Below are 57,494 nucleotides of genomic sequence, written 5' to 3' on the forward strand. Positions count from 1 at the left end.
CCCCATCCCAAATCCAGATATCGCGGAACGTGTGCCCGCCATCGTTCCACAGGAAGGCGAGCTTTTTGCCATCGGCAGACCATTGGGCGCCGATGGGCAGCGTCCCGATGATGTAGGGCTCGCTATAGAGCATTTCAAAGGACAGGCTATCGGTGGCGCTGGACGTCATGATCGGCTCGATTGTGCGAATGGGAAGGCTGGGGCGGGACCTACTTGGGCTGCAGGTCGGTCTTGTAGACCACGCCGTCCTTCATGATCATGCGCATGTTCTTGTCGGTTTCGGTCAGCACCGAAATGTCCTTGAGCGGGTCGCCATCGACCACCAGGATGTCGGCAATGGCGCCGGGCGCGATGACGCCGAGGTCCGAGCGCTGCACGATTTTGGCGTTGACCGACGTTGCCGATTTCAGCACATCGACCGGACGCTGGGCGCGGGCGCGGATGGTCAGTTCCTGCAGCTGGGCAAATTCCATGTCACCCATCAAATCGGTGCCGAAACCGAGCTGGACGTTTTCGGACTCGCAGAGGCTGAGCATGGCGATGCCGGCATCGTTGACCATGTTGAGCTTTTCCATCACCACCGGCGACAGGCCTAGCGCCTCGCCATGCTGCGCGGTTACTTCGTAGGCAACCAGCGTTGGCACGATGAAGGCATCGGCGGCGGCGACCATGGCGGCGGTCTGGCGGTTGATCAGGTTGGCGTGTTCGATGGTGCGCACGCCGGCCCGGATCGAGTGGGCAATCGCGGCGCTTTCATAGGCATGGGCGCAGACATATTTGCCGCGCACAGCCGCTTCCTGCACCACGGCGCGGATTTCGTCTTCGGTGAACTGGGTCGCGTCGATGGCGTCCGTGGGTGACCCAACGCCGCCCGAGGCCAGAACCTTGATGTGATCGACGCCCTTGCGCATTTCGTTGCGCACGACGCTGCGGAGGTTTTCAACGCCCTCGACGATGCGGCAGGTGAAGTTGAAGGCGCTGGCATTCATGTCGATGTCGGTGCGATTATCGGTCGTGCTACGGTGATCGCCGTGCCCACCGATCTGGCTGAGCGCGGGGCCGCCAACGAACAGACGTGGGCCGGGAATGTAGCCCTGGGCGATGGCATTGCGCATGCCGACATCGCCGCCGGCCACGTCGCGCACGCTCGTAAAACCGCGATCGAGCATCTTGCGGATGCGGGGAACGGCACGGGCCGTCATTTCGGTCAGCGGGATATTGCGATCGTGTTCGGCGACCAGATTGATGGCGTAGACATGGACATGGCAGTCGATCAGGCCAGGCATCAGGGTGCGGCCGCCCACGTCATATTCAGTGATCGAATTGCCGGTGAACGGCTTGTCACTGACCGCTTCGATACGGCCATCCACAACCAGCACATTCATGCCCGGAACGGCCTGGTCGCTGCGGCCGTCAAACACGGTGGCGTTGGTGAAAGCGATAGCTGCCATTGGTCATTCCTCCAGCCGTAAAGGCACAGCCGGGTCGCATCTGGCCCGGCAAATTTGCGCCAATGTGTCGGCATACGAACGGCCTGTAAAGTCGTTTGATCAAAAAATCATGGCGCCGAATTTTGGTTTGCTCATCGTGGGATCAGCGGGGATCATTGCGAGGTTCGCCGTTGACAGCGCCGCAGTCCCGCTCTTACTAATTACTCGTTTGATCAAATGCTCAGGCGCTGGCCAGTTGCGAGGGGAAAGCGACTGGGCGTGATCGACACAGGGAACTGCCCGGCGTGGCAGAAAGGGAAAAAATGAGAAATCGCGTAGCTGCCACCCTGGCTTTCGGGGGACTAACACTTGCCTTGATGAGTTCCATTGCTGTCTCTGCCCAGGAAGCAAAGACCGGTGGCACGCTGCGGGTTCTGGGAACCGCCGAGATCGACCGGTTCGATACGGTCCCACCAGCCACCGCCGATACCGGCAGCTTTTTCCGCGCCACCACGCGCCAGCTGATCAACTTTGCCGCGTCCACCGACCCGGAAGAGCAGATTGCACCACAGGCCGACCTGGCTGACAGCGTTCCCGTACCGACCGACGAGGGCAAGACCTATACGTTCAAGCTGCGTCAGGGCGCCAACTGGAATGCGCCAAGCGGCGCGCGCCAGATCGTTGCCGGCGACGTCGAACGCGGCTTCATGCGCCTGTGCAACCCGTTCATTCCAGCGCCAGCCGTGTCGTATTTCGAAGACCTGGTCGTCGGCTTTGCCGAATTCTGCGCCGGGTTCTCGACTGTCGAGCCAACCGTCGAGGCCATGAAGGCCTATATCGAAGCCAATGATATCGAAGGCATCGAAACCCCTTCAGACGACACCGTGGTCTTCCGCCTCAAGTATGCGGCGAACGACTTCATCTACCTGCTGACGCTGCCCGTCACGACCCCGGCGCCCGTCGAGGTGCTCGACTATCTGCCCGATAGCCCGGAATATCGCAGCAACTACATTTCGAACGGCCCCTACACGATCAGCGCTTACGTCCCTGACACGCAGGTGACCCTGAGCCGCAACCCAGCCTGGACCGCCGAGAGCGATCCGCTGCGCAAGGCCTATGTCGATGTGATCGAAGTGATCGCCGGTGTTCAGCCTGACGCTGCCATGCAGCAGCTGCAGTCTGGCGATGGCGACATGCTCTATGACATCAATGTCCCACCGGTCACGGTTCAGATGCTGACCATGCAGGGCGACGACAAGATCTCGACGCTCGCCGAAGGGTCTTCGCGCATGATCTGGATCAACACCGTTTCGGAAAACAATGGCGGCGCGCTGCGCGATCCGCTGGTGCGTCAGGCGCTGAACTATGCCGTCGACAAGGCCGCTGTGGTGCAGCAGCTGGGCGGTCCAGAGTTTGCAACGCCGCTCAACGGCATTTTCCCGCTCGGCATTCTCGGCCACCACGACTTTGCGCCCTACCCGACTCCGAACGATCAGGGCGATGCGGAACGCGCTCGTGCACTGCTGGCCGAAGCAGGTTATCCCGATGGCCTGTCGCTCAAGATGCCATTCCGCAATGCCGGTAACGGCGCTTCGGAAGCTCAGGTTCTGCAGGCAAGCCTTGAAGCTGCCGGCTTCAAGATCGAGCTGGTCCCGACCCCGCCATCTGACTTCTATCCACGCCTGATCACCAATTTCGACAACGCGCTGAACGGCGTGTGGGACCTGGTGCCGTCGGGCTGGTCGCCAGATTGGCCGGGTGGTGCTGCCCGCTCGATCTTCCAGCCGCAATACACCTATGAAGGCACGCACGGCACGTTCAACTTCTCCGATTACAACAACGAAGAAGCCAACGTGATCGCTGCCAAGGCTCTGTCGACGACCGATCTTGGCGAGGCCGCACTGCTGTGGAACCAGGTCGATGAAATCGTCATGGCCAACCCACCGACCGTGCCGCTGATCTCCCAGACCACCGTGCTCTATCACGGCGCCGGCGTTCAGAACTTCCTGCCCTACGCGGCCGGTGGCAATGGCGACTGGACCAATGTCTGGCTAAACCGCTAATCGCCTTCACACCTGCAACATCGTGTGGCGGTCGGACCTGAAAGGTCCGACCTCCCTCGATTGTTCGATTTGCGGACCTGCTCATGTCTGTTCTCGTCGTTCGCAATCTGAACATCGCCATCCCCACAGGGGATGGTCATGTGCATGCGGCCCGCGACGTCTCGTTCACCGTCGACGCCGAGGAACTGTTCGGCATTGCGGGCGAATCCGGCTCGGGCAAAAGCGTTCTGTCGCAGGTCATCATGGGCCTGCTGCCGAGCGCGGAAATCTCCGGCGAAATCCTGTTTGAAGGCCGCGACCTGCTCAAACTCTCCCCCAGGGAGATGCAGAAACTGCGCGGCAACCGCATCGCGATGATCTCGCAGGACCCGCTGTCGAGCCTGCACCCCTTCTATACCGTGGGCCAGCAGATCATCGAAGCGATCCGCACGCATCGCAAGATCACCCATGCGGCGGCTTTGGCCGAAGCCATTGAAATTCTTGGACGCGTTGGCATCCATGACCCCGAAAAGCGGGTCAACGACTATCCGCATCAATTCTCCGGCGGCATGCGCCAGCGCGTCATGATCGCCATGGCCATCGTGCTGCGTCCCTCGCTGTTGATCGCCGACGAGCCCACCACGGCACTGGACGTGACCGTTCAGGCGCAAATCATCAATCTGCTCACCGAGATGCGCCGTGAATTTGGCACGGCCATCATCATGGTGACGCACGATCTCGAACTGCTCTCCTCGGTCGCCGACCTCGCCATGGTGATGTATGCGGGCAATCGCATGGAGTTTGGACCGGGCAACGCTGTGCTGCGCACGCCGTCCCACCCCTACACATTGGGCCTGCTGCAATCCTCGCCGAGCCAAGAATCGCGCGGCCCTCTGCCTTCCATTCCCGGCCAGCCGCCAAGCCTGCTGATCGAGCAAAGGTCCTGCGCCTTCGCGCCGCGCTGCAGCGCCGTTATGGATATCTGCCGCCGCGAACGTCCGCCCGTCCGTCGCTTCCCCGATGGCACGCAGTCGCTGTGCTGGCTCGAACACAAGGCCACCCGCGCTCCGGCAGCCGCTGCCGTAGCAGAGGCCACCGCGCAGACCGATCGTTCCGACATCGTCGTCAGCGTGTCCGATGTCCGGCTCACCTATGGCGGGCGCTCGCTATTTGGTAATCAGGGCGGCATCGAGGTGCTCAAGGGCGTCAGCCTTGAACTGCCGCGCGGCACGACCCTGGGCATCGTTGGTGAGAGCGGCTGTGGTAAGTCCACCCTTGCCCGCGTCATTGCCGGACTGCTGCCGCCGACCTCGGGCGATGTCACGGTCGAAGGCAAAAGCATTATCGGGCTTGACCGGAAAGACTGGGTCGAGATGCGCAAGCGCATCCAGATGGTGTTTCAGGACCCATTCGGCTCGCTCAATCCGCGCCGCCGCGTCGGCTCGATCATTGGCGATCCATACCGCATCCAGAACGTCGCCTATGGCGCTGACCGCAAGAACCGCGTGCGCGAGCTGATGGAAATCGTCGGGCTCAATCCCGAACACTACAATCGCTTTCCATCCGAGTTTTCGGGCGGCCAGCGCCAGCGCATCGGCATTGCCCGCGCCCTCGCGCTCAATCCGTCGATCATCATTTTTGACGAGCCGGTTTCGGCGCTCGACGTGTCGATCCAGGCGCAGATTCTTAACCTGATCGCCAAGCTGCAGCGCGAACTGGGGCTCTCCTACCTGTTCATCTCACACGATCTGGCCGTGGTGCGTCATGTCAGCTCGCAGATCATCGTGATGAAGAGCGGGCAGGTTGTTGAACGTGGCCATACCGACACACTCTATCACCACCCACAGCATGCCTACACCAAGGAATTGCTGGCCGCTGCCGACCCCAATTACCGCAAGGGTGGCGGCGTGGCCGCGGCGCCCGTGAGCGAGGGCCCCACGCCATGACCGCTGAAATCAAACAGCGCAGCTCGTTCGAGCTGACCATGCGCAGCCTGCTGGCCGATCGGGCCGGGCTGGTTTCGCTGACCTTCATCATCATCCTGATCGCCGTCGCCATCGGCGCTGACGGCATCGCGGCGCTGACCGGCCATTCCGCCATCGAGCAGTTTCGTCAGACCGGGCTGACGCCAACCGGCCTGCCCGTGCCACCAAGCGGCGAGTTTCTGTTTGGCACCGACCAATTGGGCCGCGACGTGCTGGTGCGTCTCGCCTATGGCGCCCGTATTTCGCTATCCATCGGCGTTATAGCGTCGCTATTGGCAGCTGCCATCGGCGTCGCCGTGGGGCTCGTGGCCGGCTATTTCGGCGGTTGGGTGGATACGGTGCTGGGCCGGCTCATGGACCTCGTCATGAGCATCCCGGTGCTGCTCTGCATGCTGTCGCTGGTGGCGGTGTTTGGTTCGAGCCTTGCGCTCAGCCTGACCGTTATCGTCTTTTTCTCGTGGACCACGATGGGCCGCGTCATACGCGGACAGGTGCTGTCGCTCAAGGAGCGCGAATTCGTGCTGGCTTCGCGCTCGATGGGGGCCGGGCATTTCTCGATCATCACCACGGACATCCTGCCCAATCTGGGCGCGCCGATCATCATCTACACCACCATGATGGTGCCCAGTTCGATCATCTTTGAGGCCACTTTGTCCTTCCTTGGCCTTGGCATCGTGCCGCCGGCGCCAAGCTGGGGCGGCATGCTGGCGGAAGCGGCGAACAACTCGATCTATATGTTTGCCTGGTGGCTGGTGCTGTTCCCCGGGCTGGCCCTTTTGTTCACCACGCTGTCCTTCAACATTCTGGGTGATGCCCTGCGCGATGCGCTCGATCCCAACAGCAAGAAGTATCGCGTGAAAAAGAAGCGCAAACAGCCGGTGGGGTCTGCGTCATGATTTCCTTCATTGCCCGTCGCATCGGCTTTGCCGCGCTTGTTCTCCTGATGTTGAGCGGCTTCGTTTTCACCCTGTTTTTCGTCGCCCCCGGCGATCCGGCCCGCATGGTGGCTGGCGAACGCGCCACGGACGCGCAGGTGGCTCTGGTCCGCGAAAACCTTGGCCTCGACCGTCCGGTTATCGAGCAATATGTGAGTTTCCTGGGTCGCAGCATTACCGGCGACCTCGGCTATTCCTATCGCAACCAGCAGCCGGTCATCGAGCTGATCAAGAACCGGATGCCGGCGACCATTTCGCTCTGCATCGGCGCCGTGATCATGTGGCTGTGCCTCGGCATCCCCATCGGCATCATGTCGGCGCGCCGACCCGGCAGCCTGCAAGACCGCATTGGGCAAGGGTTCGTGCTGATCGGCGTCAGCTTCCCATCCTTCGTGCTGGGCATGGCGGCGCTCTATTTCCTCTATTTCGTGCCGCGACAGGCCGGCTTCACGCTGTTTCCGCCCGGCGGCTATCGCGCCTTTGCCGATAACCCAGCCATCTGGGCGTGGCACCTGCTGTTGCCGTGGTTCACACTGGCGCTCACCTCGGCCGCGATCTATGCGCGCCTTACGCGTGGCCAACTGCTCGAAGTGCTGGGCGAAGACTATATCCGCACCGCCCGCGCCAAGGGGCTGTCCGAGCGCAAGGTCGTCTACAAGCACGGCGTGCGGTCGATCTTTTCGCCGCTGGCGACCCAGCTTGGCGCCGACATCGCGGCCCTGCTGGGCGGCGCGCTGGTCACCGAACAGGTGTTTGGCCTGCAGGGCATCGGCTCGCTGGCTGTTCAATCGGTTCAAACGCAGGACCGGCCGGTGATCATCGGCGTTGTCATGCTGGCGGGCTTTTTCATCGTCATCGCCAACCTGATCGTCGACTTCCTCTACATCCTGCTCGACCCGCGCATTCGCAACTAAACCCTGACCACCTGGAGTATTTGACTTGGAGACGCTTTGGACACGCACCGCACGCAATCAGGTGCTGTCAGACCCGGTCATTCCAGACGCGGTTGACGTTGCCGTCATCGGCGGCGGCTTTACCGGTATGACAGCGGCCCGCGAACTGCTGATCGCCGGACGCTCTGTGGCGGTGTTTGACGCAGGCAAGATCGGCGCTGGCGCCAGCGGCATGAATGCCGGTTTCGTCGTGCCCAATTTCGCCAAGGCCGACCCCGTGTCGGTTCGCGCCAAGCTGGGCGACGAGCGCGGCAATGCGCTGCTGCGGCTGGTCGGCGACGGCGCCAATGCCGTGTTCCGCACCATCGAGGAAGACGGCATCGCCTGCGACGCCCGCCAGACCGGCTGGCTCAATCCTGCTTATGGCGCAGCAAGTGTCGAGATGCTGCAGGCCCGCGCCGCCATGTGGCGCGACCTCGGGCGCCCGGTCTCGTTCATGTCTGCCGAAGATGTGCGGGCGCAGACGGGCATGGATATCTATTCGGGCGCCCTGCTCGATGCCGAAGGCGGCACCATCCATCCACTCGACTATCTGCGCGGCCTGGCGCTTGGCGTGCAGCGCCGGGGCGGCAGCGTGCACGAAGATCAGTGCGTCGATAGCGTCAAGAAAGACGGCACCCGCTGGCGTCTGACCATGCGCTCCGGCGCGACGATCAGCGCCGCCAAGGTGCTGCTCTGCACCAATGCCTTCACCAGCGGCGTGGCATCGCGGATGGGCCGTTCGGCTGTGCCGTTGCGGGTCTATCAGATCGCGACGACGCCGGCCGATGCGGCGACGGTGCAGCGCATTTCACCCGACGGACGCCCGGTTGGCGATACGCGGCAAAACCTCTTCACCTATCGCCTCGACCGCGACAATCGCCTGATCAGCGGCGGCATGGCGGCGATCCCGTTCGGCGCCTTTGAGCGTCTGGGTCGCAGCGTTGCCGAGCGTCTCAGCACCGAACTTGGCCTGCCCAATGCCGTAAGCCCGGAAGTTGTCTGGACCGGCACCGCCGCGATGACGCCCGACTTCCTGCCGCGCCTCTATAAAATGGGCGAAGGCTGGTTCGGCGGCATTGGCTGCAATGGGCGCGGCATTGCCATGACCGCTCAGCTGGGTCGGGTTCTCGCCCGCGCCGCGATGGGCGAAAGCATGGACCAGTTGCCGATCCCGACGCGGACGTTGCGGCCCCTGCCCTTCCACAGCTTCACCCCGATTGTCGCGTCGGCGGCGCTGCTGCAGGCGCGCCTGATGGACAAGTTCGTCAAATGAGACCACGGGCTTTCCGCATTTCCATGTTGCCGATCATCTGCTTTGATCATACTAGCGGCAATGCGGCGGCCGTACCGGCACAAAGGTAACTCTATTGCTCGACAGCAAGTTTTCGACTGGCGACTTCAAGCCCGTTTCATCGCGCAAGACTGTTCACGACCTGGTCTATGACCAGCTGCGCGATGCATTGATGTCTGGTGCTTTCGAGGCTCGAAAGACCTTCACCATCGCGTCGCTGTCCGAGCGGTTCCAGACCTCGCATATGCCCGTGCGCGAAGCGCTGCGTCGTCTCGCCTCGGAAAACGCCCTGAGCGTTTCCGCCGCCGGCACTGCCTATGTGCCAGCCATCACGGCGCTTGAGCTGCAGGATATCAGCCTTGCCCGTATGATCGTCGAAGGCGCGACCGCCCGCATCGCCGGTCCCAAACTGACGCCCAAGGATATCGAGACGCTCGAACAGCTGCTCAATCATCACCGCGCCAGCGCCAGCGCCGGCAAGAATACCGAGATGACGGCCGCCAACCGTGCTTTCCATTTCCATATCTATCGCGCAGCCGGCAGTGCCGTTTTGCTCAGCCAGATCGAAAACCTCTGGCTGCGCTCGGGCCCCTATGTCCGCTTCCTGTCCGACCGGATGGGTGGATTGCTCAAGACCGAGCATAAGTCGGGCTTTACCGATCAGCATGCCGCCATGGTCGACGCCATCAAGGCCGCCGACTGGGACGCCCTCGGCCGCGCCTGCGAGGCCGACATTCGCGGCTCGCAGGACCTGCTGCTTGATATCCTCGCGTCCGAAGACGAGGCAGCCATCGGCGCGAGCTAGCTGTCGCTGCGTCACAAAGTTCGACCAACCATCTGCCTGTCGCCCCTCGTAATTTCAACCCAAGCTCCTTATATCGTCAAAATACGATAATCTGGAGTTTGTCATGGCTGCGCTGTCTATTCTTGATCTGGTGCGGGTTAACGGGGAGACGGGGCCCAAGGGTGCGCTGGATCATGCGCGGGCGGCTGCCGCCCATGCCGAGGGCCTTGGCTACACGCGCTATTGGGTCGCCGAACATCACAACATGCCCGGCATTGCCAGTGCTGCGACCTCGGTGGCTCTGGCCCATATTGCGGCTGGCAGCAGCACGATCCGCATTGGCGCCGGTGGCATCATGCTGCCCAACCACGCGCCCATGGTGATCGCTGAACAGTTCGGTACGCTGGCGCAGCTTTATCCCGGACGCATCGATCTGGGTCTGGGCCGTGCGCCCGGCACCGACCAGATGACCATGCGGGCGCTGCGCCGCTCGCTGTCGAATTCCGACAATTTCCCGCAGGACGTGTTGGAACTGCAGGCCTATTTCGCCGAGGCCGAACCCGACCAGCGGCTGCAGGCCGTTCCTGCTGCGGGCACCAATGTGCCACTTTGGATTTTGGGATCGAGCACCTATGGCGCGCAGTTGGCCGCCGAACTGGGCCTGCCCTATGCGTTTGCCTCGCACTTTGCACCCGATGCGCTGATGATCGCGCTCGAAATCTATCGCGCCCGCTTCAAGCCATCGGAACAGCTGGCCGAGCCCTATGCGATGATCGGCGTCAACATTATCGGCGCCGAGACCGATGCCGAGGCGCGCCGTCTGGCGACCACGCAGCAGATGTCATTCGCCAATATTTTCCGCGGTGCGCGTGGCCTCAGCCAGCCGCCAATCGATGATATCGAGACCTATTGGTCGCCCGCCGAAAAGGCACAGGCCGCCAATATGCTGGCCCACTCCATCTATGGCTCGCCCGAAACGGTGAAGGACGGCATTGCCGCGCTCGTGGCGCAAACTGGCGCCGACGAGCTGATGGTTGTGTCCGATGTCTACGACAATGACTTGCGTCTGCGCTCGCTGGAAATCATCGCCGAAAGCCTCAACTAGGCGGCGATGACCAGCGGGCCCATGTGCAGGTAAGCCGTTGCTACGCGCTTGCGCTCGATGTCGTTCCAGACGGCATCGAGCTGCTCCAGCGTCAACCCGGCCGCATTGGCGACGGTGTCACGGTCGAGGCCGTTATTGAGACCATAAAGGCAGAGGTCCATCCGGTCATAGGGCAGCGAGAAGTAGAACTCTTCCTGGCTCTGGGCCATGGACCACGTATCGGTGGTCGGCGGGCGGCGGCAGATGTCTTCGGGCACGCCGAGATGGGCCGCCAGTTGATAGACCTGTGACTTGTAGAGATGGGCGATTGGCTTGAGGTCGGCGGCGCCGTCGCCGTTCTTGACGAAGAAACCCTGGTCGTATTCGAGCAGGTTGGGCGTGCCGATGACCGCGTAATTGAGCCGGTCGGCGTGGTAATATTCCATCTGCTTGCGGGTGCGCTGCTTCATATTGGTGGCAGCGATAATGCCCTGATAGACCTCGGCCGACATGCGCAATTCGCGCTTTTCGCCTTCGGGCGATTGCACGACCAACGATGACACGGCATAACCCTTGCCGGCCAGCGCATTGGCGATCACCACCTTGCAGCCCCAGCCCGCGCCGAATTCGGGCACCAGCTGGCGGATGAAGCTGTCGCGGCGTTCATAGCACCCCATGGCCGCCAGCGATGGGCCGATATCTTCGACCACCGAGCCGATGCCGAACTTGTCGGCGACACGGCGGCCGAGCGACAGGCTTTCGGGGTCTGAGTCATTCTCGGGCATGAACAGCGCAAAGACGCGTTCCGGGCCGACCGCGCGGGCCGCCAGTGCGGCACAGACGCTTGAATCAATGCCGCCGGACAGGCCCAGCACCAGCCCGCGCCGACGCAATTGCGTGCGCAGCTGGGTACGCATGGCGCTGACGATGCGCTCGATCTCGGCTTCGGCGTCGATCACCAGCGTCTGGGGAGAAAATTGGCTCATGCGGTTGGCTCCAGGCTTTCTGCGGCCAGCCGGCGGCTGACCTTGCCCGTGTCTGTCTTGGGCAGGCTGTCACGAAATTCAACAGATTTGGGGACCATGAACTCTTCGAGCGACTTGGCGCAGTGACGGATCACGTCGCGTTCGGTCAGAGCGGGGTCGCTGGCGACCACGATGGCATGGATGGATTGGCCCAGCACGGGATCGTCCTTGCCGACCACGACGGCCTCGACCACGCCCGCGCAGGCGCTGAGCACGGCCTCGACTTCCTTGGGCGCGACTTTTTCGCCACGTGTCTTGATGATGTCGTCGGTGCGGCCGACGAAAAAGAGGAAGCCATCGGCATCGGCATAGAACAGGTCGCCGGTATAAAGCACCTTTTCCCAGGGGTTCGGGCCGGGACGCAGCGCCTTGGCGGTGGCTTCGGGATTGGCCCAATAACCCTGCATCACATGTGGTCCGCGAATGACCAGCTGGCCGACTTCGCCGGGCGCAACGCGCTGGCCAGCGTCATCGACCACGAAGGCTTCGGTATTGGGGATGGCAATGCCGACAGAGCCGGTTTTGTCGTCGAGGTGGGCGGGGGGCAGATAGGTGCAGCGCTTGCACTCGGTCAGGCCATACATCGAAAAGATGGTGGTTCCGGGCAGCAGCGTGCGCAGGCGCGCGATATGGGCCGGCGGCAGGGCGGCGGCGGTGTTGGAGATATAGCGCAGGTCCGGGAAGCTGCCGGGTTCGATATCCTTCATGTTGAGGATCATCGCGGCCATGGTGGGCACCAGCGGGAAGCCAGTGACCTTTTCGGCGCGCATGGTGGCAAAGATCGCCTGCGGGAAGGCGAAGGACTTTTCGAGCACCAGCGTCGCGCCGACCTTGATCGCCATCAGCAGCTGATAGAGGCCGTAATCGAAGGCCAGCGGCAGCACGTTGAGGACGATGTCGTCGGCGGTGTTTTCGAGATAGGTGGTGATCGAGGTCGCCGCCGCTTCGATATTGCGATGGCTCATCATTACGCCCTTGGGGCGGCCGGTGGAACCGGACGTATAGATCAGCATCGCCAGATCGAGGTCGATGCCGGTATTGAGTGGGCCGCTCACCGGCGTTTCGAGCAAGGTCTCAAAGCTCACTGCATCGGGCAGAGCATCGCTTTGCCCGGACAGCACGACCAGATCGAACACCGCGCCGAGCGTCACCGCTTCGGCCACCGCACCCGCTAGACGCGGCTGGGTGATCACCACCCGCGCGCCGCAGTTTTCGGCGATATAGGCGAGCTTGTCGGCTTTGGTCGAGGCATTGATCGGGCTGAAGGTCGCGCCGGCCTTGAGCACCGCGAAAATGGAGACAGCGGCTTCCCAGCAATTGTCGAGGAACACCAGGACGCGGTCGTCACGCTTGACACCGCGCGCCTTGAGCCCGGCCGCTAAAGCGTCCGACATGGCATCGAGCTGGGCATAGGACAGGCGCGTCTTGCCGGCGATCAGCGCCGTCTTGTCGCCGAACCGTGCCGCGCTCGCGGTGAGAAATGTTTCGACCCGCATCGTGCTGATCCTTAAGCAGCCGCGCGGCGCTTGGTTTCGATATAGGCCGCCATCGAGCCGATGGAGTCGAGATTGTCCGGCACGATTTCGGTGTCCGCGACCGAGATGCCGAACGTGGTTTCGAGGAAGAACACAAGTTCCAGCACGCCGGTGGAATCCACCAGATTGTTGTCGATCAGCGAGGTGTCGTCGGCCACGACCTGGCTGGTATCGCCGAACAGGAAGTTGTCGATGATGAAGGCGCGGATGGTGTCCTGGGTGGTCTCGGTCATGGTGTTCTCCTCAAGATAGCTGGGTCATTCCGCCGCGACGCGCACGGCAGAACTCTTACCCGATGAAAATGTACGGTCCCAAAGCTGGGTCGATAGGATGCCTACGTAGGCGGTGTTGTCGCGGAAGCCGTCGACGCCGCTGGTGCCGGCCTTGGCCACCAACTTTTCGACGGCCGCCGGGTTGAACAGGCCGGTCGCGGCAATGGCGTCCTTGCCCATCAGGTCGCGCACATAATCGGGCGCGTTGGCCACGGCGAAGGCCTGGCTGTCGGGGGCGCGGTAGGGTTGCTTGGTGCGGTTGCCGATGCTGGGCGGCAGCAGGTGTTCGGTCGCCTTGCGCAGGATATGCTTTTCGGTGAGGCCCTTGAGCGTCAACTTGGGCGGAATGCGGTTGGCGAACTCGATCAGGCGGTGATCAAGGAACGGGAAACGGCCCTCGACGCCATGCGCCATGGCCATGCGGTCGCCCTGCGACGACAGGATGTAGCCGGGCAGCAGGAAGCGGGATTCGAGATATTGCGCCTGATGCTGGGGATGCCAGCGGGCGAAGGCCTCGGGCAGTTGCCCCAGCAGCGTCTCGGCAGCGTCATAGCCGCCCAGCGTCGCGCGCAGATCGCCCGAGAAGAACAGTTTGGCCGCAGCGGTCGAACGCATGCGCGGACGATGGCTTGCCAGCGGGTCGTTCAGCACGTCCGATCTGGCGCCAAAGAACGCCGCCAGATATTCGGCTGACTGGTTCTGCAGGTTCGGCAGATAGGGATAGAGCCGCTTGAATAGCAGCGGGCGGAAGCTCGAACCGGGCTGGCGCGCGCTGAAGCGGCGAACCTTGTCTTCCTTGAAGATATCGTAGCCAGCGAAAACCTCGTCGGCGCCCTCCCCGGTCAGCACGACCTTGAGGCCCTGCTCGCGCACCAGCCCCGACAGGAGGTAAAGCGGCGCGGGGGCTGTGCGCACGATGGGGCGCTCGGTGTGGGCGATCACCTGCGGGAAGTTCTGGGCAATGTCGAGCGTGCCGCAATGAACATTGGCGTGCGCCGTGCCCAAAGCCTCGGCCATGATCTGCTGGAATTCGCTCTCATCGTGCTCGGCGCTGGCGAAGGATACCGAGAAGGTTGAAAGCTGATGTGGCGTATGGCGGGTTGCCAATGCCGTGGTGATCGAGGAATCGAGGCCACCCGACAGGTAGGCACCGACCGGCACATCGGCGCGCATGCGGATGCGGGTAGCGTCATCAAGCAGCGCCAAGAGTTCGTCAGCGATTTCGGCTTCGGGGCGGGCATCGGCGGTCTCGCCGAAGTCTGGATAGTCGAGAGACCAATAGCGCTCGATGCGGCGACCGTGGTCGTCCACCACCATCAGGTGCGCCGGCGGCAGCTCGGAAATGCCCTTGAAGCCGGTGCGCGGCGGAATGGGGGCCCAGAGCGTAAAGATTTCATCGAGCGCGATGGGGTCGATCTCGGCTTCGATACCGGGCACACGCAGCAGCGCCTTGATCTCGGAGGCGAAATACAGCCCGCCTTCGTGCTCTGCATAAAACAGTGGCCGCACACCGATGCGGTCGCGGGCCAACAGCAGGCGGCGCTTGGCCTGATCCCAAATGGCGAAGGCAAAATCGCCGTTGAGATAGCTGACGCAATCGGGGCCGTATTCGGCGTAGAGGTGCAGGATGACTTCGGTGTCGCTGCCGGTGCGGAAGCTATGGCCACGGCTTTCGAGGTCGGTGCGCAGCTCGACGAAATTGAACACTTCGCCATTGTAGACGATGACCAGATTGCCATCGGCCGACAGCATCGGCTGCTGCCCGTCGGCCAGTCCGACGATGGACAGGCGGCGATGGCCCAGACCAATGCCCGTCTGCGCCCACAGCCCCTCTGCATCGGGACCACGGTGGGCGATCGTATCGGTCATGGCGCGCAGCAGCGGTTCACCCGCCTGCTGTGGCAAATCAGTTCGAACGTATCCAACGAGTCCGCACATGGGAGCCCCTAAGAGGAAAGTCCTACAAGGACGCTGCAGCATAGAAGATTTTGGCCTGACCGTTCAGCCATAGACGACCTTCCGGGCCATGTTTCGTCCGTTATTCTTAACGCAAAGCATTTGACCGAAGCGTAGTCGCACCAAGTCATCGCGGCTCAATCGACCGGGTTTGCATCAGCTTTGCTTGGCCGAAACTTGCGCAATAGTATCCATTTGAGCGGGCGCAATTTCTGCCACAGCGCGGTCTGGGTCAGCCGTTCGTGCAGCTGCATCAGCCGCAGCGTCATGCGTCCGCGCAGCGTATAGGCCGCCGTGAACTGGTGCAGCGGGATGGTCACGTCGCAGGCCGCAAGCTTCCACGGCTCGTCGCCGATCCCCAGATCGAGACAGGCGAAACCGCGTTCGGCCAGCAGCTGCAACAGCTGATGGTGCAATACCCGACCGGGCGAGTATTTGGTCCATTCACCCGCTTCAAAGGTGAAAAACAGGCCGTAATAGTGACGCCCCTGCGTGAAGCCCCACATCGCGGCGATGGCTTCGCCATTCACCACCAGCGCGGAGAGATGGAGCGCACCAATCTCGGCAAAGGTCTCTGTACCAAGCGAGAAGAAATCACGCTTTTCCGGATGCCGCTCGAAGCCGGGCACATTGGTTTCCTCAAAGCGGCGCTGCTTCTGTTCCAGCAGGCTTTCGAGGATGAACTGCCGTTGTTCCTTGGTCTCCGCCACGACCACTTCGCAGGTGCCAAGCCGCTGCAGCGCCCGGAAACGGTTGCGCAGGTTCTTGGCGCCCTGGACGTGTTTTTCGACCTCGGCCCAGGGCTGGTCGAGATTGGTCAGGTGGCAGGATTCGTCGTTGAGCTCATCCGACAGCAGGAAGAACGGATTGGCCAGATCGCCGACCTTTTCCGGCATCTTGTCAAACATCGCCAGATCGAAGGCCGGCAGGCGGGTGATGATGGACTGCCAGAGTTCATTCGCCGACTGGCGGGTCCAGACGACGTCGGTCGGAAACAGCACCGGCGCATTGTAGTCGGACACACCGAGATCGGTGAAACCCAGCACCCGACTGCCGCGCTGACGGGTGATCATCAGCGGCAGCATCAGCACCGGCTTGCCCGCAGCATCGCGCACTTCAACCAGGCACAGCTCTGCCCCGTAGGTCGCCCCATAGGTCGGCTGCCAGGTCTTGAGGAAAGTCACGGTCTGGAAGGCGTGACAGCGCGCAGCGGTTTCGGCGCCGCCCACCGGCCAATCGGGCGAAACCTGATCGGGGCTCGAATGCACATCAATGACAAAATCATCACGCATCTGGATGAGCCTGACCGCCTGATTTACCGTCGTTAGGGCCGCGCCGTCTTCAATGTAGGTCACTTGAGGTTGTCGCCGTTGATGCGGGCCCAGAACTCGCCCACGATGCCGCCGATGATGGCGTCGCCGGTCTGCACCGCTTCCAGCACTGCCTTGTCGGTCGTGCCGAACACGCAGCGATACTCGCCCGTCAGCGCGGCATGACGATCCATCAATGGCTCCAGCAATGCCGCCTGCGCCCTGCCCCCGATGGCCACCGCGCCGCGCTCGCTCGCGTCGACCAGGAGAATATCGAGCACAGCCTCGGCCATGCCTTTGGCCGCAAAGACATGCAGCACCTGCGCGAAGCCGTGCGGCTGCAGATAGTAGATATAGGCGCCGATCACGCGGCCCGACTTGTCCGCAATGACCTGTCGGATGGTGTCGCCGAATTCGCTCTTGCGGGCCGAATGGGTCAGCAGCGTTTGCAACCCCGCTTCCGACCACACAGGATGCAGTCGGCTTGCCGCCACCAATGCGGGGATCGCCGCCAGAAGGTCCGCATCGCTGGCATCACGCCGGGTCAGGCCGGGTGGGCGCTGCGGCAGGGTTGGCGTGATCCACTGCTCCTTGCCGCGCTTTTTGGCATAGCGTTCCACCACACCATCGAGCGCCGAAGTGATCGGTGCCGTCACGCCGCGCAGCTTGAGGCGGCCGCGAATACGCGATGTTGCCGAACTCACCGGGCGCAGTGTGCGATGCCAGTCCATGCTGTAGGTGGGCAGCGAACTGCCACCCATGCCGCGCCACATGCCCACCGAGGTGGCGTTGGAGCGGTCGCTGATGGTGATATCCTGTGGGCCCTTGAAGAAGCCACGGCACAGCCGCGCACCGACCATCGGATCACCGGCATCGGGATCGACGGCGAGCGAATTGCCCAAAGCGGCGCGCAGGGTGCGGCCATCGATCTGCATCAGCTGGGTGAACACGCCGATGAAGCCATTGATCTGGCCGTTGTCATTGACGTGAACCAGCGAATTGATCTCGGGGTCGCGATCGGGCAAGTCGAGCAGCAGCTGGCCCAGATAGCTCGCCATTTCGGCTGAGGCCTGCGGGCGCTGCTGGAAGGTTTTGACGAGCAGGTTGGCGACGGGCTGAAGATCAGCACGCTCAAGCGGACGCACGACGGTCATGACAGCCGGCCTCCGTTAGCACTCAACAACTGGATAGGCATAGAACGCATTACTAGTAGAAATCCGTCATGAGGCGGCTCCAGCTTTCGCCAGCGAGGCCGCCGATGTAAATGTCATTGCGCGCGACAGCGTCGAGGATGTCCTGATGACGCGTCGCAACGCAGGTGAAAGCGCGGTGCCGAAAGCGCATGCCCGACAGGGGCGATAGCGCGGTCAAAAGATGTGGATGCGCCGAGCCGCGCGCCTCGATCGTGCCCTCGGCAGCAAGGCGGCGATACATGGCGCGGGCCACTGCAGGCTCCTTGCCCGGCAGCGCCAGCATATCGAGCACGCGCACCATGCCGCGCGCGTCGGAGAAATAGGCATAGCAACCGATGGGATTGCCATCGGCGCCATCGACCGAGAAAAACCGTAGCGGGCCGAGCGTGCGATTGTCCTTGGCCATGGTCAGCAGCCACTCTATTTCCGCTCTGTCCCATTTAGGACGTACGGAAAAATGGGCAATCATTTTGGGCGCCAGCGCAGCGTAGCTTTCGAGGTCGATTTCGCGGTCGGCCGGTGCCTCAATCTTCTGGTTGCGGGCGCGGCGGCGTGACACGAGGCTATCCACCGTGTTCCACAGACCATCGAAGAACTTCGGCACCCCGACCCGCCACATGGCGTAGGACATCGGCCGGAAGACGCATTGGAAATCGAGGCTATGCACCGGCAGAACCACGCCGCCGCCGGCTTTCCAATGCCCTGCACTCACCGGCGAAGCGCTGTCGGTAAACAGCAGATCCTGCCCTCGCGCCCGCAGCGACAGCACCACACGCGCAGCGGCCTTCGATTGCGGCGACTTCGACATGAACGCACAGGCCAGGCGGGCGGTCACTTCGCGGTCATGTACGACGTAGGTCAACGGCATGAAGGCAATGGCGCTGCCGATTGTCTCGCCGTCATTGCTGGCCAGCCCGCCACCACCGCCGGTCGGGCCCGAGAAATACAGGCGCTCGAAGTATTTGATGAATTCGGGATCTGGGGTGCCACGGCGCGGCCTGAAGATATTGAAGAACATCTGCTCGATCGCCGGAAAGTCATTCCGGTCGATGGGACGCAGATTCGTCCTCAATCCTGAATCAGGCGTTTCTGCTTTGTCTCGAATAAGAGTCAAATCCAAATTCATACTTTATCGCGTCCGCAGTGCAGCAGGCGTTTATTAACACAGCGATCGGCGATGGATTTTCGTATTTTAGCGGATCGGTTAACAGCAACATCTTTAACTACACTGACCGATAGATGCCGTAGTGCGGCACTGTCTGCCGTATAACCAGAACCAGAACAGCCAAGCAGGCAAAACGGCCACATGTACCAGTCCATACCGACAGAAACGCGTGCAACTCCTGCACAGGGCCGTCCGCGGCGCGCTGTCGAAACCATCATGGGCTATGATGGGCCAGACCGTCGCGCACCTGCCAATTCACCCACGCCTCCTGCAATCACCCCGGCGACGATCATAGGGTGGCTGCTGCGCTTCTGGTACTTGGTAGTCGCCCTAGCCGTAGTCGGAGCCATTGCGGGCCTTGCCGCCGGCACGCTGATCAAGCCTCGTTTCACCAGCTATTCCGACATGTTGCTCGATCCGAGCAGCCTGCAGGTGGTGGCTGACGACCTTTACGCCCGCAATGTGCAGGGCGATGCGCAGCTGCTCGATGTCGAGAGCAAGATGCGCGTGCTGACCTCCAACAATGTGCTGACCAGCGTCGTCAATACGCTCAACCTAGCCGACAGCGCCGACCTGATGGAGCCGGACTTTTCGCTGAGCAGCCTGTTCGGCTCGGACGCTGCCAGCGGCGACAAGGTCACGGCTGCCGTGCGGGCGCTGGGCGAACGTGTCCGCGTCCGCCGCGAAGAACGCTCCTATGTCGTGACCGCCTCGGTTTGGGCCCACACGCCCGAGCAGTCGGCCATTTTGACTGACGCGCTGGTGCAGGCCTTCCTTGCCGAGCTGGCCAAGGCGGACTCCGATGGCGCGCTAAACGCTTCCACCGCTCTCAACGAACGGCTCGACCAGTTGCGCGATGATGCGGCCGCCGCCGAAGCTGCCGTTGCCGAATATCGCCGCGCCAACAACCTGCAGATGGTGGGCAATGAACAGCTCAGCACGCAGTCGGCGGTGCAGCTCAACACCCAGATCGCCACCGCCCGCGAGTCCGTGATCGCGGCCGAAGCGCGCTATGCCAATCTGACGGCCAGCGGCGCGGGCCAGATGAACGCGGCCGCGCAGGAATCGACCCTGCTCAGCGATCTGCGCACCCAATACGCCACGGTTCGCCAGCAGGCCGATTCCCTGGGCATGACGCTTGGCCCGCGTCATCCAAGCCTTGTCGTCGCACGCTCGCAGCTGGCGTCCATCCAGAGTGAAATCGACCGCGAAGTGGCCCGCGTCGTCCAGACCGCCGGCACCGATCTCGAGCGTGCCCGCTCGGTTCTCGAACAGCTCAATCAGGCGGCCTCGACCCAGATGGGCGCCGTCTTCAACGACGACAATGCACAAGTCGAACTGCGCCAACTCGAGCGCACCTCGGCCTCCAAGGTCGCGATCTACGAAGCGTATCTCACCCGCGCGCAGGAAATCACCCAGCGCAGCCAACTCGACACCACCAATGTCCGCGTCATTTCTGCCGCCGTACCGCCCATCGCCCGCAATTATCCACCGCGCACGGTCCTGCTGATCGCGGGCGGTCTCATTGGCGGTCTGGCGCTCGGCGCCATGCTCGCTGGTCTGCTCGGCATCTGGCCGCGCGTCCGGCAGGTGCTGACCCGAGATGCCTAAGGCAGCCTCGGTTAGGGGCAAATCGCCGATCACCTTTGGCGGCTTCATCGCATTGATGATTCTCGCCTTTTTCTGGATCGGCACACAGCCCTTCGTCGACCTGACCTCGACTGAGTCCTCCTACAATCCGATATCTCAGGTCATCATTCTGGTGCTGACCATCCTCGCGATAGGGCAAGGGTTGCGCATCAAATCACCGATCAACTGGTCGCACTACACTCCGGTCGGAATGTTGTTTGTCTGGCTGCTGTTCAGCGCCTTAGCCGCCGATGACACGGCGCTGGCGCTGCGCAACAGCATCATCCAGGCGCTGTTCATGATCAACGCGTTGCTGCTGACCATTCTGCCCAGAACGCAGAGCGAGTTCGCCCGCGTGACATGCATCGCCGTGTTGCTGGCGCTGGTACTATCGTATTTCGGTGTGGTGTTTCTGCCCGGCCTTTCGATCCACCAAACTGGTGACATCTTCGAGCCCATGCTGGCCGGACTATGGCGCGGCCACTATATGCATAAGAACGCGGCCTCGGCGGCGATGGTCATCACAATCTTTTTTGCCATCTACTGCTATTCCAACGGCTCCCGTGTGCTGGCGTTGCTCCTGGCGATTGGCGCCGGGTTTTTCCTGATCCACACCGGCGGCAAGACGTCGCTGGCCACGCTGCCAGCCATTCTGGTGTTGGCCTGGATGGTCGAGAAGTTCGCCTGGATCCGCATTCCGCTGATCGTCGGCGGCCTGCTTGTGTTCAATTTTATCACCATCGGCTCCGCATTTTCACCGGGGATCTACGACTTCATCGCGAGCCTTGGCATCGACCCGACCTTCACCAACCGCATCGATATTTGGCGAATCGCCATGCGCGTGGCCTCGGAGTCCCCGATCACCGGCGTGGGCCTTCACACCTTCTGGGGGTCCTACCCGGTGCTTTATGGCGGCGGCCATATCGAGACCTGGGCCTACTCTGCCGGTTCGGCTCACAACGGCTATCTCGATGTCGCGATGAATATCGGCATTCCGGGCCTGCTTTTGGTCGTCTACATCTTCATCCTACGCCCTATACGCCATATCCAACCCGCACTCGATAGCGGCAATGACACCGCGCTGACCCGGCTGTTTCTGCGCATCTGGTTGTTCGTCCTTGTCGGTTCGTGCCTTGAAAGCCAGTTCTTCGCGCGCGGCGGTGTGCACTGGTTTCTGTTCATGGCGGCCGTATTCGGTCTGCAGTTCCAGGCCAAAGCTCGACTGGTTCCGGCACCATCGAAACAGATCAATCCAGGAGCGATGTCAGTCCATGCGTGAGCTTATTGCGTCCGTCGACCGGTTTGCGGGCCGCGTCACCAATCGACTAATCGAGCGTCTTCCCGGCCCGCAGATCAATATCCCAAACACTACGCCCATTGTGAGCTTCACCTTCGACGACGTACCCGACACCTCGTTGACTGCTGGCGCCGCTATTCTGGAGCGCTATGGCGCCTTGGGCACGTTCTACATCTCTGGCGGTCTAATCGATCGCCGCGAACCAGATCGAACGCTGATCAGCGCCGAGGGTTGTGTGGAACTGGTCCGCCGTGGCCACGAACTGGCTTGCCACACCTTCAGTCATCCAAATGTCCGCCATCTCAATTCGGTATCGCTAGCCCACGAGATCGCCACCAATCGCGCCTTTCTCAAAAGCGTCACCGGAGGTCGCGAGCCGACTAATTTTGCCTATCCATACACCGCTGGCTCCTTCCGGGCGCGTAGGTTGATGGCTGACACGTTCCGCACGGCGAGAGGCGGCCTCGAGGGCATCAATCGTGGCCTCACCGACCGGACCTATCTCGACAGCATGTCTATCCAGATGCCGGACGACCGCGTTTTGGGCCTGCGCCAAGTGGTGGATGATCTCGTGGTTAATCCAGGCTGGCTGATCCTCTACACCCATGACGTCTCCAACACGCCGACCGACTATGGCTGCACGCCCGACGCGTTCGAGGCCTTGGTGCGCCACACCCGCGAAGCCGGCTGCACCATTCTGACGGTCGATGCGGCGCTCGATCATTTCGAGGCGCAGGCATGAACGCACTGGCGCCCAACCCACGCCTTTTGGCGATCAACAACTACTTCTATCGCCGGGGCGGCGCTGAAGCGGTGTTCCTCGACCATATCGCCATGTTCGAACAGGCCGGCTGGACGGTGGCGCCCTTTGCCATGCAGAGCGATCAAAACCCGCCCAGCGACTGGTCGGAGTATTTCGTGTCCGAGATCGAGTTCGGCCATCAGCCGGGCCTCGCCACCAAGCTGCGCCATGCCGCCCAGATCATCTATTCGCGTGAAGCCCAGCGCAATATCGGGGCCTTGGTCGAGCGGTTCCGCCCGCATCTGGCTCACGCGCACAATGTCTATCACCACCTGTCGCCGGCGATCTTTCAGACGCTGAAATCGCATGGCGTGCCGACCGTGATGACGGCGCACGACCTCAAGCTCGCCTGCCCCGCTTACAAGATGCTGTCGCATGGCTCGGTCTGCGAGAAGTGCAAATCGGGCAATATCGCCCAGGTGCTGCTCAATCGCTGTGCCAAGGATTCGGTGGCGCTGAGTGGCCTGCTGCTGCTCGAAACCGCCGTGCATCGCAGCCTTGGGCTCTATCGCAACTATCTCGACCGCATCGTGGTCCCGAGCCGCTTTTACCGCGCCAAGCTGATCGAATGGGGCTGGCCGGAAGAACAGCTGGTCTATGTGCCCAATTTCGTCGACCCCAATTTCGTCGCCAGCGATCCGGTGGCCGAGGGCGATTATTACCTGTTCGCCGGTCGCCTCGCGCCCGAAAAGGGCATCGCGACGCTGATCGAGGCAGCAGCGCTCACCGGTCTGCGTCTGGTCGTTGCCGGCGGCGGCCCTGACGAGGCAATGCTCAAAAAGCTTGCCGCAGACCGACAGGCGCCCGTCGAGTTCGTCGGCTACGTTTCGGGTCCGCAATTGCACGGCCTGATCGGTGGCGCCAAGGCGCTGGTGTTGCCGTCCGAGTGGTATGAAAACGCCCCGGTCAGCATCCTCGAAGCCTATGGCCTTGGCCGTCCGGTGATCGGAACCGACATTGGCGGCATCCCCGAATTGATCCGCGCCGAGGAAACCGGCCTGATCGCCCGCCCATCCGATGCGCAGCATCTCGCCGAAACCCTGTCGCGCATGGAAAGCGTTGGCGCCGGTCGCCGTGCGGCCATGGGCGCGGCCGGTCGCGACTGGGTCAGCGTTGATTTTTCCGCCGCGGCCTACCGCGAGCGCATGACCAGCCTTTATGGACAATTGGTGCCAGCATGACCGACCGGCGGCGTAAACGTTCCTCCATCATGATGCTGGGCTCGCGCGGCATCAATGGCCCGCAGGGCGGCGTTGAAACGCATATCGAGGCGCTGGCGCCGCTGCTGGTGGACCGTGGCTGGAACGTCAACGTCATGGCGCGCAGCCCTTATTCGACCGAGGGCAAGCGCGAGTGGAAGGGCGTACAGATCGAGCCGATCTGGGCGCCGCAGCAGCAAAAGCTTGAAGCCGTCGTCCACACCGCACTGGGCGTAGCCCTTGCCTCGGTGCGCCGTCCGGACGTCGTCCATATCCACGCCATCGGCCCGGCTTTGCTGACGCCTGCCGCCCGCACGGCGGGCCTGCGCACCGTCGTGACCCATCACGGCTATGACTATGATCGCGAAAAATGGGGCGGCCTCGCCAAGACCATGCTGCGCCTTGGCGAACGCATGGGCATGCAATGGTCCAACAAGGCCATCGCCGTGTCGGACAATATCGCCCAGTCGATGCAGATACGCTACGGGCGCCCAATGCTGTTCCTGCCCAATGGCGTGGTGATGCCGACCGGCCAACCCGACGCTGCCGTGCTGGAGCAGTTCGGGCTGGAGCCGCGCCGCTATGTGATCAACGTCTCGCGCATCGTGCCCGAGAAGAAACAGCTCGATCTGATCGCCGCTTACGCCAAGCTCGATAATCCCGATTTCAAGCTGGTGCTGGTGGGCGGCGCCGACCATCCCGACCCGTACGAAACTGCCGTCCGTCAGGCGGCTGCCGCCACGTCGGGCGTGGTGATGACCGGCTTCCAGCGCGGCGCGACGCTGGCTGGCCTGTTCGGCAATGCGGGCCTGTTCATCCTGCCATCGAGCCACGAGGGCATGCCCATCGCGCTGCTCGAAGCGCTGAGCTATGGGCTACCGGTGCTGGCCAGCGACATCGAGGCCAATCTGGCGCTGGGCATGACAGCCGACCGCTATTTCCCGCTCGGCGATCACGCTGCCATCGCCGACAAGATCGTCTATGGCATGGCCAATCAGCCGACCGAAGCCGAACGCGAGATCCAGATCGAAATGGTGCGCAACCGTTTCGGCTGGGACCATGTCGCCGATTCCATGAGCACGCTATACGCGGACCTATTGCGGGCCGATCCGCTTACCCCCGAAAGCCGGGTGCGCGGGGCTCAGTCGCGTTCAATAACGAAATAGGTCGTCGGGCCGTTCGGCGTCACATTGCTCAGTGACAGGTCCACCGGGCCTGTGCCGCTGGCGACGACGGTCCCAACCACGCCATCGAGACCCACCGGCGCTATCGTCCAGCGCCCCTCCCCGGCCAGCGTGAAGTTCACGGTGCCCGGCTCGATCAGCACCGGCAGTTGACCAAAATCGACGATCTCCTTTGCCTCGGCATCGGCAAAGCGCATCCCCGAATTGCGGGCATCCGTTGCAAAAATCACCAGCACGCGCTTGCTGTCGGCCAGGTCCGCATCATCGAGGGCTGACAGCGCAAACAATCCCGGAGTGCTACTGGACCGAAGGGTGGCAGACCCCAACGTCAGCGCGCCATCCAGCGTGTCGAATGCTGCCGCGACGGTCTTGGCCGTCACCACTTGCATCAGCCGCTTGTCGGGGAATACGCCAATCTCGCCGGTGTCGGTGTTGAACGCGCCCTGCGCCACTTCGTTGGCCGTCGCCCGGTCCACCGCTCCGCCACGCACCAACTGCTCCAGCACGTCGCCAAAGCTGGTGCTGCTCCTATCAGCCGGAACGCCGCCGACCGAACCCGGAGCGAGGCCAATCGCTCCCAATGCCATCAGGCCCGTCGGCCCTTCTGGCTCCTGCGTCGCCACATAGTCGTTGAGACCCTTGTCGCCATCGATGCGGAATGGAATGGTCAAGCCAGATTTTGCGACGTCGCCGCGTCGGAACAGCAGCGCCGCCAGCGTCTCGCCCGCCCGCCCCACCGGATCGAGGGCGATGGCATAGGGCAGCATGCTCTTTTTGTGCGGAAAGTCCTCGCCATAGCGCAGGGCGATCGGGCCGTGAGCGTGGCGACAAATGCCGTCCCAGCCCTGAAACGCCGCATAGGCCGGGAAGGCCAGTCCGGCCTCGTAGCGATACTTGTTCCAGAACAGGTGATCGTATTCGGTAATGAGGAACGGCTTGTCGAGCCAGCGTGTGGCGGCTGCAACGCGGATATAGCTCAGCCCGTCGCCGATGGAGCTTTTCTGCTCGATGCGCGCCCCGGCATTGTAGCCGCTGACCCAGTCGAAATAGACGTTCATCGTCACCGTATCGAGATCGCGGCGGCTGATGCTGCCCTGCAGGGTGGGCCAGTTGTTGTAATTGCTGATCGCGCCCTGATAGCCCATGCTGCGCAGGATGGCGGTCATATTGGCGGTGCCGATGGTCTCGGTTTCGATCTCAAAAAGCTGCAGATCGCGATTGCCCGCCCAGGCATCGTAGCGATAGGTCGGCAGGGTGATCGTCCCAGCCTCAAGGCTTTGACCGGGTGGCAGACCACCCCACGCCTCGGCCAGAGCCGCCGTATTGGCATAGCGCCGGGCCAGCCATTCGTTGAACCGTTTGAGCAGCAGCGGCGAATAGGTGCCGTCGCCGTGGTTCTCTCCAATGATGGAGTCGAACTCGAGCGAACCCTCGTTGACCAGAACGATCAGCGCCAGTGCCGGATCGCGGATCGGCGCGATGCCGGTATAGGGATTGTCCGCTCCCAAGATCATCTGCTGCAGCCGCGTCCAGTGCACGATGCCGTCGGGCTCCAGAAGGATTGATTGCTTGAGCGGCCCGACGCTGTCCCAGCGATCATCAAAGCCGCCGTCACCACCGCGCGCCGAGGTTACGCCATCCATGATCCACGAAATGCCCTCGCGCTTGAGCGCCGCCATCAGATAGTGAACCCGGTCCAGAATCTCCGGATTGAAATCGAAATCGGTATCGCGATCCGCCATCAGCGCCGCTTCGACGAAGTGGAAGCGCGCAATATTGTAGCCGTGCATGGCCAGTTGCCGCGCATACCGATCCGCATCGGCATGGTCCGGAAAACCGCCCGATGCCGGGCTCCAACCCAGTGAGGCGCACATCAGGGGCTCGGGCTGGTCGGGCGTATCGCTCATCGCGAAACGGCCCTCGGAGATCACCAGATGCCGGCTATCGTTGATCACGCCATTGGGCAGAATGGTCGAAAAATCCAGCGGACTGCCGGGGGCGACTTCGAGGTTTATTTCGCGGACCGGCGCCCAATCCTGCGCCCATGCACCAGCCGTGCCGAGGAGGACCAGCGCGAGCGCAAGCACACTACGCATCGGCTTTGTGCAGCACCTTGCTGTCGATCCAGGCCGCCGGATCGCGGCGCGACTTGAAGTAGCCGAGTGGCAAAGCCGCCGCCATAAAGACCCATGCCGTCACCGAATAAAGCCCGATACTGAGGCTGCGATGCTTGAGGCTCATCACCCCGATCACGCCAGCAACCGCCGCGATGCAGATGCCCAGCGCCAAGAGCTTATTGGGCACAAAGATCAGCACCAGCAGCAGGATCAGCAGCCCGACATAGACCGCCGACCATAGCCGCAATTCGCGAATGTCGCGCAGCAGCGGCCCCAGATGCGCCTTGCCCATCGCGGCGCGGATCACCTCGCCGGTGCCGCGCAGATATTTCGAACGCCAGCGCCGCAGCAGCAGCGCATAGGCGTTCATCTGATAGCCGAAATGCTGCACGAAGGGCGTATCGAGCCGATAGAGCCCCCACCCGGCCTGCCGCAGCCGCACGCCGAGATCGAACTCTTCGTAGCCGTGCAGATTGCGGTCCGACAGATACCCGACATCGGCGATGGCTTGGCGTCGATAGAGCCCGCCACCATTGAGCCGATCAACCGGGCCGGCATTGTATTCGGCGCCACCGCGCGACATGCGGCGGGCAAATTCGAGGTTTTCGAGGTTCATCTCGACCACCCGCCCGCCAACGCCGCCGACCTTGGGATTGGCATCGAGATAGGCCACGGCCTTTGCCAGAAACGCCGGATCGAGCAGCATGTCGCCGTCCATCAGACAGAGATAATCGCCCTTGCTGTATTGATAGCCCAGTTGCGGCCCCAGCCCGCAGCTGGGTTGCTGGTCGGCCGCGATCTGTACCAGTGTCACGGGATAACGCTGCGCGATCTCGACCGTGCCATCGGTCGAACCGCTATCGGCCACGATCACTTCGCCATCAGCGCCCACGGCGGCCAGCGCGCTTTCCAGCGTTGCGGCAAGCCGCTCGGCTTCGTTCAGCGTCTTGATGATGATTGATACGCTCATGGCTGCGTCACCGGCTCACGATCCAAAACTACGGGGGCGCTGTTGCGCTGATCTTTCTTGGCCAGTTGCAACAGCATGATCCAGGCAGCGGCCGCTGTGCCCGCTTCGATCATGTAATTGGCGGCAAACGTGCCGTTGACGCCGAACTGCCAGGTGCACAGCGCCACCAGCATACCGCCCAGAATGGATGCGCTGTTGAGCACAATGGCGCGCTGCAGCTGGTGCCCACTCGACCCTAGCGCCTCAAGCGCCGTCGAACACACAGCGATGAAGACGATGGCAAAGGCCATGATGCGCACAAAGCCGGGCAGCGACACATATTCGTGGCCGAAGAGGATTGGCAGCAGCGGCGACGTCACCACCAGCACTATGGCGGTAAAGACACTGATACCCAGGCTCGCCATCACCACCTTGCGGAAGCGGGTCATGCCGTGGCGCAGGCCATTTGCCGTGGCGGCGGCAGAGCCGGGATAGAGCAGCCGATTGAGCGCTTCGACCGACAGATAGCCGCTATCGATCATCCGCCGCGCAACGCCATAGCTGGCGACGATTTCGGGGCTGGTGAATGCCGTCAGCAGCAGCAGGTCCATGTTCTGGCGCAGGGCGCGCAGCACGAAGGGCGTGCAAAACAGCATGCCGTTGCGCAGCTCGTCGCGGACGATGCCGAATTTGGGCATGCCCAGCCCGCGCACCGAGCGCACGGTGATGATCGCGATAATCACATGGGCGACGAAATTCCACACCGCCCATTCAGCGAGATTGTCGACGCCGAACACGAGACAACCGAGGACCGCCGCCGCCAGTCGCCCGACGGCATAAAGCACCACATTGCGGTTGGCCGCGGCAAACATCGAGTGGGCGATAAACACCTGTTCGACGAACAGGATCGCTCGCGTCAAAATGATGTTCGCGATCAGGAACAGCCCCAGCGCGCCAAGGTTGAGCAGCGGATCGGCCGATAGCGTAAAGAACAGCGGCAGCACGAACAGGCCGGCGACCACCAGAATGGCGCCGGTCGCGGCGCTCATGATGATATTGTGCCCGAGCATGACCGGGAACACCGACCAGTCGCGCGCCACGCGCCGTACCAGCGCTTCCTGCGCGCCCAGCCCGCAGAGCTGCACGGCAACGGCGGTGATCGCCGTCAGGCCGACAAAATAGCTGAATTCCAGCACGCCCAGCGACCGCGCCAGAATGGCAAAGGTCAGCAATTGTGCCGCGCTCGACGTGATGAGGCTGCCGCCCGACGCAAGGTAGGACAGGCCCATCGGTATAATGGATTTAAAGCTTCGCGCTGAAGACATGCAGGGTGGCCTGGAGTCGGTCTGACTGACACCAAACACTATGCCACAATTGGCCCCGCCCCGGCCTCACGACTGCAAATTGCGTTAATAAGCCGTCGCGCTAGAGTAACTGCGTATAAGCAACGCGCGGCACATTTTGCTCGTTATTTGCAAAGCTCGGCACGCCGTAAGCACCGCTCCGCTTGAGCAACAATGCAACTTGCCGATCCTGCCCGACGCCGAACTCAAACGCCAGCCAGCCGCCGGACTTGAGATAAAGCGGCGCGTCGGTGATCAGTCGCTGATGCAGCGCAATGCCGTACGCCCCGGCGTCAAAGGCTTCGCGCGGTTCGCTTTCCAGCAAATGGGCGCTGTCGCCCTCAAGTTTTGCCGTCGAAATATAGGGCGGATTGCAGACGATGAGGTCGGCCTTTTGCCCGTCCAAAGCCGTCGCAAGCCCCGCGAACATATCGCCCTGCCCGACCGTCACGCGATCGCCTAGCCCCAGCCGCTTGGTGTTTTCCCGCGCTTGCGTCGTGGTCTGGTCAGTGAGATCGCTCAGGAACACGCGCGTGTCGGTGCGTGCATCTGCAATGGCGAGGCCCAGATTGCCCGAACCACAACACATGTCGATGACCAGCGGCGCGGATGTTTCAGCCAACAGGTCCAGCGCCGTCCGCCCCAGCAGTTCGGTCTCGGCGCGTGGCGCCAACACGCCCGGTCCGGCCGCAATAGTGATCGACATGAAGCGATGCAAATCGAGGACGTCAGTCATGGGCCAGCTCCGTTCGGACGACTATGCGCGCCCAAGTAATGACTATTTACCTGCTTCAGGCACAGCCAATTGCTAAGCCAGAGTTAATTTCCCTCCGCAAGATGAGCCCATTAACCGCGCTCATAGGGGATAGATGCAGTGGCCACTTTGTAATGTTACTTCTGGAGCCTAGCGGCAATGCGCCAACCATCCGGCAAAATGCACTTTCGGCGGACCAAACAGATGAGCGTACAATTGGGACAGTCTGAGGCGCGCCTTCGGCAGCGTTTCACGGTGCCAAGCCGCACCCATCTCAGCTATGCCATGAGCGGCACCGAAAGCCTGACCGTGCTGCTGCTCAGCGGTTTTCTGCTGCTCGTCATGCAACCGCTGCCGGCTCTGGTTCTGGCCGTGTCGGCAAGCCTGATCTATGGCTACACGTCGCTGCGCGCCGCCCGCAAATTCCTGATTTACGCTGATCGCCGCCAGCCCTTCCTGCTCCACGCTGTGGTGTCCTGGCCGGTTGCGGCGCTGCTCGCCATCCTCCTCACCATGGCGATTTTCGGCCATGCATTACCGCCTGCGTCTGCGCTTTGGGGCTGGCTGATCGGCGTCCCCATCGCGTTGCTTGGCGTGCGCTATGTGGTCTATGACAAGCTTTATTCCATGCTGCAGCTGGGCCAGTTGCAGATGGAGCGGATCGCCGTGATAGGCGAAGCCGATGCGGTCAAGCGTTTCAAATCCGAGGCCCGCATCTGGCAGCGTGGCGGGCATATCGTTGCCAGCTTCGTGCTCGACGGTAATCTGGCGACCAATCCACCAGCCGCCGAAACCATGGCCGGATTTGCCCGCGAATGTATCGCCAACAATTGCGAACATATGCTGCTGGTCGGCGACCTGACCGATTTCAATGCCATCGACGCCATCGTGCGGCCGTGCCGATCCTATGCGATCAACGTCATGCTGTACCCGACCTCGGCCGGCAGCGACCGCCCGATGGATATGGTCGATATCGTGCCGCTCGGGCCGATCAATTCGCTGCGCGTTCTCAGCACGCCACTGACCGAAACCGGGCGCGTCTTCAAGCGCCTGTTCGATATTGCGGGTGCCGGTATTGGCCTGCTCCTGCTGTCGCCGCTGCTTTTGGTCATTGCCGCCATCATCCGGCTGACCAGTTCGGGTCCGGCGCTCTATCGGCAGGAGCGGCGCGGCTTTAATGGCGAGACGTTCAAGATTTTGAAGTTCCGCTCGATGAGCGTGATGGAAGATGGCCGCGCCATGACCCAGGCGCAGGAAAACGATCCGCGCATCACGCCCATCGGCCACTTCATTCGCCGCACCAGCATTGATGAACTGCCACAGCTGATCAACGTGCTCAAAGGCGACATGAGCCTTGTGGGTCCGCGCCCGCATGCGATTTCGCACGACGCCGAGCTCAGCCATAAATTTGATCTTTACGCCCAGCGCCAGCGCATCCGTCCCGGCATTACCGGCTGGGCGCAGGTCAATGGCTATCGCGGCGATACGTCGACCATCGAAAAGATCGAAGGTCGCACGCTGCACGATCTCTACTATGTCGAGAACTGGTCGCTGCTGCTTGATTGCTGGATCATTCTGCTGACGCTGTTTTCAAAGCGCACGCGGCAGAACGCGCACTAGAACCAGCGCTGGCCTACCGTCACCACATCGCCGGGCGCGATGGCCTGATCGAGATTGAGGTTGAGCACCACCATCTTGTCGCCCTGACGCCGATGCACGGCGACACGCTGCCGGTCTGCCGTTTCGGTGAAGCCACCCGCCATGCTGACCGCAGCACGCACGCTCAGGTTTGGCACATAGGAGAACTGTCCCGAATTGGTCACCGCCCCTTCGATAAAGAACGGCCGGTATTGGGTGACTTCGACGGCCACATCCGGGTTGCGCATATAGCCATTGGCCAGAGCCGCCGCGACGCGCGCCGCTGCCGACTTGGTCGTCTGCCCGCGCACCACAACGCTGCCCACCAGCGGTATCGATACATCGCCGCCATCGCCAATGCGATATTCGCCCGAGATTTCGGTGTCGCCATAAACGCTGACGCGCAGCACGTCGCCACTATCGAGCGCATAGGCCAGAGGCTGCGGCGCATCGGTGATTTGTGGCTTTGGCGCGGTGGCGCAGGCGCTGAGCAGCAGGCCGGCGACCAGCGCAAGAATTGGATGGAGACGCATAACAGACACCCTTGGACTGCCGGCACTGTGCCCCAACATGGTAAACATCGCGTTAGCCGAACGGCTTTTGGTTTCCGATTTTGCCAAAGCGTTACCTGAAATTTAACCATAATCGGGCAGGGTCCATTCGCAGAAAGGCGCGCGATGGACATTCTTTCGGAACGCGGCGACACGCCGCGTCGCCCCACATTGGCATCGTCCGTGCTCAAGCGGGCACCGCGCGTCCTTGGCGTCAGCGTCGCGGCTGCGGCGATCGCCTATGTCGCCATGATGCCCAGCACCTATGAAGCGCGCGCCGAACTGCGCCTTGCCGCCGATGCCAATCCCGCCGCCGAAACCGCGCGCCTCACCGGCCAGCCCTTGTTGGCGCAGGCCGTCACGCTGTTGCCGCCCGACCTGATTGCAAGTCTCCGCCAATCGGCGACCGACACCGTCGATATCACCGCCCTGCTTGGCCGCCAGATCACGGTCAGCCCCGGCACCAGCGACGGCACAGTCCGCATCGCCGCCGTCGCCGATAAAGCCACCAGCGCGCTGGCCTATACCAATGCCATCACCGAGAGCTATCTGGCGGTTGCCGCCGGGTCCGCTCCCACCGTGTCCAATGTGCGCGAAGAGCAGCTGCTGCCCCATGCCGGCTCGCTCACGCCGCCCGCCGATCCACGCCAGCAGGCGCTCTATTCCAAAATGGCCGCCGCTCTCGACGCGCGCATCGCGCTCGAAAGCCGCGCCAACCTGGCCGATAGTCTGCTCAAGCAAGGCAATTTCTACGCCCTGTCGCGCGATTTCGACACCACCGGCGCGCTGGCCAGCCGGGTCGACCAGCTTGCCGAGCTTGAGACCGAGCGCAATGAGCTGTCGGTCAACCTGCTGCCCAACCATCCCACCATGCGCACCATCACCGAGCGCATCGCCAATCTCAAAAAACAGCTGAGCAATGACGGCCAGCAGGTTGCCGACGCCGCCCGCTCCGCCATCACCGCCGCGCAGCAGACCGAAGCATCCCTGCAGGCCGAGTTCGAAGCGCTGAATACGGCCTCGCCCACCTCTACTGCTGGCGTCGATACCTCCATTCTCACCGGCTCGATCACCGATGGCACCGTGCAGCGCGCGCAGGCCGTGGTTTCGCCGCAGCCCAAGCTGATCCGCCCCGAACTCGCCGGCGGTCTCGCGGCAGGTCTGGCGCTGTTCCTCCAGATCGGCTTCCTCAGCCTCCGCCGCCAGAAGTACGAGACCGAAGAAGGCTATCCGCTCGACGAGGTCGAGGACGAGCCCTACCGCCACAATGTCGCCGTGGCCCCGCAGCCTGAGCCGACGCTGTTCGATGCCGAACCAGAGTTCGACCTTCGCCCGCCCAATGCCGAGGAGCCGATGCCGGTCGCCGAGATCGTCGAACGCATCAAGGTGCCGGTGCTCGACTTCACGGCCATCGAGCCCAAGCCGAAAAAGCCCAAAAAGCAGAAGGCCAAGCGCGAAGCTCCACCTGCGCCGGTCGACGAAATCCTGCCGCCCCTGCCCCAGCCGGCGCCGGTCATTTTGACCTTCCCGGTCGTGCAGCCCAAGCCTGAACCCGAGGCCGACAAGCCCTCCATCGCCTATTCCAACGTCATCACGCTCAATGCCGATGGCGATTTCGACCGCGCCCTGGCCATCGCCGATGGCATTTGCGGCTCGATGATCGATGGTGGCTTCCACGTCATGCTGATCGACGCCGCCAGCCGCCGCCGCACCACCTCCGCCGGCCTTAGCGACCTCGCTGCTGGCCGCGCCTCATTTGGCGAAGTGGTCAATCGCGAGGTCGATGACAATATGGACCTGATCAGCTGGGGCCGTCGCGGCGCCATCGACATGGATAGCCGCCAGGTCAAAGTGTTGATCTCTGCCGTCCAGCAAATCTACGACGCGGTCATCATCATCCTGCCGGGCCAGACCACCGTCACCCAGCACCGCACGATCTCGCGGCACTGACCTCTCAGATACAGGCCGATGCAAACAGCGTCGGGGCGAAGGTGATCGCGCTGGCGGCGATGGCGCTTGCCGTGGCGATGATCGTGGCGCGTTGCAGCCGGGGTATGGGCTCCTGACGTCTGGCGTCACGCACCTGTTTGACCAGCAGCAGCGCTAGAATGACCAGCGTGCCGAGATAGGTCGCCAATAGCGCCAAGCGGTGTTCGGTGGGTGGCCAGGTCCAGGCGCAGCCGAGCGCCTGGACCGCGTAGATCACGACGAAGGCCACGGCCCAGATGCCGTAGCCGGCCAGCAATGGCCACAGGGTCCGGTTCAATGGCCCGCTCCCGCCAGCATGGCCAGCAGCGCCCAAGCCGGTAGCAGGGCGATGGCGCCATAGTCGTTCCACAGCACGACGAGCCGCAGGTCGGTGGCGCGGACGGCCGAGATATAGCCGCCCTGCCAGCGCAGCGAGGCGTGGATGGCCATCAGCATCGCGATGGCGGCGTGAATGGCGCAATAGGTCAGCAGGGCGAACCGCAGCGCCACATTGGCATGGCTGGTGGGATTGGGCACAAGCATCAGCCCAGCCAAAAGCGCAATCACCGTCAGCCCGCCCAGCGAGGCAGCGCCCAGCAGCCAGCGATTGGGCGAGGTGCCGCGCGCATTGCTCGCGCGTGCCAGTCGCGCCATGGCCATGGCCGCAAAGCCCGTCGCCAGCGACACCGCCGGAAGCCAGTTCATCGCGGGCGCAGGTTCGGTCCAGCCGGGCGCGATCACCGCGAGATAGAGCGCGCCAAACAGCAGCGCCGCATAGAGCGTTGTGTCGGCGACGATGGCGCAGATCGAGGCCCAATAGGTGACATTGTCCTTGACCTCGCCATCGACTGGCACGGCCTTGCCCTGCCCGATATCGATGGGTCCCATATTGCGCTTGGCGCCCAGCGGTCGGGTCCACAGGAAGAACAGCGCCACCGTCACCAGCGCTGCCAGCGGCACGATCCAATAGACTTTGAACAGCAGGCCGAGGAAGAAAACGCCCGTCGCCAAAGCCGTCCAGAGCGGCATGAAACTGGGCTGCGGCAGGATCATCACCTGATCGGGCTCACCCGTCATCATATCGACGCCCAGCGTCTCCTGCCGTCCGGCGCGCGGAAAGCCAAGATAGCCCGCGCCACCGGCCAGTTCGCCACCGAGGCGGTTGGTGTCGAGATCGTCAGCCCGCGTCTCGATCTGTGGGATGGCTGCGAAGTTGTAGGGTGGCGGCGGCGTGGGCATGGCCCATTCGAGCGTCCTCGCCTTCCACGGATTGCGCGTCGACCGGTGGCCGAAGCGGAACTGCATGATGATGTCGATCAGCACCAGCGCAAAGCCCATGGTCATCAGGAAGCCGCCAAACGACGACAGCAGATTGAGCCAGTCCCAGCCCCAATTGGACGGATAGGTCGAGATGCGGCGTGGCATGCCCATCAGGCCCGTCAGATGCATCAGGAAAAATGTCAGGTTGAAGCCGATCAGGATCAACCAGAAGGCCGGGATCGACAGCCGATAGACGCTGCGCCGCCCGGTGAAATGCGGCAGCCAATAGTAGAGCGCCGCCAGCATCGGGAAGACAAAGCCTCCGACCAGCACATAGTGAAGATGCGCCACCACGAAATAGCTGTCATGGGCCTGCGTGTTGAACGGCACCATGGCCAACATGACCCCGGTCAGGCCACCGCAGACAAAGACGATGAAGAACCCCACGACGTAGAGCATGGGCACATCGAACTTGGGGCGCCCCGAAGCCAGCGTGCCGATCCAGGCGAAAATCTGCACCGCCGTCGGAATGGCCACAAGCGCACTCGCCGCCGAGAAAAAGGCCAGCGCCAGATGGGGAATACCCACGGTGAACATGTGATGCACCCACAGCCCGAAGCTGAGGAAAGCCATGGCGACGATGGCCGCGATGATGGCCGTATAGCCCACCAATTGCCGCCGCGCGAAGGTGGGGATGATGGTCGAGAGCACGCCCGCTGCCGGCAGGAAAATGATGTAGACCTCGGGATGGCCGAACAGCCAGAACAGGTGCTGCCACAGCAGCGGATCGCCGCCGCGCGTCGGATCAAAGAATGGCAGGTCGAAGGCACGTTCCATTTCGAGCAGGATCGAGCCGAGGATCAGCGGCGGAAAGCCGATCAGCATCATTCCGGCCGTTACCAGCATATACCAGCCAAAGATCGGCATCCGGGTCAGCGACATGCCCGGCGCACGCATCTTGAGGATGGTGACGATCAGTTCGACCGCCGCCGTGATCGCCGAGATTTCGACGAAAGTGATGCCCAGCAGCCAGACATCCGCATTGATGCCCGGCGAATAGACGCCCGACGACAGCGGCGTGTACATGAACCAGCCCGAATTGGGCGCATAGCCCGCCAGCATGGCCACGATCAGGATGGTGCCGCCAAACAGGTAGCACCAGAAGCCGTAGGCGGTCATGCGCGGGAAGGCCAGATCGCGGGCGCCCAACAGCTTGGGCAGCATGTAGATCGCCAGCCCCTCGAACATCGGGATGGCGAACAGGAACATCATCACTGTGCCGTGCATGGTGAAAATCTGGTTGTAGAGGTCGGGCCCGATAAAGGCGCTGTTGGGCGTCGCCAGTTGGGCGCGGATCAGCATGGCCAGTACGCCGCCAATGGTGAAAAACACCAGGGCCAGCACCATGAAGCGCTTGCCCAGAATATTGTGGTTCACCGCCGACAGCCGGCCCCAGCCCGATGGCGTGCCCCAGATCTTTTCGAGGGCTTTGTGCAGGGCGACGGGAGAGAGCGCCTTATTGGTCATTCTGCGCCTCCAAGGGCCGCGGCAAAGCCGGCGGGCAGATGCGCCTCGACGACAAAGCCCATCGTGTCGTGGCCCGGGCCGCAATATTCGGCGCAGATGCCGCGATAGATGCCGGGCTTGTCCGCCTGCAGGCGGATGGTGTTGATATGGCCGGGAATGGCGTCGATCTTGCCGCCCAGGCGCGGGATCCAGAACGAGTGGATCACGTCATCGGCCTGCACCACGATATCGACCGGCTCACCGGCCGGAATGTGCAGCACCTCACTGTCGGGCGCGCCTGGATTGTCCGGATAGGCAAACCGCCACTGCCACTGGCTGGCATGGGCTTCAATGCGCATCGGCTGCACGCCGCCCGGCTTGGGCAACAGGCTTTCGCCAAGCAGCAAGGCCGCGAACAGCAGTCCGATCAGGATCGGCACCGGCATGATGAGCCCGCCGCCGATAATCCAGTGCATCGGCTTGATCGCGATGATCAGCCGTGGCCGCAAAAAGCTCAGCGTCAGCAGTCCGAGCACCAGCACGAACAAAGCCGTGGCGCCCCAGAACATCACCCACCAGAGCGTCGCGATATTGGCGGCGGCGGGCCCTGCCGGATCGAGGGTCGATAGCGGCGTGGCGCAACCGATCAGCGCCAGCGGCGTTGCTGCCATAGCAGCAAATTTGAGGGCAGGACGCAGATGGCGAAAAAACTGGTCGAGCAACAGATCGAAAGCGAAGAGACCGCCCCCGAGGCCAGCGCCGATCATGCCAATCCGGCCATTCGTGCCGTCGCCGACAAGGACATCGGTTCGGCCATTGCTGTTGCCGGTCACCCGATCCACGCCATGCTGGTTCACTTTCCCATTGCTCTGGTCATCTGCGCGCTTGGCGTCGATGGCCTTTACTGGATCACCGGTGACCCATTCTGGGTGCGCGTCGGCCTCTGGGCCACCGGCTTTGCCTTCGCCTTTGGCGTTCTGGCTTCGGTCGTCGGCACGCTCGAACTGTTGGCCGTGCCCGGCATCCGCGTGCGCGTCGCCAGCTGGAACCATGCCATCGCCGCGATGACGCTGGTGGCCGTTGCCGGCGCCAATTGGGGCCTGCGCCTCAACTTCCCCGAACAGATCCTGCCGCATGGCCTGATGCTGTCCGTGCTCGCGGCGGTTTTGACGGCTTTGGCCGGTTGGCATGGTGGCAAGCTGGTGTTTGATCATGGCGTGGGCCTCATCATTTCCACCAAGCAATGAGATCGCCGAGGAACACGCCCAGCGCGCCGGGCTTGAACATATCCACCAGCACGGTTGCGGCATGCCATTGCGGCTTGCCCAGCACGACGACGAGAATGCTGGCGATGATCACCACTGTCAAAACCGTCACCGCCCAGACCCGCCAACGCGGATAGGTCTGGCCCGGCTCGAACAGCCGCAGGATGACCAGTCCGCTCATGACGTGGACGATGACCATGACCGCGACCAGCCATAGCTTGACCGAAAACCACGCCTCGAACGTCCCCTGCAAAAAGATCAGCGCAATGCCCGATGCCACCGCGACAAAGGCGGCAGGCGACATCAGCGAGACGTAGAAGGACCGCGTGAAGTTGTGCAGCCGATAGAGCGCATCGCCCGTCAGGCGCTTCCGCTGGCCATAGAGAAACGGCAGGCAGATCAGGCCCGCCGACCATGCTGCAATGGCGACGATGTGGACGAATTTGATGAGGATCGGGATCAAGCGCTGCGCACTCCCGGCTCACGCAACAGCGCCATCAGCCGCAGCAGCGCCACCACGAGATATGGCAGGCTCGCCGGCACCCACATGATCAGGCCGGCCAGTTGCTGGTCAGTCAGCGGCTCAAACCCGAATGGCAATGTCGTCGTAAAATGCGGCACGTAAAACGGGCTGGACGAGAACACCAGCAGCGCCCCGAGCAGGCCCATCTGAATGGCGATGGCCAAGAGCGCCATGATGCCGCGTGCCGGGGCGGCGGCGAAAACCGCCATCCATAGCAAGACGGCCGAGCCGAGCAGCGTCACCTGCATCAGCCAGTAGACCGGCGTGCTGGTGAGCGCGAGCATATAGGCGTCGGGCGCATGCCAGAGCCAGAAGATCGCGGTATGCAGCAGCACCAGTGGCATCAGCAGCTTGGCCAAGACCCCTACCCCGCCAAGCCGCATCAGCGCCAAGGCCAGGAGCGGCGCGGCGACCGCGACCAGCAGCACGTGATGCACTACCCGCGCCGAAAACAGCGCCACCGTCAGCGCGCAGAGCGGGCTGATGAACACCACCGCCAGCACCGCCATGCCCGCACCAAAACTCCAGCGCTGGCGCAGGTCTGGCTGCGTGCGCAGCGCGAAAACCACCGCGCCCAAAACCATCACGGCGATCAGCCAGGGATCGAAATTCCACCGCCCCCAGAGATCATCCGGGAGCGGCGGCGGGCCACAATAGCTGGTGTCAAAAGTCGATTGCATAGAGGTCCTGACGCTTCGGAACCGTAGGGCTTGGTTAGCTGCCGACTCCCGGCAGGGCATAGGCGATGAAGTAATCGCCGATCGGGGTTTCCATGAAATTGTGGCCACCGGCGTTGATCACGACGATCTGGCGGCCCTCGGCTTCATAGATGATCGGGGTCGCCTGCCCACCGGCCGGCAGTTCCGCCTGCCACAGCGTTTCGCCGGTTTCCGTACTGATGGCGCGGATCAGATCGTCGGTGGTTGCTGCCACAAAGATCAGGCCGGTTGCGGTGATGGCCGTGCCGCCATTATTGGGCGTGCCGATGTCGAAGGGCAGCATGGACGGGATGCCGAACGGGCCATTCTTGCGGGCCGAACCGAAGGGCTTGTCCCACAGCACCTGCTTGGTCGCCATGTCGATGGCCATGATGCCACCATAAGGCGGTTCCTTGCACAGCATGCCGGTGAAGGGCACGCGCCAGCCGGCATTGACCTCGATGCCGTATGGCGTCAGCGCCTGCGGGCTGATGCCGCTATGACTGTTGCCGGTGGCATGGTCGGGATGGCCAATCGGCACGATGCCGAGCGCATCGATGTCTTCGCGCGGGATCAGGCGGTTGTAGTTGGGCGTGTCGTTGTAGTTACTGACAAGGATGTTGCGGCCACTATCGACGGCAACCCCACCCCAGTCCGAGCCACCATTATAGCCCGGATACTGAATCCACGGTACGTCTGTGGTCGGTGGCGTATAGCGGCCCTCGTAGCTCGCCTGACGGAACTGGATGCGGCACCACAGCTGATCGAGCGGCGTCATGCCCCACATGTTCTTTTCCTCGATATCCGGCTTTAGCTGGCTCGGGAAATCGACGACGAAGGGCTGGGTTGGCGACAGGTTCTCGGGCTCGACGCCACCCTGCGGTGCAGAGCGTTCCTCGATCTCGACCAGCGGCTCGCCGGTGGCGCGATCAAAGATGAAAAACTGGCCCTGCTTGGTGGGAAGGATCAGCGCGGCAACCGGGCCGTTTTCGGTCGGGAAATCGGCCAGCGTACCCTGTGCGCCGAGGTCATAGTCCCAGATGTCGTAGTGCACGGTCTGGTAGAACCAGCGCACCGAGCCATCGGTGACGTCGAGCGCGACGATGGCGGTCGAGTATTCGTTTTCTTCGGGGCTGCGGTCGCCGCCCCAATAGTCGACGGCGGAGTTGCCGAGCGGCATATAGACCAACCCAAGCTCGTCATCGCCCGAGGCAATGGTCCACATATTGGGCGTGCCCGGCGTATAGATTTCGCCTTCCGGCAGCGGGTTCGGCGCATCCGGGCGCACCATGTCCCAGGCCCATTCCAGCGCTCCGGTTTCGGCATTGTAGCCACGGATCACGCCCGATGGCGCTTCGCGGGTCTGGCCGTCCTTCACCTGGCTGCCGACGATGGCGATGTTGCGGACGACGGTTGGCGGCGAGGTGGGGGAATAAAAGCCCGGCGCGCTATCGCCGATGCCTTCCATCAGGTTGACGATGCCGCCATTACCAAAGTCGGGGCACAGCTGGCCGGTTTGGGTGTCGAGTGCAATCAGCCGCGCGTCGAGCGTCTGCATGATGACGCGGGTGGCGCACATGTCGGTTTGCGCAGCGCCGGGTGTTTCGTAATAGGCAAGGCCGCGGCAGGTGGCGTTATAGCCGATAGCGTCGATGGAAACCTGCGGGTCGTAGGTCCAGAACTCGGTGCCGGTCGCCGCATCGAGCGCCGAAACCTTGTTCAGCGCCGAGCACAGGAACAGGCGATTGCCGATCTTGATCGGGGTGTTCTGGTTGCCATAGGCCTCGTCGCCATCGGGCAGGTCGCCGGTGCGGAATTCCCAGATCTTTTCGAGGTTGCCGACATTTTCCGGCGTGATCTGATCGAGCGGCGAGAAGCGCGCGGCGTGTTGCGTGCCGCCATAAGCGGGCCAGTCCACGCCGGTTTCCTGCAGGGCATATTGCACAGGCGGGGCGACAGGCTCGGCGGGCACAGCGTCAAGCTGTTGAGTGGGCGCGACTGGCGCCTCCAGCATTGGCGGCGTGGTTTCCTGCGCAAACAGCGAGGTTTCACGTACCGAGGTCAGCACCATCATCGAGGCGCCGAGCGCGAGCACGCCAACGGCTGCCGCGGCAAATGTAGCGCGGGGCATGGTGAAGCGGCTGCGCAAAGCCGGAATGGTGAGCAGAACCAGCGCTAGCACCACGGTTGGCGCGACCAATCTTGGCACCTGCGCCCAGCCGTTGAACCCGGCCTCCCACAGCGCCCAGATCAGCGTGCCGACAAAGGTGAGAAGATAAACCCAAACGCCCACCACCGACTGGCGGAACAGGAAATAGGCGGAAACCACCAAGCCCAAGCCAGCAAAGGCGTAATACCATGAGCCGCCCAGCGTGATCAGCCACAGCCCTCCGGCAAGGATCGGCAGCCCGAACAGGGCCATGAGTGCAGACAGGACGACGACGGCCCAGTATCCAAAACCACGGGTCGTATTCGCCATGCGCACAGCTCCTCAAAACATCAGGTCTAAAAACCCAACGACCGAGCGCCGCCACGGTTCCGACATTATTTGGATTGGTCGGAACAAAAAATAACCGACGCCCCTCGCGGGACGCCGGTTGCCAGTATCACTTGGTCATGAAAACTGGGGCGGAGTGGCTAGATCCAGTAAGGGGCCACACCGTAATAATCGTAGACGCGACGGCCGTTCTCGGCGTTCCAGAAGTCGTCATCGTTGTCATATTTGGGAGCGCCTTCCAGCTGCTCCTTGGAGATATCGATGCGATAGCCGCCCAGGTCCTGGTCATAATTGAGCTTGGACCATGGCAGCGGATAATGGTCGGTGCCAATACCGAGGAAGCCGCCGAAGCTCAGCACGGCGTAGGAAACCTTGCCACTGCGCTTTTCAAGCAGGATGCGGTCGATCGAGCCGATATGCTCACCGCGCGGATCGTAAACCTTGGTGCCTTCGACCTTGTCAGATGCGATCAGGTCATGGGTTTCTTTAACGTCGGCATCGGTTTTGCGGATGTCATCGTATGCCATTTTTTCGAATCCTCTTGGTTGCGTGTGGCAGGTCAACGCGACGTCAGAGCCAGCGGTTCCCGCAAAAAATTCCGTGATTGAAAGACGTGATCGGGAACCATTTCCTATCTTTCGGCCCAAGGCGGCCAGCCGGATTCGGAACCGCAGCGGGTGGCGCGCATTGACTTGGCACAGGCGGAACCGGCCGCATTCCAAGGAGACGTCTATGGTTTTCGACACCATTCGTGACCGAACGACTGACGCGGACGACGTAACGCCCGGCCAGATCGCCAGCAACAACCTCTTTACCGCCAAGGAAAAGCTGGCGCTGCTCAACCAGATCAAGGCCGATGCGACCGGTGCCGAACAGGAAGGCCGGGCATTTGAATTTGACGCCGAGGAGATCGAGCGGGCCATCGCAGTGGTTCGAGAAAGCGTCGAAACTGGCGTGAGCGTAGACACAATCATAAAGGGAGATTTCTGATGGCAACCGCACCAAAACAACCCGAGCCCACCGTAGCCTCGGTGGACAATCTGATCGACGAAACCGGCGCACGGATCGATGTGCCCGATGCATCGCCCATCAAGGTGGCCGGTGAGCACGAGGCGACCGTCGGCGCCAGCGGGCCGACCAATTGGTGGCTTTATGGCCTGGTGGGCCTCGCCATCATCGTTGCCGTGCTGTTCCTGATGCAGATGTTCCAGGGTGCACCGGCGACAGATGTGCAGCCCGGCACGCCAACCTCGGAAAGCGTCGTCGCGCCGGTGACCGACCCGACCATGCCGGTCGCCGAGCCTGCCGTTCCGCAGCCATAAATCGGCAGCTAACACCAAACAAAAAAGGCGCGACCCGCGGGCCGCGCCTTTTTGCATGAATTCGGTCGATCAGCCGTTGATTGGCGCGATCTGGATTTCCACGCGACGGTTCTGGGCACGGCCCTGCTCGGTGGCGTTGGAAGCGATCGGGCTCGTCTTGCCCTTGCCTTCGATATAGAAGCGGCGCTGATCGATGCCCTGGTTGGCAAGGATGGTCGCGACGGCAACCGCGCGGCGCTGGCTGAGCGACAGGTTGTAATTGTCATCGCCCTGGCTGTCGGTGTGGCCATAGACGTCAACGATCGACTTATCGAACTTCTTGAGCACCAGAGCCACCGACACGAGTGTCGAGTTAAAGCCTGGGTTCACGTTCGACTGGTCGGTCGCGAAGGTGATGTTGGATGGCATGTTGAGCACGATGTTCTGGCCAACGCGCGTCACCGAAACGCCGGTGCCCTGCAGCTGCGCGCGCAGCTCGGCTTCCTGCTGGTCCATGTAGTTGCCGATGGCTGCACCGGTCAGGCCGCCCACGCCTGCGCCGATCAGCGCGCCAACGCGCGGATCACCGCCCACGGCTGCGCCAACGATGGCACCGGCAATCGCGCCGCCGCCAGCACCCAGCAGGCCGCCGCCAGCGGTGTTGGAAAGCTGCTGCTGGCCCGTATAGGCGTTGGTGGTGCAGGCGGTCAGCGCCAGCGTTGCCGCGAACGCGACCAAAATCTTGGACTTCATAGTTATCCCCCTGAAGGATTCGGTAAGTGGGCTTTTGGTGACCACTGAATAAGGCAGGACGGTGGTGAACGAAAGGCCCTGAACGTAGGATGAACGGGCCAAGAGCACTTCATCTTCCAAGCGATGCCAAACCACATCACTTAGGGCCATTTTCTTAAGTATGCGCCCAGCCGCCATCGACGATAAACTGCTGCGCCGAGATCATCTTGCTGTCTTCGGCGGCAAGGAACAGCGCCATGCGCGCCACGTCATCGGGATAGACCCGACCGGCGAGCGCCTGATTGGCATCGATCTGGGCTTCGCCAGTGGCATCGAGCCAATGGGTGATCTGGCGTTCCGTCATCACCCAGCCGGGCACCAGCGAATTGACCCGAATGCCGGACTTGCCCAGTTCGCGCGCCATCGAGCGGGTCAGGCCATGGGCTGCGGCCTTGGCCGTTTCATAGATCGGGATTTTCGGCGACATGATCATCCAGCTAATCGAGCCGGTATTGATGATCGAGCCGCGACCGGCGCGGATCATGCCCGGCGCCACCGCCTGTGTCGCAAAGAACGAATGCTTGAGATTGACCGCCATGCGCTCATCCCAATAGTCGGGCGTCACTTCGCTCCACTCGTGGCGCTGGTCGTGCGCGGCATTGTTGATCAGCACCAGCGCATCGCCATGCGCCTCGGCAAAGCCGGCAATGGCTGCCTGATAACCGGCAATGTCGGTCACGTCGCAGCTGGTGAATTGCGCGGTCTGGCCGGCAGCAGTCAGTTCGGCCACCAGCTTGTCCCCCGCTTCGACCGCGATATCGACAAAGCCAACCTTGGCGCCCTGCGCCGCAAAGTTGCGCACCAGACTTTCGCCAATCCCCGAGGCTCCGCCCGAAATGACAACTGGCGTACCGGCAAGGCTGGGATAGGAGGCGTAGTCGGTCATGGCGAATATCCAACAAGCTAAAGCACTATATATCCACGATATCGCGCCAAAATGCACCACGCAAGTCGCCTTGAGGTACGTACCTCATTCTTGCAAAGAGGCTCGTTACAGGTGCTTGGATTTTACGGCAGATGTCGATGTCGCCGAAAATATCCTGAGCCTCGATAGTTGGCAGTGCACCGCTTCCAGTTTAGAATGGCTCTGATGTTTTCGTGAAGGCGCCGGGCGCCACAACGCGTTAGCAGAGTGGCGCGCGGCGAATTGACCTATGTCAATGCAAGCGGCGCGGCACTAGTTGATGCTGATGCTGCAGGCCGGTTTAGCCCCGCCTGCGAGAGCGCAGAAGGACGTTTCGATGGACTATCGCGGCATATTCGAAGATGCAGTGGACACGCTGCGGGCAGAGAAGCGCTACCGCGTCTTTGCAGATCTCGAGCGGATCGCCGGCAAGTTCCCGCGCGCCATCTATCGCGACGACTCAGACAATCAGCGCGAGATCACCATCTGGTGCTCCAACGACTATCTGGGCATGGGTCAGCATCCAAAAGTTGTCGGAGCGATGCAGGAAGCTGCTGGTCGTCTGGGCGTCGGCTCGGGCGGCACGCGCAATATTTCGGGCACCAATCGCCCGCTGGTCGAGCTTGAGCGTTCGCTCGCCGATCTGCACCGCAAGGAAGCTGCGCTGGTCTTCACCTCCGGTTTCGTGTCCAACGAAGCCGCGATTTCGACCATTGCGCGCCTCCTGCCCGATTGCATCATTTTCTCGGACCAGCTCAACCACGCCTCGATGATCCAGGGCGTACGTCAGTCGGGCATGGAAAAGAAGATTTTCCGGCACAATGACGTCGAGCATCTGCGCGACCTGCTCGCTGCCACCGACAAGAAGCGTCCAAAGCTGATCTGCTTTGAGTCGGTTTATTCGATGGACGGCGATGTCGCGCCGATCAAGGAAATCGTCGAGCTGGCCGAAGAATTCGGCGCGCTGACCTATATCGATGAAGTGCACGCCGTTGGCATGTATGGCCCACGCGGCGGCGGCATTGCCGAGCGCGATGGTTTGATGGACCGGATCGACATCATCGAAGGCACGCTGGCCAAGGGCTTTGGCACGATGGGCGGCTATATCGCTGCCAACAAGGCAATCGTTGATGCCGTGCGCTCCTATGCGCCCGAGTTTATCTTCACCACCTCCCTGCCACCAGCGCTCTGCGCCGCAGCCCGTGCCTCGATCGAGCACCTCAAGGGCAATGGTCATGAGCGCATGCTGCATCAGCGTCAGGCGCGCCTGACCAAGGCAATCCTTGCCGATGCCGGCCTGCCGGTGATGGATACCGAAACCCATATCGTGCCGCTGATCGTGGGCGATGCCCGCGCCGTCAAGGCCGCCAGCGACATGCTGCTGGACAAGCACAATATCTATATCCAGCCGATCAACTATCCGACGGTCCCCAAGGGCACCGAGCGCCTGCGCATCACGCCGACGCCGCTGCACACCGACGAGATGATCTTCGCGCTGCGCCATGCGCTGGTCAGCGTCTGGACCAGCCTTGAGCTGCCACGCGAAGCAGCCGACGCCAAGATCACCGCCAGCAAGCTGACCTCGGGCGACCTGACCCTGCCGAGCATCGGCGGCTAGTTGCCTGCGTCGCAGAGCGGAATGATTTCGCTCAGCGCTTTTATAGTGTGTTCCGGCGGCGCAGTGCCCGCCGGCCACTCGGTCGAGCTGTGATACCACACGGCCACCAGTCCGGCATTTTGCGCGCCCACCACATCCACTATCGGATTATCGCCGACAAACATCGCCTCGGCCGATGTCACGCCAAGACGGTTCAGCGCCCGGTCAAATATCGCCCGATCAGGCTTGGCCACGCCCTCATCTTCTGAAACCAGCACGATATCGAGCAGTGGCCGCAGTCCCGTCGCCTCGATCTTGCCGGTCTGCAAGACTGTGCTGCCATTGGTGACAATGCCCGTCGCAATACCCCGCGCCCGCAAAGTCAGCAGCGTCTCTCGCGCCCCAGCGCTCAGCACCACAAAGCTGGGATAGACCGCCTGATAGTCGTCAAATAGCGCCTGCGCCGAGATCCCCGTGATCCCCAGATCAGCCACCAATGCCGGATAGACCATGACCTTGGGCGTCCGCCCCGCATCTTCGAGCGCCAGAAATCGCGCCACAAACGTCGCCCGATCCACCCCAACCAGCGCCGTCTGATGCCGATCATACTGATCACCAATAAACGCCACGATCGCCGCACCGCGCGTCAGCAGCGTCTCATCGAGGTCAAACAATACCGCCCTGATCACCATCGGCCCCTGCACTCATTTCGCGCCGAGTGGACCACGCGCCCCGCCTCCCCCACAAGACCAGGCGGGTCACCATAGCGATGCAAAGCGGCTGTACTCCGCCGCCTTAGTTCCTAGCTATCAAAGCCAGCGGCCAAAAATCCAAGATTGGTCGGACGCGGCAGAAATGGCAGCGTGGCGGTGACCGGAAAATCACCGCCCAGCTTCTCAAATTTTATGCCCCGCGCCCTCAAAGTGCCCTGCTCCACCAACAACAGGCCGAAATGGATGCTCGCCGCAGCGTCGGGCACGTCCAACACCACTTCCACATCGGTCCAGCCCACTGTTCCGTGCAAACTGCGATCCGGTCCGCTGCGATTGAGCATATTGTCGAAGCGCAGATATCGTCCCGAATTGGGGTCAATCCTCATCCAGATCGAAGCGGCGCCTGCATCCTCCGTCCGCAATTGTGCCGTCAACCGCACGGCACGCCCACAATAGGCATCCGCGTCGATGGACTGCATCAGCACGCCCGTCCGATCGGCCGGTATCTCCACATTCGGAACGGCGGCCACCAGCGCAACACCGGATTCCCTGGGATCGAGCCCGATCCGATAATGGGTCGGCGACGGATGCGACACAAACCAGCCTGCGGGCATGGCGAACTGGGGTTGGCTGGCCGCCTGTATGCGCGCGGCCAGCATGTTCCAGTTGGCAAAGCCGAATTGGCGCGCAACAAGTTCGAGGCAATCACTGTGGCTCAGTGCAATGCCCCGTGCCGGCAGGCTGTGACGGAGTGCCTTGGCCATGGGCAAAATTTGCAGGCATCGAGGGCCCTGTCAACCACGTCGTTTGTTCGCAAGAGCAGCCATGGGCGCAAACTGCATCAATCGGCAGGATTGGGGTGGATTGCGGACAGTCTGCCTCTAGAGGTGAACTGTCATATGCAGACGTTGGTCTGGACAATCGCAACTGTTTTGGCACAACGGGGGACCGAGGTTGCCGGGGGAACATTCAGTGGCGGTAATTCACGAAACGATGGCATCGTTGCGCTTCTGGGGTGATGACCTTGATCCTCATGAGGTGACAAGGCTCATTGGAGTTGCCCCAACCAGCGCAGTATCCAAGGGGGAGCTGATAGTTGGTCGTGGGCCAAGAGTAGCGCGGTCGGGTCGGTGGAGCCTAAAGGTCAACCGTCGACAGCCAGGCGACTTAAGCGGTCAGATCGAGGAAATTCTGTTGGGTCTTACGCAAGACCTCGGTGTATGGCGCGACCTCTCCAACAGGTTCGACGGTTGCATCTTCGTCGGTTTCTTCATGGTAGAGAGAAACGAGGGATACAACCTGTCCCCCAAGACATTGAAGCTTCTGGCGGACCGTGAGCTGTCCCTCTTGTTGGACATCTATTCGGGACAAGATGAAGTTGACGCGTTGGTCGATTGAACTTCCGCTGCTCAGAGGCTGCCGATCACGGCGCTGCGGCTGAAATGGGGTCGGAAGCCGTCCTTGCGTTGCTTGCAAGGCCAGCTTCCCAATTGACCTGCCCACCTACCAATCAACTCGTCAGCACGATCCGCATCAGATCGGCTGTGTTGCGCGCGCCGAGTTTTTCCATGACGCGGGCGCGGTGGACTTCGATGGTGCGGGGCGAAATGCCCAGTTCGCGGCCGGCTTCCTTGTTGGACTGGCCGTTGGTGATCAGTTGCAGCACCTCGCGCTCGCGCGGGGTGAGCTGGGAGAAACCGCGCACTTCGACAGGCCGCCGCCCGCCCTGCATGGCGCCCAGATGCACGTCGCGCCGCAAGGCATCGCGGATCACGGTCAGCAGATGTTCGGTATCGATGGGCTTGGAGATAACGTCCGACGCGCCCAGCTTCATGGCCGTCACCACCGCTTCAAGCTGCGGATAATCGGCCAGCATGAAAACCGGGGTACCGGTCCGCATCGACTTGATCCGCCGCAACAGACCAAGGCCGCTTTCCTCGCCCACCCGCAGATTGAGCACCACGATATCGGGGCGCCGCCGCTCGAGGCTGACGATAAAATGGCCGGCCTCTAGCGAGAAAGTGGTCTGAAACCCCTCAAGGCGAAACAACACACTGAGTGCCTCGCAGGTCGCCGGATCGGCATCGACGATGTGGATCAGCCGGTCACGGTTCAGGAAGGCGTGGTAATAGACTTCATCGTTCATTTTGCCTCGTGCCCCCGTTGGCAAGTTTCGATCAAATCGCGACCGCACCCCGAATGACGCCACAAGGTTTCAATGCTCTTCGAACCCGGCATCGTCGCCCCCTCGGTGAATCGCAACGGTAGTTTGCTCTAAGTGATCTATCCGTAGGAGATGGAGATTGCGTAGGATGGACTGCCTACTATCTAGGTTAATATGCCTATCTTTGATCTGTCAACAGACATTAATCCTAGTCTAAGGACAAAGAAAAGACCGAACGCCAGGGGCGTCCGGCCTGATCTTGAAGCCTTACTTCGCGCGCAGGGCGTCACGAATTTCGGTCAGCAGCACTTCTTCCTTGGTCGGCGCAGGCGTGGTTTCCACTGGCTCGGTGGCGGCCTGGCGCTTGAGGCGGTTGATGCCCTTGACGACCATGAACAGCACAAACGCAATGATGGTGAACTTGACCACCGCATTGATGAACAGGCCGATGTTGAGCGTCGCAATACCGGCGGCCTTGGCGGCTGCGAGGGATGGAACGGGCAAATCGCCTGGGTTCGAGAGCACGACAAACAGGTTGGAGAAGTCGATACCGCCGATGATCAAACCGATCAGGGGCATAAAAATATCATCGACGATGGAAGAGACAATCGCCCCAAACGCAGCGCCGATGATCACGCCGATGGCGAGATCGATCATGTTGCCTTTGATGGCAAAGTCACGGAATTCTTTGAACATTTTAGCCCTCTTCGGTTGCAGCCCCTTCCCGGGCATGCGGAAATAAACAATTCATTAGCCTAAATGCAAAAGCAATGGGTCTAGAGTTGGTCTTGCGCAGGTTTGTTGCGAAGCCGATAATTTGGTTCAAGACCAAGCCTAGGACCGCATTCATATGCCTGCAACCCAGACCAGCAACGATGCCAGCTTGCGGCAGGCGATGGACCACATCCCTGAAGGCATTGCGGTTTTCGATCCGGGCCTGCGGCTGGTGGCGTCCAATCAGCGCTACAATACCCTGCTCGATTTGCCCGAAGAGCTGATCAAGATCGGCACGCCACTGTTCGATATTGCGTTGTTTTTGGGCGATCGCGGCGATTTCGGTCCGGGCGATGCGGCGCGTCTTGCCATTGAGCGGATCAATGAACTGACGGCCTCGCCGACCACAGTCACCCATCGCCTCGGCAATGCCGGCCAGACGCTGGAGTTTCACTCCAGCCGCCTGCCCAATGGCGGTCTCGTCATCAGCTTTACCGACGCCACGGCGCGGGTGCGGGCCGAAAGCGCACTGGCAGGCGTCAATTCTTCGCTCGAAGAGCGCGTCGCCGAACGCACCGCCGCGCTGACGCGGGTCAATGCCGAGCTTGAAATGGCGCGCGCCAAGGCCGACGCGGCCAATCATGACAAGACACGCTTTCTGGCCGCCGCCAGCCACGACTTGCTGCAGCCGCTCAATGCGGCACGGCTCTATACCTCGACATTGATCGAGCGGGCGCAATCGACCGGGCTGGCCGATCTTGCCAATTCCATCGAAGCGTCGCTGACAGCCGTCGAAGACATCATGAGCGCCCTGCTCGATATTTCGCGTATCGACAGCGGCGCACTGCGCCCTGCGCCAACCCCGGTTTCCGGGCGTGATCTGCTGAAGCGGCTGGAGGTCGAGTTTGGCCCGATGGCGCGCGAGCGCAATATTTCATTGCGCATCATGGCGACCGACGCTTCGGTTCTGGTCGACCGCATGCTGGTCGGCCGTATCGTGCAAAACCTTGTGTCGAACGCCATCAAATATACCCATCCGGGCGGCCGGGTTCTGGTCGGGCTGCGCCGGCGCGGCAGCCGCATGCGGCTCGATGTGATCGATACCGGCATTGGCTTTAACCGCGACCAGCACAAGCTGCTGTTTGCCGAGTTTTCGCGCCTTGAGCGCGGCGCGCGTATGGCGCAGGGCCTGGGTCTGGGCCTTTCCATCGTGCAGCGACTGGTAGCGGCCCTCGGGCTGACACTTGAGCTCGACAGCCACGAGGGCCACGGCTCGCGCTTTTCGGTGTTCTTGCCCGCCACCCGCACCATTCGCCCTGCGCCCGACGCGACGGCGGTGGCACCGGAAGTCAATTTTGGCACGCTGGGCCTCAAAATCCTCTGCGTCGACAATGAGCGCGCTATCATCGAAGCGATGGAGGGCCTGTTGCGCCATTGGGGCTGCGATGTGCGCAGCGCTCTGTCGCTCAAGCAGATCGACCGCGAGCGCCTGCTCGAAGGCTGGTATCCCGATCTCGTGCTGATGGATTATCACCTCGACCAGACCTCGGGCCTCGATGCCATCGAATGGCTGCGGCACAATGTCGGCGGCCATCTGCCGGCGGCACTGGTCACCGCCGATCGCAGTCCGGCGGTACGCGCATTGGCCGAAGAACGCGGCATTGCCGTGGTCAACAAGCCGGTTAAACCCGCCGCCCTGCGCGCCGCCATCAGCGGCCTCGCCAATCAAAGCCGCACGCCCGCCAAACGCGTCGTCAGCTAACCCTCTTCATCTCCCTCTGGGGGAGAGGTCGCCCTCTTGGGCGGGTGAGGGAGACTCCTCTAGATCGCCAGCGCGCTAAACAGCCCAGCCTTGCGCCGCTCCAGCGCACGCCAATAGATCAGCCCGCGCGCAATGAACCAGAAATGCATCGCCGCCCAAAGGCCCCAATTGCCGAACAACGGCTGCAGCGTGAGCGCCGCAACAAGGAACACCACCAGCGAGATCACCATGCCATTGCGCATCACGGTATTGAGCGTGGTGCCGACCAGAATGCCGTCATAGACAAAGGCCGGCATGAAGGTGACGGTGCAGAGCGCGGCGATGGGCAGGTAGGTCAGCGCATAGGCCTGCACTTCGGGATTGGTGGTCATCAGCCCGATGACGAACGGCCCCGCCAGATACCAGGCCAGCCCCAGGCTCAGCGTCAGGATCAAGCCCCAGACCATGCTCAGCCGATAGGCCTGGTCAAAGGCCGGCCGCCAGTTGGCGCCGACCGATTTGCCCGTGAGTTGTTCCGCCGCCTGCGCGATGCCGTCGAGGAAAAACGCGACCATCATCAAGAGGTTAAGCAGGATTGCATTGGCCGACAACGCTACATCGCCCATGCGCGAGCCTTGCGCGGCAAACCAGGCATAGGCGCCCATCAGCGCCATCGAGCGGATCATCAGGTCGCGGCTGAGGCCGAACATGCGCCTGAGCGCTGCGGCGTCGCGCAGCTCGCCCGGCGCGATGCGGGCGATGATGGCCCGCAGCCCGCCATAGTGGCGCAGCATGACGAAAAGCCCCGCCATGGCGGCGATGGCCTGCGCGATCACCGTGCTGGTGGCGACGCCGGTGACGCCCCAATGGAACACATAAACAAAGAGGATCGACAGCGTGATGTTGACGCCATGCAGCAGCAATTGCAGCATCATGCCGGTCTTGGCGGCGGCGCGGCCATAGAACCAGCCCAAAAGGGCATAGTTGATCAGCGAGAATGGCGCGGCCCAGATGCGGTGCGAAAAATACTCCGCCAGCGCCGCCGATGCCCCAGCTTCAGGCGCCAGCAGCCACGTCGCCAGCCACAGCACCGGCCCGGTCAGGGCGATCATCACGATGCCAATGCCAACGCCCAGCAGCAGCGCCCGCGTCACATGCAGCAGGCCGTCGCGCGGATCACGCGCGCCAACGGCCTGGGCGGTCAGTCCCGCCGTGCCGATGCGCAGGAAATAGGCCATCGAGAAAATGATATCGAACAGCAGCGCGCCCAGCACCAGCCCGCCTAACAGCCCCGCATCGCCCAGCCGCCCGATCACGGCAATATCGATAATGCCCACCAGCGGTTCGGTGATGAAGGCCACCGAAGCCGGCAGAGCGATTTTCCAGACGTCGGCGTGACGCACGGTGAACGGATGTTGGGGACGAAGCGTGGTCATGGGAACGGAATCGGTGTGACGGGTAGGCTCGTCTAGCACGGATTGGTGGGGACTATGGAGGGATCGGAGTACCCCCACCTAGCCTCCCCCTGATAGGGGGAGGGACAAATCGCGCTTGTGACGCGATATCAGACGACCACCGGCCAAGTTCCTCCCCCTTTTCAGGGGGAGGTTAGGTGGGGGTATTCTTGCTTACCCAGTCACCCCTACCCAGCCACATCCATCGTAATCACCACATCCGCCCGGTCCTGCGACAGGTTCACCAGATCGTAGTTGGGCATATCATTGCGTTCGATATGGGCGCGGTTGCGTTCTTCGGAGAACAGCCCTTCCTCGCCATGGCGCTTGAGCAGTCGCGCCTTGACCAGATCGCGCGCCACGTCGATGAACACGGCGTAGTCCAGCAATGGCCGCACACCGGCCCAGGGGGCTTCGGTCAGCAGCAGGTAGTTGCCCTCGACCACCAGCACGCGCACTTCGGGGGCGATGGTGAACGCATTGTCGACCACGTCTTCGATCTTGCGCGAATAGGCGGGGCCGCTGACGGCTCCTGTCGCCTGCTTGAGGTGCGCCAGGAAATTGACGAAATCGGCGCCCTCAAAGGTGTGCGGCGCGCCCTTGTAGTCGACCTGCCCCATCGCTTCGAGCTTGGCATGCCGCATGTGAAAACCGTCCATCGGCACCAGCGCGGCGCTACCGGGATGCACGGCGTTGAGCATGGTCACGATCTCGGCGGCAATGGTCGATTTGCCCGATCCCGGCCCACCGGCAAAGCCAATGGCGATGCGATGATGCGCCTGGCTTTCCAGCTCAAGAATATGCGGAACCAGCCGCGCCACAGCCTGCTCTGGCGTCAAATTCAGATGCGTTACACTCATCGGCGTGCCTTCGACAGACGGATGAGGAACCAGATCGGCACGACGAGGACGGCGCCGGTGATGATATAAACGCCGATGTCACGGAACACGCCGAAGCCATTGCGCATTGCCTCGTGGAACATGTCGACCGCCGCGTTGACGACATCCTGAGGACTGAACCCGAAAATGGTCATGAAAAAGCCGACGACCAGCGACAACAGTGCCAGCCGCACGACAACGCCCATCGGGCTGCCGCCCATGAAGCGCTCGAGCGCGGTCCTGCGCGTCGGCTCTGTCGGATATTGATCGCTCATCGGTGTCCTCTCCGGCGCCCTGTTGTCAGGCTGGCTGATCATATAGGCTCTTTTGTGATTTGCAGAAGGTGTGTGTTGCCAGTTTTCTATCGCGCGGATACCCCCACCCAGCCTCCCCCTGACAGGGGGAGGAGCCGCATTGGGGCCGTTGCAATATCCAGTCACAATCACCGGCCAGATTCCTCCCCCTATCAGGGGCTTCGAGCCGGCCGCAGGCAAAATCGCTCCAGTGGAGCGATTTTAGGCGAGAAGGCCATGAGAGCTATGCTCGAATGGCCGGTTAGGTGGGGGTACTCTTTGCCTAGGCGCAAAGCGTCGTGAGCCCCCTCCCCCCCATCATCGCCGACTGGTTCACCCGCAAAGGCTGGACCCCGCGTGAACACCAGCTTGCCGTGCTCGATAGCTGGCAATCCGGTGCCTCGGCACTGCTGATCGCCCCAACCGGCGCCGGCAAAACTCTTGCGGGTTTCCTGCCCACGCTGGTCGATCTGGCCGATGGCAAATTCGACGGTCTCCACACCCTCTACATTTCCCCGCTCAAGGCGCTGGCAGTCGATGTGCAGCGCAATCTCAACGCCCCCATTTTCGAGATGGGCCTCAAAATCACAGCCGAAACGCGCACCGGTGACACTCCGGCCAGCAAGCGGGCCCGCCAACGCAGCAAGCCGCCGCATATTCTGCTGACTACGCCTGAACAATTGTGCCTGCTGATCAGCCATCCCCATGCCGAGCTGTTCTTCGGTTCGCTCAAGCGCATCGTGCTCGATGAGCTGCACGCGCTGGTCACCTCCAAGCGTGGCGAATTGCTGTCGCTGGCTCTCGCCCGCATCGCCTCTCTCGCGCCCGACCTGCGCATCACCGCCCTCAGCGCCACCGTTGCGCGGCCCGATCTGTTGCGCGACTGGATCGCCCAGCCGGTGCCCAATGCACCGACAAACCTCCTCACCATGACCGGCGGCGCGCCGCCCCAGCTGCAGATTCTTAAAACCGAACAGCGACTGCCCTGGGCTGGTCACTCCGGCGCCTATGCGCATCACGAGCTCTACGAGACCATCAAGCGCCACAAGACGACGCTGCTGTTCGTCAACACGCGCTCGCAGGCCGAAATGCTGTTTCAGGGTCTCTGGGCCATCAATGACGACATGCTGCCCATCGCGCTCCACCACGGCTCGCTCTCGGTCGAGCAGCGCCGCAAGGTGGAAACGGCCATGGTCTCAGGCCAGCTCAAGGCCGTCGTGTGTACCTCGACGCTTGATCTGGGCATCGACTGGGGCGATGTCGATCTGGTGGTTCAGGTCGGTGCGCCCAAGGGCAGTTCGCGCATGTTGCAGCGCATCGGCCGCGCCAATCACCGGCTCGATGAGCCATCCAAGGCCGTGCTGGTGCCGTCCAATCGCTTCGAGGTTCTGGAATGTGAAGCCGCCGTGGAAGCAGTCGCCGAAAATCATCAGGATAGCGAAGACCCGGTCATCGGCGGCTATGATGTGCTGGCCCAGCATGTGCTCGGCATGGCTTGCGCCGCGCCGTTCAGCGCCGATGCGCTCTATGATGAAGTGCGCCGCGCCTGGCCCTATCGCGACTTGCCGCGCGGCCAGTTCGACCGGGTGGTCGATTTCGTCGCCACCGGCGGTTATGCCCTGCGCGCCTATGATCGCTATGCCCGCCTCAAGCTGACGCCCGAAGGCACATGGCGCGTCGCCAATCCGCAGGTTGCCCAGCAATACCGGCTCAATATCGGCACCATCATCGAAGAACCGATGATCCGCGTCCGGCTGATCCGCACTCGCGGGCTCAAAAAGGGCCAGAGCCAGAGCCCCATTGGCGCCGGCGGCCGTGTGCTCGGCGAAATGGAAGAATACTTCTTCGGCACGCTGCTGCCGGGCGACACGTTCATGTTCGGCGGCGAAATCGTCGCGTTCGAGGGCATGAAGGACAATGAGGCTTTCGTGTCGCGCGCCGAGTCCGCCAATCCTAAAATCCCGAGCTATATGGGCGGCCGGTTTCCGCTCTCGACCTATCTGGCCGAACGCGTGCGCCGCATCATCGACACACCCGACGATTGGAACAAGCTGCCCGATCAGGTCAGCGACTGGCTCCGCCTGCAGCGCGATATTTCGGTGCTCCCCAAGCGCGATAGCCTGCTGGTCGAAACCTTCCCGCGTGGCACGCAGAACTATCTCGTCTGCTACCCGTTCGAAGGCCGTCTGGCGCATCAGACGCTGGGCATGTTGCTCACCCGCCGGCTTGAACGCTCCCGCGCCCGGCCGCTGGGCTTCGTTGCCTCCGAATATGCCCTCGCCATCTGGGGACTGGGCGATCTATCAGCCCTGATCCGAACCGATCGCCTGTCGCTCGATGAGCTGTTCTCCGAAGACATGCTGGGCGATGACCTTGAATCCTGGCTCGATGAATCGGCCCTGATGAAGCGCACCTTCCGCAATTGCGCGATCATTGCCGGGCTGATCGAACGACGTCATCCCGGCCGGGAAAAGACCGGACGGCAGATCACCATGAGTTCGGACCTGATCTATGACGTGCTCTACCAGCACGAGCCCGACCACATCCTGATCCAGGCCACCCGCCGCGACGCCGCTCGCGGCCTGCTCGATATCGAGCGGCTCGGCGACATGCTGCGCCGCATCCGCAGCCACATCGTGCACAAGCCGCTGCTGCGCGTCTCGCCGCTGGCGGTGCCGGTCATGCTCGATATCGGCAAGGAACCGATTTTCGGGGAAGGCCGCGAATCGGCTATGGCTGATGCTGCTGACGAATTGATGAGGGAAGCCCTCGGGCAGTCTTGAGCCAAGTCCTATATCAAGCCGAGATCACGGAGACCCCG

Annotated in this window: 52 protein-coding genes (2 of these 52 cut by a window edge); 22 read left to right on the forward strand and 30 right to left on the reverse strand. The window is 62.2% G+C overall.

The window, feature by feature from the left end; all coding sequences use genetic code 11:
• Positions 1-169 carry the beginning of a prolyl oligopeptidase family serine peptidase gene (locus ABIE28_RS14035; RefSeq protein WP_354063937.1) on the reverse strand. 1,901 nt of this gene lie to the left of the window's left edge, so only the first 169 of its 2,070 coding nucleotides appear in the window; its start codon is at positions 167-169; its stop codon lies beyond the left edge, outside the window.
• A 40-nt stretch (positions 170-209) separates the two neighbouring features.
• Positions 210-1,451, reverse strand: a complete 1,242-nt coding sequence (locus tag ABIE28_RS14040) for a metal-dependent hydrolase family protein (protein ID WP_354063939.1) — start codon at positions 1,449-1,451, stop codon at positions 210-212.
• Positions 1,452-1,753: 302 nt separating this feature from the next.
• Between ABIE28_RS14040 and ABIE28_RS14045 the strand changes: the two genes are divergently transcribed.
• From ABIE28_RS14045 to ABIE28_RS14075, 7 genes are all read left to right on the forward strand, one after another.
• Positions 1,754-3,493 carry an ABC transporter substrate-binding protein gene (locus ABIE28_RS14045; protein ID WP_354063941.1) on the forward strand — a complete coding sequence of 580 codons (1,740 nt, stop codon included), beginning with the start codon at positions 1,754-1,756 and terminating at the stop codon, positions 3,491-3,493.
• Positions 3,494-3,576: 83 nt separating this feature from the next.
• Positions 3,577-5,418, forward strand: a complete 1,842-nt coding sequence (locus ABIE28_RS14050) for a dipeptide ABC transporter ATP-binding protein (protein ID WP_354063942.1) — start codon at positions 3,577-3,579, stop codon at positions 5,416-5,418.
• Positions 5,415-6,353, forward strand: coding sequence for an ABC transporter permease (locus ABIE28_RS14055; protein WP_354063944.1), 939 nt, complete (start codon positions 5,415-5,417; stop codon positions 6,351-6,353). Before ABIE28_RS14050 ends, ABIE28_RS14055 begins: the two co-directional genes overlap by 4 nt.
• On the forward strand, positions 6,350-7,306 hold the full coding sequence (locus tag ABIE28_RS14060) for an ABC transporter permease (RefSeq protein ID WP_354063946.1): 957 nt from the start codon (positions 6,350-6,352) through the stop codon (positions 7,304-7,306). Before ABIE28_RS14055 ends, ABIE28_RS14060 begins: the two co-directional genes overlap by 4 nt.
• Before the next feature lie 25 nt (positions 7,307-7,331).
• Positions 7,332-8,600 (forward strand): NAD(P)/FAD-dependent oxidoreductase, encoded by a 1,269-nt coding sequence (locus ABIE28_RS14065; protein ID WP_354063948.1) that lies wholly within the window; start codon positions 7,332-7,334, stop codon positions 8,598-8,600.
• Between the two features lie 94 nt (positions 8,601-8,694).
• Positions 8,695-9,423 (forward strand): GntR family transcriptional regulator, encoded by a 729-nt coding sequence (locus tag ABIE28_RS14070; protein WP_354063950.1) that lies wholly within the window; start codon positions 8,695-8,697, stop codon positions 9,421-9,423.
• Positions 9,424-9,526: 103 nt separating this feature from the next.
• The gene (locus ABIE28_RS14075) at positions 9,527-10,507 is read left to right on the forward strand and encodes an LLM class flavin-dependent oxidoreductase (RefSeq protein ID WP_354063952.1); all 981 of its coding nucleotides are present in this window, start codon (positions 9,527-9,529) and stop codon (positions 10,505-10,507) included.
• Here the strand turns inward: ABIE28_RS14075 and nadE are convergent.
• From nadE to ABIE28_RS14110, 7 genes are all read right to left on the reverse strand, one after another.
• The gene (gene nadE / locus ABIE28_RS14080) at positions 10,504-11,472 is read right to left on the reverse strand and encodes an NAD(+) synthase (RefSeq protein ID WP_354063953.1); all 969 of its coding nucleotides are present in this window, start codon (positions 11,470-11,472) and stop codon (positions 10,504-10,506) included. The genes ABIE28_RS14075 and nadE overlap by 4 nt on opposite strands.
• Positions 11,469-13,007, reverse strand: a complete 1,539-nt coding sequence (locus tag ABIE28_RS14085; RefSeq protein WP_354063954.1) for a class I adenylate-forming enzyme family protein — start codon at positions 13,005-13,007, stop codon at positions 11,469-11,471. Before ABIE28_RS14085 ends, nadE begins: the two co-directional genes overlap by 4 nt.
• A gap of 11 nt (positions 13,008-13,018) precedes the next feature.
• Positions 13,019-13,279, reverse strand: a complete 261-nt coding sequence (locus tag ABIE28_RS14090) for an acyl carrier protein (protein WP_354063955.1) — start codon at positions 13,277-13,279, stop codon at positions 13,019-13,021.
• A 24-nt stretch (positions 13,280-13,303) separates the two neighbouring features.
• Positions 13,304-15,256 carry an asparagine synthase (glutamine-hydrolyzing) gene (asnB, locus tag ABIE28_RS14095; RefSeq protein ID WP_354063957.1) on the reverse strand — a complete coding sequence of 651 codons (1,953 nt, stop codon included), beginning with the start codon at positions 15,254-15,256 and terminating at the stop codon, positions 13,304-13,306.
• Between the two features lie 155 nt (positions 15,257-15,411).
• Positions 15,412-16,566 carry a GNAT family N-acetyltransferase gene (locus ABIE28_RS14100; RefSeq protein ID WP_354063959.1) on the reverse strand — a complete coding sequence of 385 codons (1,155 nt, stop codon included), beginning with the start codon at positions 16,564-16,566 and terminating at the stop codon, positions 15,412-15,414.
• Positions 16,567-16,625: 59 nt separating this feature from the next.
• Positions 16,626-17,738, reverse strand: coding sequence for a hypothetical protein (locus tag ABIE28_RS14105; RefSeq protein ID WP_354063961.1), 1,113 nt, complete (start codon positions 17,736-17,738; stop codon positions 16,626-16,628).
• Positions 17,739-17,790: 52 nt separating this feature from the next.
• Positions 17,791-18,849, reverse strand: coding sequence for a GNAT family N-acetyltransferase (locus ABIE28_RS14110; RefSeq protein WP_354063962.1), 1,059 nt, complete (start codon positions 18,847-18,849; stop codon positions 17,791-17,793).
• A 234-nt stretch (positions 18,850-19,083) separates the two neighbouring features.
• Between ABIE28_RS14110 and ABIE28_RS14115 the strand changes: the two genes are divergently transcribed.
• Genes ABIE28_RS14115 through ABIE28_RS14135 form a run of 5 tightly spaced genes read left to right on the forward strand, consistent with a single transcriptional unit; the run spans position 19,084 to position 25,035 of the window.
• Positions 19,084-20,553, forward strand: a complete 1,470-nt coding sequence (locus tag ABIE28_RS14115; RefSeq protein ID WP_354063964.1) for a GumC family protein — start codon at positions 19,084-19,086, stop codon at positions 20,551-20,553.
• Positions 20,546-21,850 carry an O-antigen ligase family protein gene (locus ABIE28_RS14120; protein ID WP_354063966.1) on the forward strand — a complete coding sequence of 435 codons (1,305 nt, stop codon included), beginning with the start codon at positions 20,546-20,548 and terminating at the stop codon, positions 21,848-21,850. The genes ABIE28_RS14115 and ABIE28_RS14120 overlap by 8 nt, the downstream gene beginning before the upstream one ends.
• A complete protein-coding gene (locus tag ABIE28_RS14125) occupies positions 21,843-22,610 on the forward strand; it encodes a polysaccharide deacetylase family protein (protein ID WP_354063968.1) in 768 nt (255 codons plus the stop codon). The genes ABIE28_RS14120 and ABIE28_RS14125 overlap by 8 nt, the downstream gene beginning before the upstream one ends.
• Positions 22,607-23,851, forward strand: a complete 1,245-nt coding sequence (locus ABIE28_RS14130; protein ID WP_354063970.1) for a glycosyltransferase family 4 protein — start codon at positions 22,607-22,609, stop codon at positions 23,849-23,851. Before ABIE28_RS14125 ends, ABIE28_RS14130 begins: the two co-directional genes overlap by 4 nt.
• Positions 23,848-25,035: a glycosyltransferase family 4 protein gene (locus ABIE28_RS14135; protein WP_354063972.1), complete on the forward strand. Its 1,188-nt coding sequence runs from the start codon at positions 23,848-23,850 to the stop codon at positions 25,033-25,035. Before ABIE28_RS14130 ends, ABIE28_RS14135 begins: the two co-directional genes overlap by 4 nt.
• Here ABIE28_RS14135 and ABIE28_RS14140 read toward each other — a convergent pair.
• The 4 genes from ABIE28_RS14140 to ABIE28_RS14155 all read right to left on the reverse strand — a co-directional run bounded on the left by ABIE28_RS14140 (position 25,011) and on the right by ABIE28_RS14155 (position 30,198).
• Positions 25,011-27,149 carry a glycoside hydrolase gene (locus tag ABIE28_RS14140; protein WP_354063974.1) on the reverse strand — a complete coding sequence of 713 codons (2,139 nt, stop codon included), beginning with the start codon at positions 27,147-27,149 and terminating at the stop codon, positions 25,011-25,013. The genes ABIE28_RS14135 and ABIE28_RS14140 overlap by 25 nt on opposite strands.
• Positions 27,142-28,140, reverse strand: coding sequence for a glycosyltransferase family 2 protein (locus tag ABIE28_RS14145; RefSeq protein ID WP_354063976.1), 999 nt, complete (start codon positions 28,138-28,140; stop codon positions 27,142-27,144). The genes ABIE28_RS14140 and ABIE28_RS14145 overlap by 8 nt, the downstream gene beginning before the upstream one ends.
• Positions 28,137-29,444: a lipopolysaccharide biosynthesis protein gene (locus ABIE28_RS14150; protein WP_354063978.1), complete on the reverse strand. Its 1,308-nt coding sequence runs from the start codon at positions 29,442-29,444 to the stop codon at positions 28,137-28,139. Before ABIE28_RS14150 ends, ABIE28_RS14145 begins: the two co-directional genes overlap by 4 nt.
• A 100-nt stretch (positions 29,445-29,544) precedes the next feature.
• Positions 29,545-30,198: a N5-glutamine methyltransferase family protein gene (locus ABIE28_RS14155; RefSeq protein WP_354063980.1), complete on the reverse strand. Its 654-nt coding sequence runs from the start codon at positions 30,196-30,198 to the stop codon at positions 29,545-29,547.
• 222 nt (positions 30,199-30,420) lie between these two features.
• Here ABIE28_RS14155 and ABIE28_RS14160 point away from each other — a divergent pair, with 222 nt between their 5' ends.
• Positions 30,421-31,836, forward strand: coding sequence for an exopolysaccharide biosynthesis polyprenyl glycosylphosphotransferase (locus ABIE28_RS14160; protein ID WP_354063982.1), 1,416 nt, complete (start codon positions 30,421-30,423; stop codon positions 31,834-31,836).
• Here ABIE28_RS14160 and ABIE28_RS14165 read toward each other — a convergent pair.
• A complete protein-coding gene (locus ABIE28_RS14165; protein ID WP_354063984.1) occupies positions 31,833-32,387 on the reverse strand; it encodes a polysaccharide biosynthesis/export family protein in 555 nt (184 codons plus the stop codon). The genes ABIE28_RS14160 and ABIE28_RS14165 overlap by 4 nt on opposite strands.
• A 144-nt stretch (positions 32,388-32,531) precedes the next feature.
• On the opposite strand from ABIE28_RS14165, the gene ABIE28_RS14170 reads away from it, so the two are divergent.
• Positions 32,532-34,355 (forward strand): hypothetical protein, encoded by a 1,824-nt coding sequence (locus ABIE28_RS14170; protein WP_354063986.1) that lies wholly within the window; start codon positions 32,532-32,534, stop codon positions 34,353-34,355.
• A gap of 4 nt (positions 34,356-34,359) precedes the next feature.
• Here ABIE28_RS14170 and ABIE28_RS14175 read toward each other — a convergent pair whose 3' ends face one another.
• Genes ABIE28_RS14175 through coxB form a run of 3 tightly spaced genes read right to left on the reverse strand, consistent with a single transcriptional unit; the run spans position 34,360 to position 37,810 of the window.
• Entirely contained in the window at positions 34,360-34,671 is a 312-nt protein-coding gene (locus ABIE28_RS14175; protein WP_354063988.1) for a hypothetical protein, read from the reverse strand.
• Positions 34,668-37,160, reverse strand: coding sequence for a cytochrome c oxidase subunit I (gene ctaD, locus ABIE28_RS14180; protein WP_354063989.1), 2,493 nt, complete (start codon positions 37,158-37,160; stop codon positions 34,668-34,670). The genes ABIE28_RS14175 and ctaD overlap by 4 nt, the downstream gene beginning before the upstream one ends.
• The gene (gene coxB / locus ABIE28_RS14185; protein WP_354063991.1) at positions 37,157-37,810 is read right to left on the reverse strand and encodes a cytochrome c oxidase subunit II; all 654 of its coding nucleotides are present in this window, start codon (positions 37,808-37,810) and stop codon (positions 37,157-37,159) included. The genes ctaD and coxB overlap by 4 nt, the downstream gene beginning before the upstream one ends.
• A 27-nt stretch (positions 37,811-37,837) precedes the next feature.
• Here coxB and ABIE28_RS14190 point away from each other — a divergent pair, with 27 nt between their 5' ends.
• Positions 37,838-38,386 carry a DUF2231 domain-containing protein gene (locus ABIE28_RS14190; RefSeq protein WP_354063993.1) on the forward strand — a complete coding sequence of 183 codons (549 nt, stop codon included), beginning with the start codon at positions 37,838-37,840 and terminating at the stop codon, positions 38,384-38,386.
• Here the strand turns inward: ABIE28_RS14190 and ABIE28_RS14195 are convergent.
• The 4 genes from ABIE28_RS14195 to ABIE28_RS14210 form a co-directional block, all read right to left on the reverse strand.
• Positions 38,367-38,867, reverse strand: a complete 501-nt coding sequence (locus tag ABIE28_RS14195; protein WP_354063995.1) for a CopD family protein — start codon at positions 38,865-38,867, stop codon at positions 38,367-38,369. The genes ABIE28_RS14190 and ABIE28_RS14195 overlap by 20 nt on opposite strands.
• On the reverse strand, positions 38,864-39,607 hold the full coding sequence (locus tag ABIE28_RS14200; protein ID WP_354063997.1) for a cytochrome c oxidase assembly protein: 744 nt from the start codon (positions 39,605-39,607) through the stop codon (positions 38,864-38,866). Before ABIE28_RS14200 ends, ABIE28_RS14195 begins: the two co-directional genes overlap by 4 nt.
• A gap of 34 nt (positions 39,608-39,641) precedes the next feature.
• Complete coding sequence (locus ABIE28_RS14205; RefSeq protein WP_354063998.1) at positions 39,642-42,104, reverse strand: membrane-bound PQQ-dependent dehydrogenase, glucose/quinate/shikimate family; 2,463 nt, start codon at positions 42,102-42,104, stop codon at positions 39,642-39,644.
• Positions 42,105-42,262: 158 nt separating this feature from the next.
• Positions 42,263-42,649 carry a PRC-barrel domain-containing protein gene (locus ABIE28_RS14210; protein ID WP_354064000.1) on the reverse strand — a complete coding sequence of 129 codons (387 nt, stop codon included), beginning with the start codon at positions 42,647-42,649 and terminating at the stop codon, positions 42,263-42,265.
• Positions 42,650-42,854: 205 nt separating this feature from the next.
• Here ABIE28_RS14210 and ABIE28_RS14215 point away from each other — a divergent pair, with 205 nt between their 5' ends.
• Complete coding sequence (locus ABIE28_RS14215) at positions 42,855-43,112, forward strand: hypothetical protein (RefSeq protein ID WP_354064002.1); 258 nt, start codon at positions 42,855-42,857, stop codon at positions 43,110-43,112.
• On the forward strand, positions 43,112-43,444 hold the full coding sequence (locus tag ABIE28_RS14220; protein WP_354064004.1) for a hypothetical protein: 333 nt from the start codon (positions 43,112-43,114) through the stop codon (positions 43,442-43,444). Before ABIE28_RS14215 ends, ABIE28_RS14220 begins: the two co-directional genes overlap by 1 nt.
• A 69-nt stretch (positions 43,445-43,513) precedes the next feature.
• On the opposite strand, the gene ABIE28_RS14225 is transcribed toward ABIE28_RS14220, so the two are convergent.
• Together ABIE28_RS14225 and ABIE28_RS14230 are read right to left on the reverse strand one after the other, a co-directional pair.
• Entirely contained in the window at positions 43,514-44,176 is a 663-nt protein-coding gene (locus ABIE28_RS14225; protein WP_354064006.1) for a YiaD family glycine zipper/OmpA-like lipoprotein, read from the reverse strand.
• 154 nt (positions 44,177-44,330) lie between these two features.
• Positions 44,331-45,101 (reverse strand): SDR family NAD(P)-dependent oxidoreductase, encoded by a 771-nt coding sequence (locus tag ABIE28_RS14230; protein WP_354064008.1) that lies wholly within the window; start codon positions 45,099-45,101, stop codon positions 44,331-44,333.
• Between the two features lie 355 nt (positions 45,102-45,456).
• On the opposite strand from ABIE28_RS14230, the gene hemA reads away from it, so the two are divergent.
• On the forward strand, positions 45,457-46,737 hold the full coding sequence (hemA, locus tag ABIE28_RS14235) for a 5-aminolevulinate synthase (protein ID WP_354066454.1): 1,281 nt from the start codon (positions 45,457-45,459) through the stop codon (positions 46,735-46,737).
• Here hemA and ABIE28_RS14240 read toward each other — a convergent pair.
• A complete protein-coding gene (locus ABIE28_RS14240) occupies positions 46,734-47,408 on the reverse strand; it encodes an HAD family hydrolase (protein WP_354064009.1) in 675 nt (224 codons plus the stop codon). The genes hemA and ABIE28_RS14240 overlap by 4 nt on opposite strands.
• 110 nt (positions 47,409-47,518) lie before the next feature.
• Complete coding sequence (locus tag ABIE28_RS14245; RefSeq protein ID WP_354064011.1) at positions 47,519-48,193, reverse strand: glyoxalase superfamily protein; 675 nt, start codon at positions 48,191-48,193, stop codon at positions 47,519-47,521.
• 229 nt (positions 48,194-48,422) lie between these two features.
• Between ABIE28_RS14245 and ABIE28_RS14250 the strand changes: the two genes are divergently transcribed.
• Complete coding sequence (locus ABIE28_RS14250) at positions 48,423-48,827, forward strand: DUF4279 domain-containing protein (protein WP_354066455.1); 405 nt, start codon at positions 48,423-48,425, stop codon at positions 48,825-48,827.
• 112 nt (positions 48,828-48,939) lie between these two features.
• Here ABIE28_RS14250 and ABIE28_RS14255 read toward each other — a convergent pair whose 3' ends face one another.
• Positions 48,940-49,575, reverse strand: a complete 636-nt coding sequence (locus ABIE28_RS14255) for a response regulator transcription factor (protein WP_354064013.1) — start codon at positions 49,573-49,575, stop codon at positions 48,940-48,942.
• A 285-nt stretch (positions 49,576-49,860) separates the two neighbouring features.
• Complete coding sequence (gene mscL, locus ABIE28_RS14260) at positions 49,861-50,289, reverse strand: large conductance mechanosensitive channel protein MscL (protein ID WP_354064014.1); 429 nt, start codon at positions 50,287-50,289, stop codon at positions 49,861-49,863.
• 154 nt (positions 50,290-50,443) lie between these two features.
• On the opposite strand from mscL, the gene ABIE28_RS14265 reads away from it, so the two are divergent.
• Positions 50,444-52,069: a hybrid sensor histidine kinase/response regulator gene (locus ABIE28_RS14265; RefSeq protein WP_354064016.1), complete on the forward strand. Its 1,626-nt coding sequence runs from the start codon at positions 50,444-50,446 to the stop codon at positions 52,067-52,069.
• 59 nt (positions 52,070-52,128) lie between these two features.
• Here ABIE28_RS14265 and ABIE28_RS14270 read toward each other — a convergent pair whose 3' ends face one another.
• From ABIE28_RS14270 to ABIE28_RS14280, 3 genes are all read right to left on the reverse strand, one after another.
• Complete coding sequence (locus ABIE28_RS14270) at positions 52,129-53,484, reverse strand: MATE family efflux transporter (protein ID WP_354064018.1); 1,356 nt, start codon at positions 53,482-53,484, stop codon at positions 52,129-52,131.
• A 206-nt stretch (positions 53,485-53,690) separates the two neighbouring features.
• Entirely contained in the window at positions 53,691-54,362 is a 672-nt protein-coding gene (locus tag ABIE28_RS14275; protein ID WP_354064020.1) for a nucleoside/nucleotide kinase family protein, read from the reverse strand.
• Positions 54,359-54,655, reverse strand: a complete 297-nt coding sequence (locus tag ABIE28_RS14280; RefSeq protein WP_354064022.1) for a DUF6460 domain-containing protein — start codon at positions 54,653-54,655, stop codon at positions 54,359-54,361. Before ABIE28_RS14280 ends, ABIE28_RS14275 begins: the two co-directional genes overlap by 4 nt.
• Before the next feature lie 317 nt (positions 54,656-54,972).
• On the opposite strand from ABIE28_RS14280, the gene ABIE28_RS14285 reads away from it, so the two are divergent.
• Positions 54,973-57,456: a ligase-associated DNA damage response DEXH box helicase gene (locus ABIE28_RS14285; RefSeq protein WP_354064024.1), complete on the forward strand. Its 2,484-nt coding sequence runs from the start codon at positions 54,973-54,975 to the stop codon at positions 57,454-57,456.
• Positions 57,453-57,494, forward strand: the 5' portion of a protein-coding gene (gene pdeM, locus ABIE28_RS14290; protein WP_354064026.1) for a ligase-associated DNA damage response endonuclease PdeM. It continues 666 nt past the right edge of the window; only the first 42 of its 708 coding nucleotides appear in the window; its start codon is at positions 57,453-57,455; its stop codon lies beyond the right edge, outside the window. The genes ABIE28_RS14285 and pdeM overlap by 4 nt, the downstream gene beginning before the upstream one ends.

It is taken from the genome of Devosia sp. 2618 (genome assembly GCF_040546815.1).
Taxonomy (GTDB): Bacteria; Pseudomonadota; Alphaproteobacteria; order Rhizobiales; family Devosiaceae; genus Devosia.

Coding starts and splice junctions, on each gene's coding strand:
- ABIE28_RS14115 (WP_354063964.1), top strand. CDS start 19,084: ATGTACCAGTCCATACCGACAGAAACGCGTGCAACTCCTGCACAGGGC.
- ABIE28_RS14085 (WP_354063954.1), bottom strand. CDS start 13,007: ATGCGGGTCGAAACATTTCTCACCGCGAGCGCGGCACGGTTCGGCGAC.
- ABIE28_RS14265 (WP_354064016.1), top strand. CDS start 50,444: ATGCCTGCAACCCAGACCAGCAACGATGCCAGCTTGCGGCAGGCGATG.
- nadE (WP_354063953.1), bottom strand. CDS start 11,472: ATGAGCCAATTTTCTCCCCAGACGCTGGTGATCGACGCCGAAGCCGAG.
- ABIE28_RS14160 (WP_354063982.1), top strand. CDS start 30,421: ATGAGCGTACAATTGGGACAGTCTGAGGCGCGCCTTCGGCAGCGTTTC.
- ABIE28_RS14200 (WP_354063997.1), bottom strand. CDS start 39,607: ATGCAATCGACTTTTGACACCAGCTATTGTGGCCCGCCGCCGCTCCCG.
- ABIE28_RS14145 (WP_354063976.1), bottom strand. CDS start 28,140: ATGAGCGTATCAATCATCATCAAGACGCTGAACGAAGCCGAGCGGCTT.
- ABIE28_RS14270 (WP_354064018.1), bottom strand. CDS start 53,484: ATGACCACGCTTCGTCCCCAACATCCGTTCACCGTGCGTCACGCCGAC.
- ABIE28_RS14190 (WP_354063993.1), top strand. CDS start 37,838: ATGGCGAAAAAACTGGTCGAGCAACAGATCGAAAGCGAAGAGACCGCC.
- ABIE28_RS14170 (WP_354063986.1), top strand. CDS start 32,532: ATGGACATTCTTTCGGAACGCGGCGACACGCCGCGTCGCCCCACATTG.
- coxB (WP_354063991.1), bottom strand. CDS start 37,810: ATGGCAGCAACGCCGCTGGCGCTGATCGGTTGCGCCACGCCGCTATCG.
- ABIE28_RS14050 (WP_354063942.1), top strand. CDS start 3,577: ATGTCTGTTCTCGTCGTTCGCAATCTGAACATCGCCATCCCCACAGGG.
- asnB (WP_354063957.1), bottom strand. CDS start 15,256: ATGTGCGGACTCGTTGGATACGTTCGAACTGATTTGCCACAGCAGGCG.
- ABIE28_RS14135 (WP_354063972.1), top strand. CDS start 23,848: ATGACCGACCGGCGGCGTAAACGTTCCTCCATCATGATGCTGGGCTCG.
- ABIE28_RS14055 (WP_354063944.1), top strand. CDS start 5,415: ATGACCGCTGAAATCAAACAGCGCAGCTCGTTCGAGCTGACCATGCGC.
- ABIE28_RS14130 (WP_354063970.1), top strand. CDS start 22,607: ATGAACGCACTGGCGCCCAACCCACGCCTTTTGGCGATCAACAACTAC.
- ABIE28_RS14125 (WP_354063968.1), top strand. CDS start 21,843: ATGCGTGAGCTTATTGCGTCCGTCGACCGGTTTGCGGGCCGCGTCACC.
- ABIE28_RS14155 (WP_354063980.1), bottom strand. CDS start 30,198: ATGACTGACGTCCTCGATTTGCATCGCTTCATGTCGATCACTATTGCG.
- ABIE28_RS14245 (WP_354064011.1), bottom strand. CDS start 48,193: ATGGCCAAGGCACTCCGTCACAGCCTGCCGGCACGGGGCATTGCACTG.
- hemA (WP_354066454.1), top strand. CDS start 45,457: ATGGACTATCGCGGCATATTCGAAGATGCAGTGGACACGCTGCGGGCA.
- ABIE28_RS14150 (WP_354063978.1), bottom strand. CDS start 29,444: ATGTCTTCAGCGCGAAGCTTTAAATCCATTATACCGATGGGCCTGTCC.
- ABIE28_RS14140 (WP_354063974.1), bottom strand. CDS start 27,149: ATGCGTAGTGTGCTTGCGCTCGCGCTGGTCCTCCTCGGCACGGCTGGT.
- ABIE28_RS14275 (WP_354064020.1), bottom strand. CDS start 54,362: ATGAGTGTAACGCATCTGAATTTGACGCCAGAGCAGGCTGTGGCGCGG.
- ABIE28_RS14280 (WP_354064022.1), bottom strand. CDS start 54,655: ATGAGCGATCAATATCCGACAGAGCCGACGCGCAGGACCGCGCTCGAG.
- ABIE28_RS14105 (WP_354063961.1), bottom strand. CDS start 17,738: ATGACCGTCGTGCGTCCGCTTGAGCGTGCTGATCTTCAGCCCGTCGCC.
- ABIE28_RS14255 (WP_354064013.1), bottom strand. CDS start 49,575: ATGAACGATGAAGTCTATTACCACGCCTTCCTGAACCGTGACCGGCTG.
- ABIE28_RS14090 (WP_354063955.1), bottom strand. CDS start 13,279: ATGACCGAGACCACCCAGGACACCATCCGCGCCTTCATCATCGACAAC.
- ABIE28_RS14210 (WP_354064000.1), bottom strand. CDS start 42,649: ATGGCATACGATGACATCCGCAAAACCGATGCCGACGTTAAAGAAACC.
- ABIE28_RS14045 (WP_354063941.1), top strand. CDS start 1,754: ATGAGAAATCGCGTAGCTGCCACCCTGGCTTTCGGGGGACTAACACTT.
- ABIE28_RS14120 (WP_354063966.1), top strand. CDS start 20,546: ATGCCTAAGGCAGCCTCGGTTAGGGGCAAATCGCCGATCACCTTTGGC.
- ABIE28_RS14230 (WP_354064008.1), bottom strand. CDS start 45,101: ATGACCGACTACGCCTCCTATCCCAGCCTTGCCGGTACGCCAGTTGTC.
- ABIE28_RS14240 (WP_354064009.1), bottom strand. CDS start 47,408: ATGGTGATCAGGGCGGTATTGTTTGACCTCGATGAGACGCTGCTGACG.
- ABIE28_RS14060 (WP_354063946.1), top strand. CDS start 6,350: ATGATTTCCTTCATTGCCCGTCGCATCGGCTTTGCCGCGCTTGTTCTC.
- ABIE28_RS14075 (WP_354063952.1), top strand. CDS start 9,527: ATGGCTGCGCTGTCTATTCTTGATCTGGTGCGGGTTAACGGGGAGACG.
- ABIE28_RS14215 (WP_354064002.1), top strand. CDS start 42,855: ATGGTTTTCGACACCATTCGTGACCGAACGACTGACGCGGACGACGTA.
- ABIE28_RS14165 (WP_354063984.1), bottom strand. CDS start 32,387: ATGCGTCTCCATCCAATTCTTGCGCTGGTCGCCGGCCTGCTGCTCAGC.
- mscL (WP_354064014.1), bottom strand. CDS start 50,289: ATGTTCAAAGAATTCCGTGACTTTGCCATCAAAGGCAACATGATCGAT.
- ABIE28_RS14220 (WP_354064004.1), top strand. CDS start 43,112: ATGGCAACCGCACCAAAACAACCCGAGCCCACCGTAGCCTCGGTGGAC.
- ABIE28_RS14205 (WP_354063998.1), bottom strand. CDS start 42,104: ATGGCGAATACGACCCGTGGTTTTGGATACTGGGCCGTCGTCGTCCTG.
- ABIE28_RS14100 (WP_354063959.1), bottom strand. CDS start 16,566: ATGCGTGATGATTTTGTCATTGATGTGCATTCGAGCCCCGATCAGGTT.
- ABIE28_RS14225 (WP_354064006.1), bottom strand. CDS start 44,176: ATGAAGTCCAAGATTTTGGTCGCGTTCGCGGCAACGCTGGCGCTGACC.
- ABIE28_RS14040 (WP_354063939.1), bottom strand. CDS start 1,451: ATGGCAGCTATCGCTTTCACCAACGCCACCGTGTTTGACGGCCGCAGC.
- ABIE28_RS14250 (WP_354066455.1), top strand. CDS start 48,423: ATGGCATCGTTGCGCTTCTGGGGTGATGACCTTGATCCTCATGAGGTG.
- ctaD (WP_354063989.1), bottom strand. CDS start 37,160: ATGACCAATAAGGCGCTCTCTCCCGTCGCCCTGCACAAAGCCCTCGAA.